The following is a 57,671-nucleotide window of genomic DNA, read 5'->3' as shown; positions in this document are numbered from 1 at the left end:
TCATTTTTACTGCACGCTTAATATTATCTTGTATTAAAAAAGTACAGGATAGCGGATTTAAAGGAATTTTTATCAATGTGGCGAATCCTTGCGATGTCATTACACAATTGGTTGTTGAAAATGGTAAGTTGGGTAAAGGCCGAGTATTTGGTACAGGAACAAGTCTTGATTCTGCCAGACTTTCCTCCTATCTTTCTACCGCTACCGGGTTAGAACACAATTCTTTTGATGCTATCGTTATGGGAGAACATGGGGATAGCCAAATGATTCCTTGGTCACACATTCAATTTATGGGACAACCTTTAGATGCTATAGAAAAACAATGGGGAATTTCTCTTAATCGTGAAGATGTGGTAGAACAAGTTATGAATACCGCAAGAAAAATATATAAAGGGAAAGGCTGTACAGAATATGGAATAGGCGCAGTTACCGCTTCCATTGCAAAATCCATATTTGCGGATGAAAAGAAAATTTTTGTGTTGAGTGTTCCATTGCATGGTGAATATGGAGAAAGTGATGTTTGTGCAGGAGTTCCTGTTGTTATTGGAAAAGATGGAATTGAAAAGGTTATTGAACTTCAACTTACGGAAGAAGAACAAAAACTTTTTGCATCCAGTTGTAAAAAAATTAAAGATGGAATTACAATAGCTCATCAACTTATGAAAGCGTAAGTTTTATATCGATATCTGTAAAAAACAAATCAAATATTATATAATAAGGAAATACAATAATAGTTGATGATTATAGGAGGAACAGGGAATGTTCAGAAGTTTTGAAATGGAGCTTGCCGGCCGTAAGTTAATTGTAGAAACCGGTAAAATGGCAAAGCAAGCAAGTGGTTCTGTATTAATAAAATATGGAGACACTGCTGTATTAGTAGCATCTACCATGAGTAAAGAAGCAAGGGAAGGAACTGATTTTTTCCCTTTAACGGTTGATTATGAAGAAAAAATGTATGCGGTAGGGAAAATGCCGGGCGGATTTTTACGTAGAGAAGGGCGTCCGGGGAATTCTGCTATTTTGAATGCAAGACTTATTGATCGTCCTATTCGTCCTTTATTTGATAAAAGATGTCGTCATGATGTACATGTAGTTTCTACTGTATTATCTGTAGATTATGATAATGCTCCTGAATTGTGCGGTATGTTAGGTGCATCTATTTCTCTTGCAATTTCTGATACTCCATGGGAAGGGCCTATTGCAGGTGTGCGTGTCGGTTGTATAAATGGTCAATATGTCATTAATCCGACACAAGAACAGTTGACACATTCTACCTTAAATGTAACCGTTGCCGGTTCTGAAAATGCGATTCTTATGGTAGAAGGCGGAGCGGAAGAAGTACCGGAAGATAAGATTCTGGATGCTATTATGTTTGGTCATGAAACTATTAAAAAATTAATTGCTTTCCAGAAAACGATTATTGCAGAAGTAGGGAAGCCTAAGTTGATTATGGAATTCCCTGAAATACCGAAAGACATTGAAACTGCTATTCGTAATTATGCGGAAGTACGTTTAAAAGAGGCTATATTCAATCCGGATAAACTTACTCGTGAAGCACATATGGCTGAAGTAAAGAAAGCAGCAGAAGAACATTTCAAGGAAATTTACCCGGAAAATGAAAAAGATGTTATTACTTGTTTAGATCAGTTAACGAAGGAAATTGTTCGCCATATGATTTCCGTGGATAAGATTCGTCCGGATGGACGAGCATTGGATGAAATTCGTCCAATTACTTGTGAAGTAGGTCTTTTATCACGTACACACGGTTCTGCTCTATTCACACGTGGACAGACACAGGCGTTGACGATTACTACTTTAGCTCCTATGTCTGAAACTCAAATTATTGATGATTTAACTTTAGTTGAAGAAAAAAGATACATACATCAATACAATTTCCCCGGATATAGTGTAGGGGAAGCTAGAGGATCCAGAGGACCGGGGCGTAGAGAGATTGGACATGGTGCTTTAGCAGAAAGAGCTCTTATACCGGTAATTCCTTCTGTAGAAGAATTCCCTTATGCTATTCGTGTTGTTTCTGAGATTTTGGAATCTAACGGGTCTTCTTCACAGGCATCTGTATGTGGAAGTACGTTATCTTTGATGAATGCAGGCGTTCCCATTAAAGCACCGGTAGCAGGTATTGCTATGGGCTTGGTTAAAGATGGGGAGCATTTTACCATTTTAACCGATATTCAGGGAATGGAAGATGCTCTTGGAGATATGGATTTCAAAGTGGCAGGTACAGCAACCGGTGTTACTGCTATTCAGATGGATATTAAAATTCATGGACTTTCCAGAGAAATTCTTATATCTGCTTTAGAACAAGCGAAAAAAGGACGTATGTTTATTCTTGGGAAGATGGCAGAATGTATTACTACACCTTCTGCACATTTATCTGATTATGCACCGAAGATTATTACCTTATCTATTCCGGTAGATAAGATTCGTGATGTTATAGGTACCGGAGGCAAGGTTATCAATAAGATTATTGCGGATACCGGTGTTACTATTGATATTGAAGAAGACGGTCGTGTATATATCGCATCAACGGACGAAGCGGCGGCTAATAAGGCGAAGAAAATTGTAGAAGACCTTACTCGTGAGGTTGCCGTTGGAGAAACTTATCTTGGTAAGGTAACACGCTTGATGAAGTTTGGGGCATTTGTTGAAATTCTTCCTGGTAAAGAAGGTCTTGTTCATGTATCGCAACTTGCTATGCAACGTGTAGAAAAGCCGGAAGATGTGGTTCATGAAGGCGATGAAATTATGGTTAAGGTTGTAGAAATTGATGATAAAGGACGTATTAATCTTTCTAGAAAAGTATTGCTTGTGGAGAAGAATAAAAAATGAGTAAGCAACGTGGGTTTGAAATAATATCCTCTTTTGAAGATAAGAATGTTTGTTTACCGGAACGTAAAACTGCTAAAAGTGCAGGTTATGATATTGAAAGTGCTGTCGATATAGAAGTACCGGCTAAGCAGGTAACTATTGTACCTACCGGGCTTAAAGCGTATATGAACAGTGATGAATATCTGGCTATTCATATTCGTTCCAGTATGGGGATTAAACATGGAATAATGCTTGCTAATAGTACCGGTATTATTGATTCTGATTACTATAATAATCCTGATAATGAAGGACATATCATGGTAGCACTATATAACTCCACTGATAAGGCTTTTAAAATACATGTCGGGGATCGTATTGCACAAGGAATTTTTGTAAAATATCTAAAAGCAGATGATGATAGTGCAACCGGAGTACGTGAGGGCGGAATCGGTAGCACAGGAGTTTAATATGAGCATTGAGAAGGAAAAACGAATTCATCGAAAAAGCGTGTTTAACGGGCATCTTGTTCAAGTTTATTTGGATGAGGTTCAGCTTGCAGGAAAGTTGGCACAAAGAGAAGTGGTTCTTCATCAAGATGCATGTGCAATTATCCCTGTTACTGCTGATAGGCAAGTATTGTTTGTAGAACAATATCGGTATGCTATTGAACAAGTATTATTAGAATTGCCTGCCGGAAAAGTTGATTTCGGTGAAGAGGCGGATGCTTGTGCAAAAAGAGAGTTAGAAGAAGAAACCGGTTATATTGGAGATTTAATTCCTATAGGAGCTGTCTATACTTCACCGGGATTCTGTAATGAGTTAATTCATTTGTATATAGCTAAAAATCTTGTGAAAACAAAACAGCATTTGGATGAAGGCGAATTTCTCAATGTAGTTTCCATTCCTTTAGAAGAGATATGGAAATTGATTAAACAAGGACAAATTACAGATGCTAAAACCTTAGCTGCTTTTACCTTAGCCAAGGAGCATTTATGAAATTTATAAAGTACGTAAAGTTACTCTTTACGTACTTTTATTATGGTAAGTTTTAGGAGAAGAAGATTTTATTTAGGGAGGAATACTCGTCTATATGAGGGATACTAAATCATTCTATGTTATAATTTTAATGAAATAATGTATTTTAATAGGAGTGTAAAGGAGTGGTTACAATGAAAGATTGTTTATTTTGCAAAATTATAGCAGGAGAAATTCCAAGTACAAAAGTATATGAAGATGAACATTGGTTTGCTTTCCGTGATATTTCGCCTTGTGCACCGATACATGTTTTATTAATTCCTAAAATACATGTAAAAAATATATTAGATTTTACAGAAGAAACCTCTACATATTTTTCAAACTTTTTCTTGATTGTAAAAAAGATTGCTGAACAAGAAGGATTAGAAGAGTCCGGATTTCGTTTAGTTATGAACACAGGAGAACAATCCGGTCAAACCGTATTCCATTTCCATGCGCATATTATTGGCGGGAAAGAAATGGGATGCCCTCCATTCCCTGTTCAAGAATAATAAATTTCTAAAAATTCTTACCATTCAGCCCTATTTTGTTGTTTTGATTATAAATTCATTAATTGACACAAAAGAGACAATAATTTATAATCAAAGAGTGTGCATTAGCACCCCATCGTCTTATTGGAGGGAGGGATAAAATGTCTGAAGTTAAAGTCAGAAAGGGCGAAACTCTTGACAGCGCTCTTCGCAGATTTAAACGTTCCTGCCAAAAGGCCGGGGTTCTTTCTGAAGTAAGAAAGCGTGAACATTACGAAAAACCTAGCGTAAGACGTAAGCTCAAGTCTGAAGCTGCAAGAAAACGTAAATTCAAGTAATCAGTAATCGGGTGATTAGATTGTCAATTAAGGAACAACTTCTAGCAGATATGAAATCTGCTATGAAAGCAAAGGCAGAAGGAAAGCTGGCTCTGACTGTAATCCGTATGGCACGGGCGCATATCAGACAAGCGGAAATTGATAATGGTCATGTGGAATTAACCGATGACCAAGTGATTGCAGTTCTGCGCAAAGAAGTAAAGCAGCGTAAGGAAACTCTCGCTGAACTTGCTGATTCAAGCAGAGATGATCTGATTGAACAAACCAATGCTGAGATCGCTGTATTACAGAAATACCTCCCGGCTGAACTCTCAGAAGAAGAGATCAGGAAGGTTGTGCAGGAAATTGTGGATGCCATGGATCCGGAACAGAGAAATATGGGTTCAATGATGAAGGCTGCTATGGCTCAGCTTAAGGGAAAAGCAGATGGTAAAGTAATTAGTGCGATAGTACGAGAATTACTTGCTTAGAACTGATTTTTCAAAGAGCTTGACAAAGATACTAATTTAGAGTATTCTTGTCACATAAGTTAATAATTCTGTCAAAGATGGCTCATTCCAACTAGGGATGAGCCATCTTTATTTTTAGGGAATATCCCGTTGATTGTATAGGAGGAAATTATGTCTGACGAGTTACTTTATTACATCCCTGCAGGACAATATGGAAAAGAGGGCGTGTTGTCTCTTTTGGCACAACATCCTGAAATTAAATTTGTATCGTTAGTAGGGATTGACTTAGCAGGTAACGATACAGATGAAAAAATTCCAATTCGCATTTTCAAAGAAGATTATGAAGACTTTTTTGCAGGGAAAGCAGTACAGACAGATGGTTCCTCCGTTGTATTAATGAATATTGCTACTTTAAATGATGCACGTGTTGATATCGTAGCTGATAGCAGTGTTAATTGGTATATTGACTATAATGAAGATAATATTGATGAAAAGACAGGACGTCCGGTTGGCACTGTAAGAATTCCGGCATTCTTACTTCATAATGGTAAGTTTGTTGATTCACGTGCTATTTTGAAAAATTCTTGTGAATATGTATCCCGTGAATTAAAAGAATTATTAACTACTTATCCGGTAAAAGGGATGGAAAACATACCTTTCCATGAAATTCAAGATATTGTATTTACTACCGGAACAGAATTAGAATTCTGGGTAAAAACACCTAGTGAAAAACATTCCGATTTAAGTCTTTCCAGCTCACAGAAATTACAGGAACAGTACTGGCAGCGTATGCGTGGGAATGTTCGTACCGCGATGGAACAAACTATTGAAGCATTAGAAGCACGTGGTATGCAAGTAGAAATGGGACATAAGGAAACCGGAGGTATTAAACCTCATGTTGACGATGACGGTCATATTATTGATGTTGTTGAACAGTTGGAAATCGACTGGAAATTCAGTAATAATCCTTTGCAGGCAGGGGATAATGAATTAGAAGCGCGTATCGTTGTACGTGAAGTATTTAGGAAGAATGGACTGGATGTTTCTTTCCGTGCAAAACCTCTTGCAGATGTAGCAGGCAATGGAGAACATACACATGTAGGTATTGCAGCTCGCCTTAAGAATGGAAAAATGATTAATTTATTAGCACCGGAAGATATGAGAAAAGATTTCTTATCTACTATCGGATATGGCTTTATTATGGGCATTTTAAAAAATTATGAAGCAACCAATCCTTTCATTTCCTCTACTACAGATGCGTTTAATCGATTGGAACCGGGATTTGAAGCACCTGTTTGTATTGTAACTTCTTTAGGACATAGTCCTGAAATTCCTTCCAGAAATCGAACTATTCTTATGGGGTTAATTCGTGATATAGAAAATCCTAAGGCAACTCGTTTTGAATTACGTGCGTCCAATCCGTTTACGAATACTTATATTGCTATAGCGTGTATGTATCTTACGGCATTAGACGGTATTAAATATGCAGTCACATCGGGTAAGACACCGGAAGAACTTTGTGCAGAGCTTTCTAAGAAACCGGAAGATAAAGCCGATTATCTTGAAGAAGGAAGAGCTTATCGTTGTGAAGATAATATTTTTGAAGATTTTACACAGGCAGAACGTGATGCTATGTTCGGTAAGCCACCGGCAACTGTTTGGGAAAATGTAAAAACAATGCGTGAAAATGTTCCTAAGATAGAAACATTAACCAGGAGCGGTGCACTTACAGAGGAAATTGTAAACTCTTTTGTTTCTTCTATTATGTATCGGTGGTCTAAAGAATTAGAAGAAAGAATTGTTCTTGCAGTAGAGAATACATTAAAGTCTTATAAGCATCTGGATGATGAAGATGAATTGGATAAGAAACGCTGGAAAGCTATTAAAGCTCTTCGTATTGAATTAGGTAAAGATAAGATTGATCAGAAGTGTATTTGTACCAGACTTAAAGAAGCATTGATGAGTGAAGATTATGACACGGCTTCTGCACTTCAGGTAGAAATGGCACAGAAATTAAAAGCGTTAGAAAATGATTATCGAATCTATAAATTAAATATATTGGATGATTAGTTTAAACAAAAAAGACCTTGTATAGAGAGGTCTTTTTTGTTTTGTTATATAAATAAAAATAGAAAAGACCATGGATAATATCCATGGTCTTTTCTTCGATTTTGGTGCCGAGGACCGGAATCGAACCGGTACGAATCTCTCGATTCGAGGGATTTTAAGTCCCTTGCGTCTGCCAGTTCCGCCACCCCGGCATGTGAATTTGATAAAGTGGAGGCGGCACCCAGATTTGAACTAGGGGGTCAAGATCTTGCGGATCTTCGCCTTACCACTTGGCTATGCCGCCATACGTGATTAACAAATTCATTAATAGATGGAGGCGGCACCCAGATTCGAACTGGGGGTAAAGGTTTTGCAGACCTCTGCCTTACCACTTGGCTATGCCGCCTCGTATGGAGCGGAAGACGGGGGTTGAACCCGCGACCCCGACCTTGGCAAGGTCGTGCTCTACCACTGAGCTACTTCCGCAAATGGCGACCCGGATCAGATTTGAACTGACGATCTTCGCCGTGACAGGGCGACATGTTAGACCACTACACCACCGGGCCGTAATTACTACATAAGTATATCGATGAAGTAATCATTTGTCAAGCATATAAATAATTATAAGAAACAAAATAATGATAGGATTTACTTATGTTCCTTTTATGGAAGTGGAGTAGATAAGTTGTAATTTGCTTGATTTATAGGCATTTTATAGAATAAAAATTAAATTTATGATAAAATAAATGAGAATGGTTATACTATTTATTGAGATTATATAAACTTTATATTACATTACTTGATGGACGGAGTATAGTAATATAACAAATAACATATAGATAGGTTTACTATAGCGGGGCTGATGGTATGAAAATATTAAAAGCACTTTTGACAACAGGAATTATTGCTGTCGGATTATTTAGTATAGGATATGCAGATTATTTTGTTGGAGATCAAGGTAATGAAGTGAGAATGCTTCAACAACGTCTCATCAAAGCGGGTTATGATGTGACTATAGACGGAGTCTATGGTCAAGGTACGGCTCGAGCGGTTAAACTATTTCAAAAAAATAAGAAATTAACAGTAGACGGTGTTGTTGGAGACGAAACATATAGAGAATTAACCGGACGAACTATGCCTACTATAAAATCAGGAAGTAAGGCAAATGGAAGGCATACACCGGTAAAAGTAGAGTCAAAATCTAAAGGTAATAAAGAAAATAAGAAAAAAGAATCAAATAAAAATCATTTAGAACATATTAATTGGAATAAGACGTATACATTGACGGGAAAAGAACAAGGAATAATGAATGAGGCTAAGAAATATATCGGAATTCCTTATCGATTCGGTGGAACAGATGTGAATGGATTTGATTGTTCCGGATTTATACAATATGTATTTAATCGTCAAGGGATAAAACTTCCTCGCTCGGCAGATGAACAGTATAGTAAAGGTAAATATGTTCCTATAAACTCTTTGGAACCGGGAGATTTAGTGTTTTTCTCTACTTATACGGAAGGGGTATCTCACTCAGGAATCTATGTTGGTAATGGCGATTTTATTAGTGCTACAACCAGTAAAGGAATTATAGTTTCAGATATGAAAAGCGGTTATTGGTTTGAACGATATATAGGCGCTAAAAGAATTTTATGATAGTTGTTGTTACAGGCATTGTTAATGGAGGGGAAATCCCTCCATTCTTGTTTTTATAACTAGGAGCCATAGGTGAAAATAGGAATGATTCAAATGGAGGCGGCAGCGGGAAATGTAGAATACAACATTTCTCATGGTTTTAAACTTATGGAAGAAGCTGCTAGTTCTTCAGATATGGTGGTTCTTCCTGAATTATGGACAATTGGGTACAATTTTCATGATTTGGAAACTAAAACAGTACAGATAGGGGATTCTCTAATAGAAAGACTTTGTAATTTTGCAAAATTTCATCAAATTACCTTAATTCCGGGTACATTGCCAATGAAAAAAGGGAAGCATATTTATAACACAGGTTTTATTATTAATAAAAAAGGAGAGATACAGGCAAGCTATAGTAAGAGACATCTTTTTCATGAGTATCTTGAATATGAATTGATGAAACCGGGAACTCGATTGATGGTGACAGAAATTGATGGAATACAGTGCGGAATGGGAATTTGTTTTGAATTGTATTTTCATAAAATGTTTAGAAAAATGTCAAACAAAGGAGTTACCCTAGTTATTGTACCTGCGGCATGGCCTGCTAATCATATTGCACATTGGAATGTATTAGCTAAAGCTCGAGCTATAGAGAATGGAATATATGTTTGCGCGGTTAATATGGTAGGGAAATATAAGGATGCTGTGGTTGGCGGACATAGTATGTTTATTAATCCGGAGGGATATTCTTCTTTTGAAGGAGATATGAAAGAGCATATATATTATGGAGAATATGAAGCATCACGATATAAAGAGTTGGCTACTACGAGGAATGTAATTTGTCTTGATAAACCGGATTGGGGCATTCGATAAGTAATAGAATACAGGAAACATCTATTTGCATGACCTGTTTAAGTCATATATAATTTAGAAAATATAAAACAATGAGTTCGGAGATTGATTTGAGTTACAAAATAATATGTAAATTCAAGTGTCTGTCCCTGAATATATCAATCCATGATTGTGTTGCAGTTGTTTTTTTATAATCGATATTCAGGAGGCTATGTATGAAAGGCAATGATATTAGAAAAGAATACCTATCTTTTTTTGAATCGAAAGGACATTTAAAATTAGATAGCTTTTCATTAATTCCAAAAGATGACCCCAGTTTGTTGTTAATTGGAGCAGGTATGGCACCTCTTAAGCCATATTTTACAGGAAAGGTAGAGCCTCCTTGTCATCGTATTACAACCAGCCAAAAATGTATTCGTACGGGGGATATTGAAAATGTAGGTCGTACGGCTCGACATCATACATTTTTTGAAATGTTGGGAAATTTTTCTTTTGGAGATTACTTTAAAAAAGAAGCTATTTCTTGGGCATGGGAATTTTTAACGGAAGTAGTTAAGTTAGAAAAAGAAAAATTATATGTGACTGTTTATCCTAAAGATAAGGAAGCGTATGATTACTGGAAGAATATGATAGGAATACCGGAAAATCATATTTTTGCATTAGAAGATAATTTTTGGGAAATTGGAGAAGGTCCTTGTGGTCCGGATACAGAAATATTCTATGATCAAGGGGAAGAATTCGGTACAGACCCTGCCAATCAGATGGGGGGAGATGGAGACCGTTTCCTGGAAATTTGGAATTTGGTATTCAGTCAATTTGATAGACAAAAAGATGGTTCTTATTTAACTTTGGCTAAGAAGAATATTGATACCGGTGCCGGTCTTGAACGATTGGCAGCTGTTTTACAACATAAGAAAAATAATTTTGAAACGGACTTATTTTTCCCGATTATGCAAGAAGCTTCTAAATTGGCTAAAGTAGAATATGGCGTTAATCCGCAAGGCGATATTGCCTTAAAAGTTATTGCGGATCATTCTCGTGCAATTACCAATCTTATTTCTGATGGCGTACTTCCTTCTAACGAAGGACGTGGATATGTTCTTCGTCGAGTATTGCGTAGAGCCATTCGATTCGGAAAATTGATTGGAATTCAAGAACAATTCATGTCTCAAATGATTGACGTTGTTATTGCTATGATGAAGCCTGCTTATCCGGAATTATTGGAGAAACAAAGCTTCATTAAAAAAGTTGCAAGTGTTGAAGAAGCAAGATTCCAATCAACTTTAAATGCAGGCATGGATTTGTTGTCTGAAGTTATGGAAGATGCGAAGAAGAAAAAACAGGATAGCTTATCCGGTGCGGATGTATTTAAACTTTATGATACTTATGGATTTCCTTGGGAATTAACGGAAGAAATTGCACAAGAACAGGGACTTTCTATCGATAAAGACGGATTTGTTACTTCTATGAATGAACAAAAAGAACGTGCACGTAATGCACGTGCTAAAGTATCTATGAAAGTGGTTACTCCGGATACAACAGGAGTGGATTCTTCTCGATTGACATACGAAGATTGTGATGGGGAAACAGAAGTTGTACTTCTTGGGAAGAATGGACAAGAAATTCAATCTGCAACTGATGGAGAAGAAGTAACCGTTATTTTAGCTAATAATCCTTTCCATGCAGAAGGTGGCGGACAGATAGGAGATACCGGTCGTATTATCGGAAAATCAGGTGTTATTACTGTTGAAAATTGTAGAACTCTTCCGGACGGAATTTCTTATGTTATCGGTACAGTGAGCGAAGGTATTATTGAATTAAATTCGTCTGTTAATGTGATTGTTGATAGAGAAAGAAGACATGCACTGGCACGCAATCACACAGGAACCCATTTATTACAAGCTGCATTACGTAAAGTTTTAGGGAATACGGTTAATCAAGCGGGATCTTTAGTTCTACCCGACAGACTTCGTTTTGATTTTACTTGGCCGGAAGCGATTTCCGCTAAACAGTTGTGTGAAGTGGAACGTTTGGTTAATGAAGAAATTGTTAAGGGGACACCTGTAGAGTTTTGTACTATGCCAATTGTCGAGGCGAAGAAACTGGGAGCTATGGCATTATTTGGCGAAAAATATGCAGATGTAGTTCGTGTCGTGTCTGTAAAAGATTTCAGTATTGAACTTTGTGGTGGTAGCCATGTATCCAATACAGGCGAAATCGGTTCATTTCGTATTGTCAGTGAAAGTGGTATCGGCTCAGGCATCCGTCGTATAGAGGCGATTACCGGATTAGCAGCTTATGACGCTATGGATAAAGATCGCCAATTAATAAATAGAGCAGCTTATTTGCTTAAAGGAAAACCGGAAGAAATTACCGAAAGAATAGAAAAGTTATCGTTAGCATTGAAAGAAGCAAAGCAGGCTATGGATAAACTTAAGGCAAAACATGCTAAAGATACTATTGGAGATTTATTAGCAAAGGCGGAAGAAAAGAACGGAGTAGCTTATTTAGGTGCTGTTGTAGAGGCCGAAGATATGAATGAACTTCGTAAAATAGCAGATTTGGTAAAGGATAAGTTAGATAAGGGAGCTTTTATTCTTGGTTGCGTAAGTGGTGATAAGGTAAATTTTGTAGGTATGGCATCTAAAGATGCTGTTGCACAAGGTGTACATATGGGGAAAGTAGTATCTGCTGCCGCTAAAATTTGTAATGGTGGTGGCGGTGGTAAGCCAGATAAAGCACAAGCCGGAGGTAAAGATGTATCTAAGTTGGATGCAGCTATTGCAGAAGGGATACAACTTATTATCGGCATGCTTAACTAAGGAGGGATATTTATGTCAGTAACAGATAAGACCATATTACTTGGTAATCAGCAGGATGATGTTGAGAATAGACAAGCTGCGATGGTTTTAGAAGAAGTGTTTGCCGCCCTTAAAGAAGCGGGACATAATCCGGTAGTACAATTGGTAGGATATCTTGTTTCAGGTGAACCTACTTATATAACAAGTCTTCATGATGCAAGAAAAATTATTTCCGGCATTGAGCGAGATGAATTGGTTGAAGAAATGGTTCGTTTCTATGTTAAACATAGGGAGTTGTAATCAATGAGAATTATGGCATTAGATGTAGGATCTCAAACGATTGGGGTTGCAGTGAGTGATCCATTTGGTTGGACGGCACAAGGACTCGAAACAATCCGTCATACGACGAGAGAAAAAGATTTTTCACGTCTTCGTGAGCTTACTAACCAATATCAAGTAGAAGAATTTGTTTTGGGGATGCCATACAATATGAATGGTACTAAAGGTGTAAGAGCAGAACGTACAGAAGAATTTGCACAAGAATTAGCAGCAGCTTTTCCTGATATTCCATATCATTTTTGGGACGAAAGATTAACTACTGCCATGGCTGAAAAAGAACTTATAGCAGCAGATGTAAGTAGGAAGAAAAGAAAACAAGTTATTGATAAAATGGCAGCGGTGGTTATTTTACAAGGGTATTTGGATCGATTGAGCATACAAAAAAGGAGTCAGCAGAATGACTAATGAAAAAAATAGAGAATCCATTCCGGTCGTAGTTACCGATCCGGATGGATTTGAAAGAGAATTTGTAGAAGAAGCAGTTATTCCTTTTGCCGGAAAACATTTTGCCGTATTAGTATCTATTCCTGATTCTATGAATGATGAGGAAGAACCGGATATTATCCTTGCAAAAATGATTATCAATGAGCAGGGGGAAACTGAATATATTGCTCCCAGTGATGACGAGTTTGAGGCGGTAGCATCTATTTACGAGAAGATGTAAATAAAAACACCTTTACCTAGGTAAAGGTGTTTTTATTTATCAAATAAGAGGATATATGATTGGTTAGAAAATCTTTTATTATAATGAAATTAAAAGAAGATTTTATAAGTTTGGTTAAGAAATGTTAACAAAATCATCTTTCCGAAATAATGTTTGTGGTAAAATAAAGAAAATTTTATTTTTAGGAGGAAATATGGGTAAGCATTTTTCTTTTGTCCATTGTGCAGATCTTCACTTAGGAGAACCTTTTGAGGGGTTACGGAGCGGTGTAGTCGGGCCATGGACGGAGGCTATTGGTAAAGCTACATTTAAAGCCTTTGAACGTGTAGTTGATATAGCACTGGAAAAGAGAGCCAATGCTATTCTCATATCCGGAGATATATATAATAGTAATCATCATAGTTTGGCTGCACAGATGGCTTTTGGACGAGAATTATATCGTGCGGCACAAGCCGGTATTCAAGTTTTTATTGTGCATGGGAATCATGATGCGGAAGATGCTTGGAAGGCGGATATTCCGTTACCGGAATCCGTACATGTTTTTGCAAGCGATAAAGTTTCCTCTGTACCACTTCTTATAAATGGAGAGAAAGTAGCAACTATATATGGAATAAGTTATAAAACTATGCATAATAAGGAGAATGTTGCTAAAGAGTTTCACAAGCAGGCGGATGATGTTTTTGCTATTGGTATGTTACATACTGAAGTTGGAAATGCAGAAAGTCCATATGCTCCTTGTACAATAGATGATCTTGTATCTTCCGGTATAGATTATTGGGCATTAGGACATGTGCACACTAAACAAATTGTGAAAGAAAAACCTTATATAGTATATCCCGGGAATACACAAGGACTTAGTAGTCGTGAGCAAGGAGCAAGAGGATGCTATTTTGTTGATGTAGGTGCTTTCGGCACTGTGAATATGGAGTTTATTGATACAGATGCTATTCGATGGATGGATATGACAATAGATATTTCATCGATTAAGAATCAAGAAGAACTTATTGGATTGGTTTTAAAAGAGCGGGCAAGTTTTAAAGAATTAACGGAAAGGCCTGATATTGTAAGACTTATACTGATAGGAAGAGGCCCTCTTCATAAAATTATTTCCTCGGAAGAAGGACGAGAATATATTTTACAGGCTATCAATGCAAAAGAACAGTTTAGATATATTTTTGCTTATTTCAGTCAAATTATTGATCGGACTAAACCTGTATTAGATTTAGAAGAAAGAAGAAAATTGCCGGATATATTAGCGGATTATTTGCATTCCTATGATGCAGTAGCGAAATTACCGGATATAGAGAAGATAAAAGTATTAAAAGAAGTTCTTGCAGAAACAGCAGAATTTAAGAAAATGCCTGAACTTATGAATTATATTTCTGAAGAAATGATAAAAGAATCTTTTTCCGGTGCAGAGAATGAAGGTGCGGAAAGAATTTCTTTGGAGGACATTGATGAAAATTACTGACCTGCAATTGGAAGATTATGGAATTTATAAAAAAGTGTCTATAAAACCACCGCAAAATCAATTGGTAGTGGTTATGGGACAGAATGAAAGTGGAAAAACAACCTTACTGCATTTTATACGTGATATGTTATTCGGTTTTAGCAGAGGTAATTGGAAAGGCCGTAAGGGGAATATGGCTTTTATTCGTTCAAATGGAGATACATATCGTCTTTTTAGACATGAAAAAGATACTTGTTTTATTGATGCTGCCAATGAAAAATATACAGAGGAATTGCCGGAGTTGTGGTGGCATGGTTTAACACGTTCTATGTATGAACATATATTTGCTGTGGGACTTGAAGACTTACAAGGGACTCGTTTATTGACGGACGAAAGTGTAAAAAGTCGTTTTTTCATGATGCAAGGTGGCGATCATTTAAATGATGCTAAAGAAGTAGTGCAAAAACAAATGGGAGACTTGTTAATTGCTTCTTTACAAGGAAAAAGAAAAATTAATATGCTTCTTTTGAAAAAGAGAGAATTGGATCAGGAAATTTCTCTTTTATCTACACAAGAAACGAAATTTGCAGTCTTGCAAAAAAGACAATCGGAAGTGACGGAACAGTTAAAGACACTTAAGAATGACTTAAAAAATAAGAGGGATACTTATCGTGCACTTGGAAAGCGTTTAGGGGCATGGGAGTACTATAAGAAAGCAAAAGAAATTAAGCGTGGACTTGATTTGAGCAAAGAAGTCAAAGTGTTTCCTTCTAATGGAAAAGAACAATGGAATAAGCTTATGGGACGAATGAAAGTCATTCATGAGCAAAAAGAAGCATTGCAGGGGAAAATTGACTCTTATACACCAAAGCAAAAAGAGCAGATTATTCCATGGGTTGGCTTAGAACAGGAGTTGGAACAGCTTTATGTTGATTTAGGACAATGGAAACAAACTCTTTTGGATGGAGAAGATTTATCACACCAAAGAGATGCTTGGTGTAAAGAGCATAGTCACTTAGGATATACTCTTTCTTTATGGGGAGAGCCTCTTAATCCATCAGAAGAGTGGAAATCCATTAATTGGGAAGATGGTAGATTGTTAGCTAAAGGGGTAAGCATTAGACAAAATGAGCTTCACTTTTGGGAGCAAAGAGAACCTCATATAGAAGAGTTACCGGATATACAAACAGATAAAGGTATTATTACTGATGAAAAAGAGTGGAATGCTTTTGAAAATAATGCAATTCGTTTAGAAGAACTTATTCGTGAAGAGAGCAACTTATCAAAAAATTTAATTATTCTAAGAAAAGAAGCAGAAAAGAAATATACGATTTGGTTTTGGATGGGGTTCGTATTATTGATGGTAGCTACGGCTGGTATAGGAGCGTTTTTTGCGGCATTTTCCGGAACGATAGCACTTTACATTGCAGCAGGATGTTTAGGTGTAGGTATATTTTTCTTATTTATAAATGCTATGATATCCAGACTGAAAAATAATAAGTTACATAAAGCACTTAATGCACAATCTGCTCTTGCGGGAGAAAGGGAAAATATAGTAGACGAATTACCGGTAGAGGCACCGGAATCTGAAGAAGATTTACAGACGTTCCATAATGTATTACAAGAAATGAGAAGTACTTTTTATCAAACACAAGCTTCTTTACAAGCTTTATCATGGAAAAAAGAAACTATTAGGCAACAAGAAGAAACTCATAATCAATGGAAAGCAGAAGGTGAGCTTTTAAAGAAAGCGAAAACAGAAGCAATTAACCGGTGGGAAGAGTGGCTAACACATAATAAACTTCCTGTTGTACCTGCAGAGAAATTAAGCCAGTTGCAAGAAGAATGGCAAAAAATCTATGCATCCAAAGGTAAAGGGAAAATTATTGATGCGCTGATAGAGAAGAACAAGAAACAACTACAAGTATTTGAAGAGCGTGCTATTTGTATTATTAATGTAACAGGAGTTAATCTTTCTGTACATCCGGAGACTATTGCGGGAATTTATGAGGAAAATAGAAATCGTAGTTTGCAATGGCAGAGTATTTCAGAGAAAAACAAACAACATGAAGTATTTTTATCTGAAATGAAAAAAATAGAGAAAGATTGGAACACTTGTCAGAAAGAAATGCAAACACTTATGGATTTTGTACATGCAACCACTGCGGAAGAGTTTGCAGAAAGAGTTACGGCTCATGAACATCATGATCAGTTATTAAAAGATTGGGCAAATATTAAACAGGATCTCCGTTTTTATGCAGGAAGTGATGAAGAATATCATAAGCTTTGGACATCTTTGCAAACCGGACAATATGATACTTGGATGACATCTTACGAGCAGCTGAAAGTGCAAATTGAAGAAGGTGACATACAATTAGCTGCTTTGCAAAAAGAGGCGGGAGCTTTAGAAAATGAGATTTTTAGATTAGCTAAAGATGAGTCGATTACTAAAAAATTACAAGAACGGCAAGAAATTATAAGTGATTTACAAATGTTGTTGTGTGATTGGATGAAATATAAATATACAGATTATTTAATTGCACAAGCACAGAAAAAATATGAAATAGGAAAACGTCCTGCCGTATTAAAACAGGCAAATGAATTTTTGCAAGCTATGACTGCCAATAAATACTCTTTAGTAGTCAATGAAGAAGGGGATGACGTTGTTTTAGTTGATAAAACACATAATAGAAAGAATGATAGAATTTGGTCGTCCGGAACGGGAGATCAAGTTTACCTTTCTATACGTTTGGCAATGGCATTGGCATTTGGGAAACAGGTTGAAACATTACCTATCGTATTGGATGATATTTTTGTTCGATTTGATGAAGATAGACAACGTCAAACTTTACGTTTTTTGATGGAATTAGGGAAAGAACAACAAATTTTCTTATTTACCTGTCATAAACGTACGATGGAGATTGCACAGGAAGTAGGAAAAGAATTACAAACAGGGGCATTCATTAGATTACAGTCAGGACAAGTAGTTACTGATTTTAATACAAGTAGCAATAATCTATAATTTACTTTTTGTATCATAGATATAGAAAAATGTTTATAACAATCGAAAACAGGTATCTTTATATGAGATACCTGTTTTTATATTAAATTAAATGTTTAAAATAAGGAATTTTCTTTAATAGATAGGTAATAGCCAGTCCTAGAGCAAAAGCGAGACAGATCCAAATGATTGCGTCAATAAAAGGAAGCTGAGGTATGTAACGAAGTAATATCGAGGTGAAGAAGGGGCGTGTAATATTGCGAGTGATTTCCTCAAAAAGCATTACTCCGAACGAAAGGTTTCCTATTAGAATCAGTCGATGTTGTGTGTTCTCGGAAACAGTATGTGTAGAAAACCACCAACGTGCCAGACAATAAACAAATGATGTATTTAAAAATAAGAAAGAATCATAAAAACGTTGTGATATGTCTTCTGTTAAACCTCCTGCTACTACTCCATGGTACCAAGTCATAGTAGCTGCCAACAGAGTGCCGGCAGCAGCAGCTATTCCTAATTTGCATAAATTTTTCTTTGTTAATACTTTTTGCGGTAATAAATGTTCTATCCAATACCCTATTAAAAAGTAAAAAGTGGGTTCACTTACTGCTAATAATGGATTGATAAAGTAATTGATTTCAGCGGAACCTTTGAAGAGTAAGAAAGAAAAAATAGGAATACATCCGACAAAGAATAAATTAAGTGCTATTAAGTATACATAGAGAGTATTTGTCATATTTTTTATTAACGCCCTCCATATGGGGAGCATTAATAAAAAACCGAGATAAATATATAAAAAATAATAAGCAGTAGCTAGATGAGATGTATATAGTAATTTTATGAAATGTATAAAATTTAAATTTCGATAGGCACAAAGGTAACTAATAAACGAAAAAATAAAAAGGACTTGTATAAAGCGCCAAACTCTCTTTTTTAAAACTACAGAAATCGGTTCTTCTTTTTGTAATAAGAGTGCCCCTGAAATCATAAAAAATATAGGCACGGATATTTTTACAATAAAAGGAACCAGTAAATATAAAGGAAACCATATAGAGTGCTGCATGGGAATGTAGATAGAAAAGCCTGAGGTGGCAGTATGTGTAAACATAACAAGCCATATACAAATTATTCGTAAAAATTCAATATGTAATAATTTTTTCTTTTTTTGATTTACCGGTGTTGTTTGTGGTGAATAAGCTGACAAAAGAATCCTTCTTTCTTAAATGATAGAGTTTTATATAATATGTTTATCTATCAAGTAGTATACCTGATAAGAATTATAATAAAAAGTAAAAAGCTACATATAAAATATCTTGCGTTTAAATGTTGCTTTTGCTAAAATAAAAAAGCATGAGTATACATGACTGCGGACTTTGTATCTGTGCCATATAGGTGAATATGAAGGAGGATGCAGTCAGAAGTTAAAACAGGAGGAGTTTTTATTATGTCAGTTGTATCCATGAAGCAATTATTAGAAGCAGGCGTTCATTTTGGTCATCAAACCCGTCGTTGGAATCCAAAGATGGCTAGATTTATTTTTGCTGAACGTAACGGTATCTATATTATTGATTTACAGAAAACCGTGCAGAAGGTGGAAGAAGCTTACGAATTTGTTCGTGAAGTAGCAGCTAAGGGTGAACCTATTTTATTTGTAGGAACTAAGAAACAGGCTCAGAATGCTATTCGTGAAGAGGCAGAACGCTGTAATATGTTCTATGTAAATGAACGTTGGTTGGGTGGTATGCTTACAAATTTCCGTACTATTCAGACAAGAATTGCACGTCTTAAAGAGTTAGAAAAGATGTTTGAAGATGGAACTGTTGAACAGTATACAAAGAAAGAAGCAATGCTTATGCAACGTGAATTGCAGAAGCTTGAAAAGAACCTTGGCGGTATCAAGGATATGAAGAAGTTACCGGGTTGTATTTTCATTATTGACTCCAAGAAGGAAGAAATTGCTGTTAAGGAAGCACATAAGTTGAATATTCCGGTAATTTCCACCGTTGATACTAACTGTGATCCGGATGTTGTTGATTTCCCGATTCCGGCAAATGATGATGCTATCCGTGCTGTAAAACTCTTGACCGGTAAGATTGCAGATGCAGTTCTTGAAGGTCGTCAGGGTCAGCAGGAAGAAGTTGCTGAAGTAGCTACTGAAGAAGTAGAAGCAGAACAGGAATAATATATAAATCCCTTTTAGTGATGATGGAGGTTATAGAATGATTACTGCAGCTATGGTAAAGGAACTGCGTGTACGTACAGGCGTTGGTATGATGGATTGCAAAAAAGCATTAGCAGAAGCTAACGGTGATATGGACAAAGCAGTAGATATTCTTCGTGAAAAAGGTTTATCCAAAGCCGCAAAGAAAGCTGGGCGTATTGCAGCAGAAGGTATTGTTAGTTCTTATATTCATGGGAATGGGCGTATCGGCGTTCTCGTAGAAGTTAACTGCGAAACCGATTTCGTGGCACAAACAGAAGGTTTCCATGCTTTAGTAAAGGATATTGCAATGCAAATTGCTGCATCTAATCCGCTTTATGTAAGCCGTGAAGAAGTTCCAGCTGACGTTATTACACATGAAAAAGAAGTATATCGTCAGAAGGCTTTAAATGAAGGTAAACCGGAAAAGATTATCGATCGCATGGTTGAAGGTCGTGTAGAAAAATATTTTGCAGAAGTATGCTTACTCGAACAGCCTTTCATTAAGGATGGCGATAAGGTTATTAGTGAAGTTATTCTTGAAGCAATTGCAAAGATGGGCGAAAAGATTTCTATTCGTCGTTTTGTTCGCTATCAGCTTGGTGAAGGTATTGAAAAGAAACAAGAAAATTTTGCTGATGAAGTTATGAACCAGATTAATAATTAATTTTGATTTCAATAAGAGAACACATGTCACGTGTTCTCTTATTTTATAAGCGGGGGGATTACTTTGGCTGATAAAAAACATTATAAGAGAGTAATGCTTAAGCTTAGCGGCGAAGCATTGGCAAATGACAAAGGATTCGGCATTGATCCTGAAGTTGTTAATCGTCTTTGCCAAGAAATCAAGCGAGTAACATCTACTGGTGTTGAGGTGGCAGTAGTTGTGGGTGGCGGTAACATTTGGAGAGGTTTAAAAGGTAGTGCCGGTGGTATGGATAGGGCATCTGCTGATTATATGGGAATGTTAGCTACCGTTATTAATTCTGTAGCACTTCAAGATGGATTGGAAAAACATGGGGTGGATACTCGTGTACAAACGGCTATTGAAATGAGGCAGGTAGCAGAACCTTATATTCGTAGACGTGCGATTCGTCACTTAGAAAAGGGGCGTGTTGTGATTTTTGCAGCAGGTACGGGAAATCCGTATTTTACTACAGATACAACAGCAGCACTTCGTTCTGCAGAAATAGAAGCAGATGTTATGTTGATGGCAAAAAAACATACTAACGGGGTTTATGATGCAGATCCGAAATTGAATCCGAATGCAACTATGTTTACTCGTCTAACATATAATGACGTATTACAAAAAGAATTGGCTGTTATGGATAATACAGCAATTACTTTATGTATGAATAACAATATTCCTATTGTAGTGTTCAATATTGATGTTCCGGGGAATATTGAAAAAGCTTGTTTTGGAGAAACTTTAGGCACTTTAATTGAGAGGAGATAATTATTATGTATGAAAATGAATTAAAAGCATTAACGGAAAAAATGGATAAGTCTATTCGTTCTTTACATACAGAATTTGCATCTGTTCGTACCGGACAAGCTAACGCAAGTTTGCTTGATCGTGTATTTGTAGATTATTATGGTTCCAGCACTCCGATTACACAGGTGGCATCTGTAACTGTACCTCAAGCACGTTTAATTGTTATTCAGCCATGGGACAAGTCTTTATTGCAGGCGATTGAAAAAGCGATTTTACAGTCTGATTTAGGACTTACTCCAATGAATGACGGTAATTTAATTCGTTTAGCTATTCCACAGTTAACAGAAGAACGTAGAAAAGAATTGGTAAAAGTTGTTAATAAAAAATCTGAAGAAGCTAAGGTTGCCATTCGTAATATTCGTCGTGATGGTAATGATTTTATGAAGAAAGAAGCTAAGAAGAGTGATGTTTCTGAAGATATTATTACACAGGCAGAAGAAAATATTCAGAAATTAACAGATAAGAAAATTAAAGAAGTAGAAGAAGTAACTGATAAAAAGATTAAGGAAATAATGTCTGTATAATGAAAAATAAGATGGAACTTGGGCTTCCATGGAATGAAGAAATGCGGATACAGTTTTCTGAAAAGTTTCCTAAGGGGACTATTTCAGAAAGCTGTGGCCGTCATTTTGCATTGGAAGGAAATTTTAAATATGTAGTACGCATGGGCGAGAATGCAGTAATTATGCCAAGAATGGCATATGGAAAAGAAGCTATAAAGAAAATTATAGAAATGTATGGTGAGGAGAGCAACCTTGTTGGAGAAAAAGAAGTGTCCGAAGCATGTAGCAATCATTCTTGATGGAAATGGTCGTTGGGCTAAAAAACGAGGTCATGTGCGAACGTATGGGCATAAGTTCGGAGCTGCCAATGTAAGGAATATCGTAATGGCAGCAGGAGAAATGGGTATTGAAGTTATTACTTTATATGCTTTTTCTACAGAAAATTGGAAGCGACCAAATACAGAAGTACAATTTTTAATGAAGCTGTTTAATAACTACTTAATGAATGAATTGAGAGCGTTAGTTAATGATAATGTACAGCTTCATATTGTAGGAGATATTTCTGCTTTATCAGAAAGCTTGCAACAAAATATTAAGGATTGTGAAGAAGAAACTAGAGAAAATACAGGTGTAATTCTGAATATAGCTATTAATTATGGCGGTAGACAAGAAATATTACAAGCGGTTCAATCTATAGCTTCAGAAGTGGAAAACGGTGTATTGTCCGCTAAGCAAATTGATTTAGATACAATTCGTAGTCATTTGTATCCTTCTTCATCAGATGATGTAGATTTAATGATTAGAACCGGTGGAGAATCTCGTATTTCTAATTTCTTGTTATGGCAAATTTCTTATGGAGAATTATACTTTACACCTACTTTGTGGCCGGATTTTACTGTTGAAGATTTTAAAGCCGCTATTATATGGTTTAGCAATCGTGAACGTAGATATGGTGGATTAGTGGAGGAAATAAATCAATGAGAATGCGAGTAATAACTGCGGTGATAGGCATTGTTGCTATACTGCTTTTAGTATGGGCAGGTAACTGGCTATTTACAGCTGCTTGTTTAACTATGGGATTACTTGCGTATCGTGAATATTATCAAATGATAAAAAATGCAGGAATAACTTTATACGATACATACTCATATTTAGCTGTTTTTTGTATAATTATTTCTGCTAATTTTCACTCTGTTCCTCTTTTTTATGCGATTACATCCGGATGTTTTATTGCTTTATTTTTAGTTACTTTACGTGCCGGATATGAAGATATGCAATCTTTGTTTTACACTGTGATTGGAAGCTTATATATTGGAATTGGTGTAGGATCTTTAGTTTTGTTACGTGGAGTAAGTGGTTTGATTCCACAAAATTTAGTAAGTATTCACAGTGGTATCTTTTTGATCTTATTTGCATTTATCAGTACTTGGGCAAGTGACTCTTTTGCCTATTTAGTAGGAAGTCGATGGGGAAGAACCTCTTTAGCTCCACAAATTTCTCCAAATAAAACAGTAGAAGGATTAATAGGCGGTGTTATAGGAACTATTTTGTTAGGAGTTGTTTTTTCATGGGGAGTGGGATATTCTTTGATACACAGTGTTATTTTGAGTAGCTTGCTTTCGATTATGGCTCCTATTGGAGATTTATTTGAATCTTATATGAAACGCGTTTGTGGAGTGAAAGATTCCGGTCATTTATTACCGGGGCATGGTGGAGTATTAGATCGTTTTGACAGTTTGTTTTTTGTAGCACCTACTATGGTTACTTTTCTCATTATAGTTAGTCATATATAAAAGGAGCTATTATGAAAGAAATAGCTGTTTTAGGAAGTACGGGTTCCATTGGTATACAAACTTTAGAAGTTATACGACTTCATAAAGATTTATTTCATATACATGTATTAGCTGCACGAAGTAATATTGAACTGTTACTGGAACAAGCTAAAGAGTTTAAACCTCAATATATTGTTATTACAGATAAAGCAAAAGCCGATGCTTTTAGATATATTTATGATGGAGATTCACAAATACTTGACGGGGAAGATTCTCTTTGTGAAGTGGTAAAAGTATCTGAAATTGATTTAGTGGTAGTATCGGTTATCGGGATAGCAGGTTTACTTCCTACTTTAACAGCTATAAAGTCCGGAAAAGAATTGGCTTTAGCTAATAAAGAAACATTAGTGGTAGGTGGAGAACTGGTCACAGCCGCTGCTAAAAAGCATGGAGTCATGATTCGGCCTATAGATAGTGAACATAGTGCTATTTTCCAGTGTTTATTAGGACAAGATAAAAAAGCTGTACATAAATTGATATTAACGGCATCAGGAGGACCTTTTTTCGGGAAGAAAGAAGAAGATTTACAATATGTGACTTTACAAGATGCGATGAAACATCCCACATGGAATATGGGACAAAAAGTAACCATTGATTCTGCAACTATGTTTAATAAAGGGTTAGAAGTGATAGAAGCTCATTGGTTATTTAATATCCACTATGATCAGATTGATGTGTTGGTGCAACCTCAAAGTTTAATACACTCTATGGTTGAATTTAAAGATGGTTCGATAATTGCACAAATTGGAAATCCCGATATGCGATTGCCGATTCAGTTTGCACTTACTTATCCTCATCGATTGGTAAGCCCGTCAAAAGAATTTATTGATTGGTCAATATTTGATGCTATAAAAATTGCAAAACCTGATTTAAAAGTATTTCGTTCTTTACAATTTGCTTACGAATCAGGCAAATCCGGTGGAGATGTTACTGTTGCATTTAATGCAGCTAATGAAGAAGCCGTTAACGCTTTTATTCATGGAAGAATTTCATTTTTATCTATTTTTGATGTCACGGAAGAAGTTTTATCCGGTTGGCAACGAAATCGTGTTACCAATGTTGAGGATATTATGGTTGCAGATACTAAGGCACGTTTTTTGGCAACCGATATAATAAAGAAAGTAGAATTATGATATATACATTTATTGCACCCATTATTGTATTTGCTGTTATAGTGATTGTACATGAATGGGGTCATTTTATAACTGCAAAGTTGACAGGCATGAAGGTAGAAGAATTTGCTGTAGGTTTTGGTCCTGTACTTTGGTCAATCAAAAAAGGAGAAACTTTGTATTCTTTTCGAATCTTTCCTTTGGGCGGGTTTAATAAAATTATGGGAATGGATCGAGAATATACAGAAGACCCAAGAGCTTTTTCGAACCGACAGGTGTGGCAACGCTTATTAGTTATTAGTGCGGGGGCTATTTGTAATATTGCATTAGCTTTTATTATTTTTTCAGGAATTATTTGGTCTACAGGGGTTGAAACATTTCCTGATAAGCCTATTATTGGTGCCATAGCAACGGATTCGCCTGCTTTAAAATCAGGATTACAAGTGGGTGATGTTATTACTTCTATAGATAACCATAAGATTGCTAAATGGTCAGATATATTAGGAATATTGCAGGGAAAAGAAAATACAGTTTTGGAAATATTCATTGTAAGAGATGGCATAGAAAAAGCAATAACAATTATTCCGGAAATACGAGATGAACGAGCAGTTTTAGGGATTTCTCCACAATTGGAGAAACAATCTGTTACATTAAGTCAAGCGATACAATTGGGTTTTGAGAAATGTATTAAGGATTTTATTGCTATAGGGGAAGGCTTATCTTCTATGATCTTAGGAAATAATACCGCTCAAGTGGCAGGGCCTATCGGTGTTGCAAGATTAGCGGGAACTATAGCTAATCATGGTATGATACCTTTATTAATGTTTGTTGCGATATTAAGTTTAAACCTTGGCTTTTTAAATTTATTACCCATTCCGTTATTGGATGGCGGTTTGCTTTTATTGACTATATTAGAAGGTATTTGTAGAAAACCGTTACCTAATAAAGTGTTATTCTATATTCAATGTACCGGGATATTTATTTTAGGTGGTCTTTTTCTTTATGCAACTATAAATGACATAACTGCACTATTTAAATAGTACAGAAAAGGTGACGATATGAAGAAAACAAGGCAAGTGACAGTTGGCAGTGTTAAAATTGGTGGAGGTGCGCCTATTGCGGTGCAATCAATGAGTACCTTCAGTCCGGTTGATACTGCTTATGCAGCGGCACAAATTAATGCATTAGCTAAAGAAGGTGCTGATATTGTCAGAATGGCTGTACCCGATAGAAAAGCGGCAGAAGCTTTAAAAGAATTAAGACAACGAGTTTCTATTCCCTTAGTGGCAGATATCCATTTTGATTATCGATTGGCTTTAACCGCTATAGATGCGGGTATTGATGCACTTCGTATTAACCCGGGTAATATCGGCAAAAGAGAAAATGTAGTTAAAGTCGTTACGCAAGCAAAAGAACGTCATATTCCTATTCGAATTGGTGTTAATGCAGGTTCTTTACCCGAAGAACTCTTGGATAAATATGGGGGACATCCTACCGCAGAAGGAATGGTTGAAGGAGCTTTAAGGCATGTTAAGATTCTTGAAGAGGAGCATTTTCATGATATTGTTATTTCCGTTAAAGCAACAGATGTTCCTATGATGGTTAAAGCGAATCGCTTGTTGTCGGAGCAACTAAATTATCCACTTCATTTGGGTGTTACTGAAGCAGGTACTTTGTATCGAGGTACTATTAAATCTGCTATTGGTATCGGGGCTTTGCTTTTAGATGGTATAGGCGATACGATAAGAATATCATTAACGGACGATCCTTTAAAAGAAGTCATTGCTGCTAAAGAAATTTTAAGTATGGTCGGAATGAGACAGTATGGACCTACACTTATTTCTTGTCCTACTTGTGGTAGAACACAGGTTAATCTTATTGAAATGGCTAAAGCTGTAGAGGAAAAAATAAAAAAATTTAAAAAGCCGGTCAAAGTTGCTGTTATGGGGTGCGCAGTTAATGGACCGGGAGAAGCTAGAGAAGCGGATTTCGGTATTGCCGGCGGTAAAGGCTTTGGACATGTTTTCCGTAAAGGAAAAGTTATTTGCAGTGTGCCTGAAGAGCAATTGATAGATAGACTTATGGAAGAAATCGAAAAGTATGAAATGGAGGAAGAAAATTAAATGTTGTCATCCAGATTATATAGTCCCACATTGAGAGAAATTCCTGCTGATGCAGTGGTAGTGAGTCATCAGTATATGCTTAAAGCAGGTATGATGAGAAAAGTGGCAAGCGGCTTTTATGCTTTTTTACCACTGGCTTTTCGTTCTATTCAGAAGGTTGAAAATATTATTCGTCAAGAAATGGCAAAGGTTGGCAGTCAAGAAATGTTGATGCCTATTGTACAACCGGCAGAACTTTGGAGAGATACCGGGAGATGGGATGTTTTTGGACCGGAAATGTTTAAGCTGCAAGATCGACATGGACATGAATATTGTTTAGGACCTACACATGAAGAATTGATTACGGCTATTACACATATGGATACTTCATCGTATAAGCAATTACCGGTTTCTCTTTTTCAAATACAAAATAAGTATAGAGATGAAAAGAGACCTCGATTCGGTTTAATGAGAAGTCGCGAGTTTATTATGAAAGATGCGTATACCTTTGATGAGGATGAAGCAGGACTTGATAAACAGTATCAATTGATGTATGACGCATATACTAAAATTTTTACTCGCTGTGGGCTGACTTTTAAGGCTGTTATTGCTGATACAGGTGCTATTGGTGGTAGCGGTTCTCATGAATTTGAAGTACTGGCAGATGCAGGGGAAGCTGATATTGTATATGGTACAGAATGTGATTTTGCAGCTAATATAGAAGCGGTTATTCCCAATACCCTTTACTCTGATATAACTAATGATCGAGAAAAGGAATTGGTAGCTACACCGGGGAAGCATACAATTGAAATGGTATGTGATTATTTAAATATTTCTATTAAACAATCTATTAAAGCAGTAGTCTATAAATTGGACGAGGTTGTTGTATTGGCATTGGTTCGTGGTGATCACGAAGTGAATGAAGTGCGTTTACAAAATATTTACAACGCTGTAAATGTTTCTATGGCATCCGATGAAGATTTAATTGCATGCGGACTTACTGCAGGATATATAAGTCCTATCAATCTTACCGGAAGTGAAAAATTTGATATCATTGTAGATAAGACCGTTATGGAAATGAAAGATGCTTGTTGTGGTGGAAATGTAGTTGATAAGCATTATGTGCATGTTAATCCTAAACGTGATTTTGGAGATGTGCGAGTAGATACTATCCGTCTTATTACCAAAGAAGATGTATGTCCCGTTGGTGGTGGTCCTATTGAGATGCGTAAAGGGATTGAAGTGGGACAAGTGTTTAAGCTTGGGACCAAGTACAGCGAACAGCTAGGATGTACTTTCTTAGATAAAAATGGTAAATCGCAACCGATGGTTATGGGGTGCTATGGTATAGGTGTAACACGCACAGTAGCAGCATCCATTGAACAAAATCATGATGAACATGGTATTATTTGGCCAATTAATATTGCACCTTATGAAGTAGTTATTATTCCTGCTAATACTAAAGATGAAGAAATAATGAATGCAGCACAAGAACTCTATGAGGCATTAAATGATGAAAATGATGAAGTTGTTCTTGATGATAGGAAAGATAGAGCAGGAGTTAAGTTTAAAGATGCAGATTTAATCGGATATCCGGTTCGTATAACCATAGGGAAGAAGTGGAAAGAATCCGGAACCGTAGAAATTAAAGTTCGACGTAGTGGTGAAGTGATTGAAATTCCATTTGTTGGATGTGAAGCAAAGGTTGTTACGATTTTAAATGAATTACGCGAGAAGAATTTATAGAAGAGGACCATCATGGAAACAAAACGTGATTTATCCGGGTTGAGAAATGAAGTTAGAGAACTTGATAAAGAATTGGTTAAGCTTTTTGAAAAGAGGATGCATTTATGCCGTTTAATAGGTGAATCTAAACTAAAAGCGGAAGTTCCTATTTATGATGCACGTAGAGAAGAAGAAAATATTGAGCAAGTAGTTTCAGTCATTCAGAAAACCATTGATAAGTCACATTTTATAAAATGGTATCGTCTGCTTATGGATATCAGTAAGCGTGTACAGCAGTCTATACAAAAAAGAAATGGAATATAAAAATGGAAGAACTTTGTGGGGTAATAGATAAAATTGTATATACGAGTCCGGATAGAGTTTTTTCTGTTTTTAAACTTTCAGAAAAAGAAAGCGGACGTCATATAACAGTTACCGGCTCTTTAGGTGTACCTACACAGGGAGAATCTGTTATTTTACGAGGATGCTGGGTTCAGCATCCTCGTTTTGGCATGCAGTTTAAAGCGCTATTTATAGAAGTTGCAAAACCGGAAACTTCTGCAGAAATACAAAGATATCTGTCGTCAGGTATTATTGATGGAATTGGAGAATCTCTTGCTGAAAAAATAGTAAATTGCTTTGGAAAAGAAACCTTGTCTGTTATGGATAATGATATAGAGTCTTTGTTACATGTTTCAGGAATTGGAGAAAAAACATTATGTAAAATAAAGGAATCGTATCGGCAAATAAAAAATATTAATAATATAGCATTATTATTACAAAGGGTAGATATATCCACACACATAGCGGTTGAAATACAAAAAGTATATGGGGATAATGCAGAGCAGATTATCAAAGAAAATCCTTATCGCATGATACAGGATATTCGAGGAGTCGGTTTTAAAGAAGCTGATAAAATTGCTTTATATCAAGGGGTGAAACAAGATTCTGAACAAAGAATAGTACAAGGTATTATGTATACACTTTCACATTTTGTTACTATGGGACATTGTTGCGGACCTCTGTCGATTGTTTGTAACCAAACAGCTACTTTATTAAGGATTGATGAAGAAACGGTGTGTTCTGTTTGTTATGAAAGTATAGAACTAGGAGAAATTCCTTGCTGCAGATTTGAAGATACTTTATTTTTATATTTACCATCTTTATATGAAGCAGAAGTAGAGGCTTCTGATAGAATTAAAGCTTTGTTGCAAAGTAGAGAATTTTGCTCGGTGGAGCTTTCTATTTCAAAATTTGAAGAAAAGAATCATATATTATTGGCAGATGAACAAAAAAATGCTATTGAATCAGCTATGAATGCAGGTGTTGTTGTAATTACAGGAGGTCCGGGTACGGGAAAGACCACTCTTATTAAAGCTTTAATTATGGCAGCTGAACAGCATAATAAGACTGTACACCTTATGGCACCTACCGGAAGAGCTGCCAAGCGGTTAGCTTTAATGAGTGCATGTAATGCAGATACTATTCATAAAGCGTTAGAGTCGGAAGCAAGAGAAAAGAATCCATACTTTGGAAAGAATGAATGGGAACCTTTGACAGAAGATATTATTATCGTAGATGAAGCATCTATGATAGATTTACCTTTGTTTTATCATTTGGTATGTGCACTAAAAGAAAATGCTACATTAGTATTGGTTGGTGATATTCATCAGTTACCACCGGTAGGAGCAGGTGCGCCTCTTAAAGATTTAATTGCATCAGGGATTGTTCCCGTAGTAACACTTCATCATATTTTTAGGCAAGAAGAAGGTAGTAGTATTATCGTTAATGCAGATAGAGTTCGTGAAGGGAAAGAACCTATTTCTGATAATGAAACATTTATCTTAAAAGAAGTTTCATCAGAAGAAGAAGCTTTTAATGCACTTATGAAATTTTGTGATGAGTATCAATATATTGAAAAAAATAAATTGCAGATGCAAATCCTATCGCCTATGTATAAAGGTATTTGTGGGGTTGATCATATTAATCGTCGCATACAGGCTCTTATGCATAGTGAAAAAGAGATAAATGAGTTTGGATTTTGCGTTGGCGATAAAGTAATGCAGCGTCGTAATAATTATGAAAAAGGGGTTTATAATGGGGATATTGGTATAGTATGGGCGGTAAATGATAATAAAATATTTATTTCTTTTGACGATAAAGAAGTCGTTTACGAAGGTGAAGAAAAGAAAGATTTACAATTGGCGTATGCAGTAACTGTACATAAGAGTCAAGGTAGTGAATATGAAATTGTGATTATGATACTACTTCCTTCGCAAGCCAGGATGCTTCAAAGAAATTTATTATATACAGGGATTACCCGTGCTAAAGCTAAAACTATACTTATCAGTACAAAGAATACCCTTTATCAAGCAATAAAAAATTATAAATCCGTAGGACGATGCAGTTTGTTTTTACCTTTATTAAAAGGAGAGGTACAATGCTAAGTTTTTTAAAACTACTTATGGAACTTGTTTATCCGTCAAGGTGTCTTGGCTGTGGTAAATTATCTTCGAGTGAAATGTCAACTTGGTGTGAGCATTGTGTTCGTTCTTTTTGGTATCCTAGAATGCTTATTTCGTCCAAAACAACAGATTTAGATGGATGTTATACACTTACTAACTATACCGGATACATGAGAAAGTATCTTATACAGTTGAAATTCGGACATAGAGAAAGAGATTTCCGTTCTTTTTGGGGGTTACTTAAAAAATTTCCTTGGTGGAATAGTTTAGAATCTTTTTCTATTGCCATACCTATTCCTTTGTCAAAAAAGAGAAAAGAAGAACGAGGTTATAATCAAACGGATATATTATTTCAGAAATGGATGGAGCTACAAGGACGAATTTATTATCCGGACGGATTGGTTAAATTGAGAAATACATACCCACAATCCATGCTTTCCAGAATAGGACGTATAAAAAATCTAAAACATTCTTTTCATGTTAATAAATATATTAATATAAAAGGGAAAGAGATATTGCTTTTAGATGATATTTATACAACGGGAGCTACCTTGAAAATGGCGGCAAAGGAACTAAAACGTGTGGGGGCAAAGCGAGTAATAGGAATGGTTATTGCAAGTAATGCTAAGTAAGGTATTGTCATGAATAATATGGTTTAATCAAAATAAAAAAGCATTATTTTTCATAATGCTTTTTTATTTTGAAATATGAGAATAACGTTTTAACCATGTAGTCATATAGCTACATTCTGATTGTATGATAAAATGATTTTGTTTTGCCCAATGGTAAATTTTAGATGTGAGTTCATATGCAATTTTTTGACCTCTAAGTTCCTCCTGTACAAAAGTATGTTTTACGATACAAACTTGTCCTTTTAGTTCATATGTAAGACAGCAATCCATATGGTTTTGTACATAAAATTTATTAAAACGAACATTATGTAGAATATTCATAAAAGTTTTCCTTTTGTACTAAGAAATAACATATAGTTTTGATATAATAATATATATTGCTATTCATTTTAGCAATTTTCGGATTTTAAGCAAGGAAATATTTTATTTATTAAAACTAAAAATTTTCATTTAGGGAGAAAAAATGAAAAAATTATATACCATAGGTTTTTTAAATCATAGTGGGTTTTATGTGGAATTAGAAGACTGTATTTTGATTTTTGATTACTATCAAGATCCTGAACAACGTGTAGATTCACTGCTTGCAGAAACAACTAAGAAAGTTTATTTTTTTGTTTCGCATATGCATTTTGATCATTTTAATCCGGAAATTTCTAGGTTTTCGGATAAAGTAGAACAATACTTTATACATAAAGATTGTATACTCCCGGAAGAGAATCTAGGAAAAGTTTGTTTTATGAGTGTAGGAGAAAAAGTTGTAACGTCTACATTGGAAGTGAATATGTTCGGTTCGACGGATATAGGTGGCTCTTTTTGGATTGAACATAAAGATATCACCTTATTTCATGCAGGTGATTTAAATTGGTGGCATTGGTCGGGGGCCGGCGATAGAGATAATTTATCTGCTCGCACTTTATATTTTAGAGAACTTAAAAAGTTTATAGGAAAACAAGTTGATTTATTATTTTTTCCTGTAGATGCAAGACAAGAAGTCGCACGAGAATGGGGCGTACGTCAATTTATGGAAGTTGTGAAAGTTAAGAAATTATTGATTCCCATGCATGCATCCGGGGAAAAATGGCATCCTTCCTATTCTTTTATATGGAGATTTCCGGATGTACCGATTTGGGTACCGTCTTGTGATGGAGAAGTGTATAGAGGAGATATGTAATGAGTACAACATGGTTATTGATTTTATTGACAATGATAGGTGGTAATTTTATTTTAAATATAATTCCAGGATATTTTTTTATAGAAGGGGTCATTGGAATTAATTTGTTTATTCTAGCGATTTCATATTTTTTGTTTAGAAGAGATCCTTTTATTGATGTCAGAGCTAATTCTTTATTTATGTTAGGGTTAACAGTTATTAATATTTTGACGGAATTAGGAATTATGTCTTCTACTATATCATGGATTGCTTTTGCAGCATTGTTTATCTGGTCCTTTTTAGGGGGAGGAAGAAGTAATTAAAGGTTTAAATAAAGAGATATATCGGTATTATCTTGACAATAAAATGACAAAATTCTAAAATTAACCTAGTGCCCTATTCAAGGTGGGATGGGCACGCTTATTTATTTATATGAAATTTTTATAGAAAAATCGAGAAAAGAAAGAGAGGTGACGTCTTTGGAATTAGGAAAAATAATGCTTTTTATGTGTATTACTTTTCTCGTAGCCGGTCTTATCGGTTGCGGTATAGGATATATACTAAGAAAACGCTTAGCAGAGGCTAAAATAGAATCGGCAGAAGAAAAAGCAAGACAGATTGCTATCGATGCGCAGCGATTATTGGATAATACATCTCGGGAAGCTCAGAATCTAAAGAAAGAGGCGATGATGCAAACTCGCGAAGAAATTCATAAACTTCGTGAAGATGTGGAAAAACAAAATCGTGAACGACGTGATGAATTACAGAAGTATGAACAGCGGTTGATTCAGAAAGAGGAGCATTTAGAACGTAGAAGTATTCTAGTAGAAGAACGTGAAGATGACGTAAATAAAAAAACACATCTGTTACAAACACAGCAAGAAGAAGTAGAGAAAGTATATGCAGAACAAAGAGCGAAGCTAGAAGAAATTTCACAAATGACACAAAGTGAAGCGAGAACATTAATTCTTGATAAAGTAGATGCAGATTTAACTCACGAAAAAGCAGTAAGAATTAGAGAAGCTGAAAACGATATTAAGATGAACTCCGATCAAGTGGCAAGAAAGATTCTTGCTGCAGCTATTCAACGAAATGCAGCAGATACAGTTTCTGAGACAACGGTTTCTGTAGTTTCCTTACCTAATGAGGAAATGAAAGGGCGTATTATAGGTCGCGAAGGTCGTAATATTAGAGCAATAGAAACTTTAACAGGTGTGGATTTAATTATTGATGATACGCCGGAAGCGGTTATCCTATCTTGTTTTAATCCTGTACGACGTGAAATTGCTCGTGTAGCATTGGAAGCTTTAGTTAAAGATGGTCGAATTCATCCGGCACGTATCGAAGAAGTCGTGGAAAAAGCTAAGAAAGAAGTAGAAAAAGCTATCATGGAAGCAGGGGAAGCCGCTGTATTGGAATGCGGTATTCGCGGTATTCATCCTGAGTTAATAAAGACTTTAGGGAAGTTACGTTATCGTACCAGTTATGGACAAAATGTACTTCAACACTCCATTGATGTAGCTTATTTTGCCGGAGTATTGGCAGCGGAAGTTGGCGCTAATATTGATATAGCAAAACGTGCAGGTCTTCTTCATGATATAGGAAAAGCGGTTGATAGGGAACGTGAAGGTACACATGTAGAATTAGGTGTTGAAATAGCTAAGCGCTATCATGAACCTGCCGGAGTTGTTGATGCTATTGCATCTCATCACGGTGATGTAGAGGCTCAGTATGTAGAATCTGTTTTAGTGGCGGCAGCAGATGCTGTTTCTGCTGCAAGACCTGGGGCTCGCAGAGAAACTCTTGAAAACTATATTAAACGATTAACAAAATTGGAAGATATTGCTAAATCTTATTCAGGTGTTGAAAATTGTTATGCTATTCAAGCGGGTAGAGAACTTCGTGTTCTGGTAAAACCGGAAAAGGTTACAGAGGATGAAGCTGTTATACTTTCACATAATGTGGCGCAACAGATTGAAAATGAATTGCAATATCCGGGGCAAGTTAAGGTAGTGGTTATTCGAGAAACAAGAGCAACTGATTATGCAAAATAGAGGAGCGATATTCGCTTCTCTATTTTTATGTATAGTAAGATATAGAAATAATAGTTATTATTAATTATGGAGTATTATACGAATCAACATGAAATTTTCTATTATTGGAATTGGAAAAATAAAAGAGTCTTGGATGAAATTAGGTATTGCGGAATACACTAAGAGATTAGCAACTACCGGTAAAATTGAATTTATAGAATTGTCGGAAGAACGAATAGGGAGTCGACCGTCATCTGCGGAACTTATGCAAATATTAGATAAAGAAGCAATTAAATTGTTGAAATGTATACCTGATAGTGCTTGTGTTGTTTTATTGGATATGAAAGGTAAATCGTTAAGTTCAGAGGAATTTTCTAAATGGATGGCGCAACGTATGATTACCGGATATAGCCACTTTTGTTTCATTATTGGTGGTCCCTATGGTAATAGTGATTTATTACGAAAAAGGGCAGATTGCTGTTTTTGTTTAGGGAAGATTACATTAACACATCAAATGGCTCGGCTTATTACTGTAGAACAAATTTATAGAGCTATGAAAATTATGAAAAATGAGCCATATCATTTATAGAACTGAGTTCCTTCTTATATATTGTTCTTTATCTTTAAAATACGATATAATATATAGTATACGAAGTTTTGTTACAGAAAGTGCAGGTATGTTATGGAAAATAAAACGTATAGAGCAAAAGATTTTATGACCAAGTATGTGTTTTCTGTTCCGGCTGAGTGTACAATACATGAACTAATTCATTTATTTGTATCCCATCATATGGATGCTATTCCTGTTACAGGGGATGATAATTTATTGTTAGGGATTGTATCTGAAGGAGACTTATTATATAAAAAAGTAAGACCCTATGTACCACAATACTTGGATGTGCTAGGTGCCAGTGTATATTATTGCGGCTATGGTCATTATGAAAAATCATTTAGAAAATTATTGGCAACAACAGCTAGTGAAATTATGACCAAAGATGTTCGATGTGTAACACCTGAAACTGAAATGGAAACTATTACTACGTTAATGATTGATGAGCATTTAAAAACGGTACCGGTTGTTGACGATAAAAATCGTTTAGTTGGTGTAGTGACTCGTCATGATATTCTATCTGTTATTGCAGCCAATGAAGTTAACATTAATGAAGATAAAGAAAATAGTCATGATTAAAGGAGAGAAAAAGCGGGATGCATCTCGCTTTTTCTTGTTATATATATAATGAAACATTCTATTATTCCTCTTTTTATTCCACATTTAGGATGCCCTCATCAATGTATTTTTTGTAATCAGGTTCGGATTACGGGAAGAAGTACTTCGGTAGAAGCTGATGAAATAAAGAAAACCATTGATTCCTATATAGAATCCGGCTCTTCTGATAGATTTTGGGAAGCTGCTTTTTATGGAGGTTCTTTTACTGCACTTCCTGTTCCGGTTATTGAATCGTTATTAATGCCTGCTTTTAAGGCCTTGAAACAAGGGAAAATACATGCTATCAGATTATCAACTAGACCTGATTGTATTAATGAAGACATCTTGCAATTGTTATCTACTTATGGGGTAACTACTGTAGAATTAGGCGTACAAAGTTTAGATAATAATATTTTACTTACTGCAGAACGAGGTCATACGGCAGAAGATGTTGTTCATGCAGTGAGTTTATTGAAAAAACATCATTTTATAGTTGGGTTACAGTTTATGATTGGGCTTCCGGGGGAAGACTATGCCTCTTTAAGAAGTACCGCGAGAAAAGGTGTAGCTTTAAAACCGGATTTTATTAGGATTTATCCGGTATTAGCATTAAAGGGAACTGTTTTAGGACAAATGATTGCACAGAAGGCTTATCGTCCTGTTTCTATTCATGAGGCGGTTGTAAAAGCGGCATTCTTAAAACGATGGTATAATCGTCACCATATCAAAGTTATTCGCATAGGATTGCAAGCTACTGAAGAATTAAATATGGGAGATGCTATTCTTGGAGGACCTTATCATCCGGCTATGGGGGAAATGGTTGATCAATATATTGCTATGCATCAGATTAAACCGTTCATAATCCATGCAGAACATGCTGAAATTATTTGTTCTCCTCGTGATCGTTCTAAAATAATGGGACAACATCGTAAATCTTGGATACAATATGAACAATTAGTTAAGAAGAGTATTATTTGTAGGGAAGAATTATCCTTACCACAAGGTATTGTTCATGTTTGTGTGGGGGAGAACATTTTTGTGGTATGTATTGATGAGAACTATAGATTAAAAACTAAGTCATATTGACAGTATATTAATGATATAATGTGTAATAATGATAATTCTTGAAATGACTGTAGAACTTTGCTATGATACATATGAATTTTTATATATGTTTATAGAGTTAAAGTTACTTTTGATTAATATAATGTCAGTTTATCAGTATATAAAGCAAATAAGTATTTAAATACAGGAGTGGTTCCTTTTGGAAAAATTAGTTATTAAAGGCGGTCGTCCTTTACATGGACGCGTATGTGTATCCAGTGCGAAAAATGCAGTATTACCAATAATTGTTGCAACATTACTTCCCGATAGTCCCGCTACAATTATTGATGCTCCTAATTTGGAAGATGTAAGAACTATTAGTAGCGTTATTGAGTACTTGGGGGGGAGTGTTATACACAAGGGCAATGAAATGATTTTTGATACATCTATGATTACAAAAACCGAAGCATCTTATGACTTGATGAGTCGTATGAGAGCCTCTTTTTTAGTGATGGGACCTTTATTAGCAAAAAAAAGACATGCCAAAATTGCACTTCCCGGAGGATGTATGATTGGAAGTCGCCCTATTGATTTACATCTTAAAGCTTTTGAAGCCATGGGGGCGGAAATTACTATTGGGAACGGTTTTGTTGAAGCTTTGGCTCCTAACGGATTAAAAGGAGCAACTATTTATCTTGATTTTCCTAGCGTAGGTGCAACAGAAAATATTTTGATGGCAGCCGTATTAGCTGAAGGTAAAACTATTATTGAAAATGCAGCTGAAGAGCCTGAAATCGTTGATTTAGTTACATTCCTATCCAGTATGGGAGCTAATATTAAAGGGGCAGGAACTAATGTTATCCGTATAGAGGGAGTTAAACATTTGTATGGAGCATCTCATACGGTTATTCCGGACCGTATTGAAGCCGGTACTTTTATTATTGCAGCTGCTATGGTTGGTGGCGATGTGGTTATTGAAAATGTACTTACAGAACATTTGAAACCACTTCTTGCTAAACTTAGTGAGGCGGGGGTTGTTGTTGAAAAAGAAATAGATAGTGTACATATTATTAGCCAAGGTCGTATTAAATCTGCAGATATAAAAACTTTGCCTTATCCGGGATTTCCTACTGATTTACAAGCACAGTTTATGGCCATGATGACAGTAGGTGACGGGGTAAGTACTATAACAGAAACCGTTTTTGAAAATCGTTTTATGCATGTTGGTGAATTATGTCGTATGGGAGCGGACATACGAGTAGAAGGAAGAAAAGCTATTGTACATGGAGTTCCTTTTTTACAAGGCGCTTTTGTAAGAGCGACAGATTTAAGAGCCGGAGCTGCTTTAGTGTTAGCAGGACTTGCAGCACATGGTGTGACGGAAATAGGGGATTTACATCATATTGATCGTGGATATGATCATTTGGTGGAGAAGTTAAGAGGATTGGGAGCTGACATAGTTCGTGTCGATAAAGACTAATGCAAGAACACAGGGAAAAATAGGATTTATTCCTTCTTCCGGCTCGTTAATGGATTGGATTGGCAGTCTTGGGGCGGAAGATATTGGAGTCGATTTAGGCAGTTCAAATGTAGTTATTTATATTAAAAACAAAGGACTTGTATTACCTGAATCTTCGGTGGTTGCTATGCGTCATAATTCATCGGATTTTGTTGCATATGGGACACAAGCGGAAGAAATGGAAGGAAGAACTCCTCAGGGTATTTATACTATTCGCCCTATTAAAGAAAGCGCGATTATAGATTATAAGTCTACAGCTTATTTATTGAATTCTATTATTAATCAATCTTATTTAAAAAGAGTATTTTTTCACCCGCGTTTGATTATTTGTGTTCCTGTAGGGATTACAGGTGTACAGCGTAGAGCTCTTTTAGAAGCGGCATTTACTATGGGGGCAAGAAAAACGGTTCTTATAGAACAACCTATTGCTTCTTTAATAGGAACCGGAATTAATATTGAAAATATGGAAGGTGCTATGGTAGTTGATGTTGGTGGAGGAACCGCATCTGTGGCCGTGGTGTCTACACATGGTGTTGTAGTCAGTGATTTCTCGCGTCAAGCAGGATTGGCTATGGATCAAGCTATTATTTCTTATGTAAGAGATAAATATAAAGTAGAGATAGGTAGAAAAACTGCTGAAATAATGAAAATTTCATTAGGGACTATGTGGTATATAAAGGAAGAACAACAATTTTTAGAAGTTTGCGGGTCTTCTTTGGTTACAGGGCTTCCTGTAAAAATTACTGTTACCGGACAGGATGTAGCAGAATCCTTATATCCACTTTTAGAAAATATTTTCCACAAAGTAAGGAATGTTTTACAAAAGACGCCTCCTGCACTTTTAGGTGATATTCGAGAACATGGAATTATGATTAGTGGAGGGGCAGGACAGCTTAAGGGGCTGGATAGGATGATTACTAATTTGACCGGTATACCATCATATGTAGTAGAGCATCCTTTGTATGTAAATGCTATTGGTGCAGGAACTGTATTAGAACATATGAATATCCTCCGTGATGCCTTACAGGATCTAAGATAAAAAAGAGTGCTTATAAGCACTCTTTTTTATAGCAGAAATATTAAAGTTATTTGGATAAAAATGGTACAATAATATATAAATGATTTTATAAACTAATTATGGGAAGTGAGGGATTATTATGAAAAATAAATATAAATTTACTATATTACTAGGGCTTGTTATGAGCATGTTTACTTGGGGAGAATCTTTTGCTTTTGTTCCGCAAATGTCTGTGTTAAGTGGTAAGACTGTAAGTGTTATTGCGGAAGGTACTCGTGTAAAAGAAGGAGATGTTCTTGTATTAGTAGACTCTTTAGTTGGGCCTGTACCGGCTGCTCGCGCAACTGTTGATGGTGTGGTTATAGAAGTTACTGTTGGAAATGGGCAAATTATTGATCAAAATGATCAAGTCGCTGTTATTTCTGAATGACCATAAAGGAGAAATATTTGTAATGAAATGGGATAAGAAATGTAAATTAACAGCTATGATTTGTTGTGCACTTAGTTTGGGTGTTTTATCAACGGCTTTTGCTGAATTTATGTCAGTTTCAGAAGTTAAAGAAGGAATGCATGGGATTGGAAAGACGGTTATTCATGGAACCACTATTGATACTTTCGATGTAGATGTACTTGGTGTTATGAAAAATCGGGGAGCTAATGGAGGGGATCTGGTTTTAGTTAAAGTTTCAGGTCCGGTTATAGATAGCTCTAATGGCATTGCACATGGAATGAGTGGAAGTCCTGTTTATATTAATAACAAATTATTGGGGGCAGTGGCTTACGGGTTTTCACAATCAGGTGGGCGCATTGGTATGGTTACCCCTATTGAAGACATGTTGAAAATTTGGGCAATCGATGACAATAAAGTACAAGTGGATACTTTGAAACCGTCTAAAGATTTAATACCGTTAAATACACCTCTTATGGCTACCGGATACTCCTCTTCGGGATTAGAATATTTAACAAAGAAAATGAAAAATTTTCAAATGGTTCCTTATGCAGCAGCATCCTCTTCAGAAGATACTACCGCTATGCCGTTAGTCCCAGGTAGTTCTGTAGCTGCAACCATGGTTACAGGTGATTTAAAATTAGGCGCTATTGGAACCGTGACTTATGTAGATGATGATCATATTCTTGCATTTGGACATCCTTTCATGTCTAAAGGAAATACTGATTATTTTATGCATAATTCTTATATTTTTACAGTGATTCCAAGCACTTATAGTCCCTTTAAATTAGGGTCTATAGGTGCGGAGATAGGAACTATTAATCAAGATCGTGGTGCAGGTATTGGCGGGATTAGTGGTCGTATACCTTCTTTTATTCCACTTCATACTACTGTTTTTGATGAAGACTTGCATTCTCGTAAAGATTTAAACGTTCGAATGATTAATAATGAAAAACTACTTCCTACATTAACCGCAACTTCCGTTTATAATGCAATAAGCAATACTATAGATAGAGAAGGAGAAGGGACTGTTTCGTTAACATATTCCCTATATCCTAAAGATATAAAGAAAAAAACTTTTAAAAAGAGTAATATGTATTGGTCAACTAAAGATATCTCTTCTAGAAGTGTAGATGAAATATATAATGTATTGGATATTTTAAGTGAAAATAGATTTGAAAAATATGATATACGACAAATTCAGGTAGATATGAGTGTAACTAAAGAACGTAAAACGGCACAAATTTTAGATGCGACCGCTACACCTATGATAGTAAGTCCTGGTGATACGATTTATATCAAAGCGAGATTACAAGCGTATCGGGGAGATATTTTTTATAAAGAACTGACTTTTAGGGTTCCTGATGATCAACCTTATGGAAAAATGATTTTAGAAATTCGTGGAGGAGGAGTGACTCCTTTACCTTATTTAATTGAACAACAAAAATATAATTTGTCTGATGAAATTTTAGATAGACTTCGAGTTTACAAAGATTTTGATCATTTACAAAAAGTATTGTTGAATGAAAATCAAAATAATCAAATAGTTGTTGAAATATTGGATCCGAATGTAAGTATGATTGCTAAAGATGAAACATCCGGTTCTTCTACTGAAATTCAGGGAAAAAAGATAATAACTAAACCGGAATATTTGCATGAAAGAGAGAAGAAAACGCAACAAAATGAGGATAAAAATTCATCTAAAAGTTACGTAAATACTGATTACGTAATTTATGGGGATGGACAATTTTCGTTTACTGTACTTCCTCCTGATAAAAGAGAAGAAGCTTTGAAGCAAATGGTCAAAAAACAAAAAGAACTTATTGCTGAAATGTATCGAGAACAGCAAAGTAGTGATTTAATTAATGAAGAAGAGTCATCTGATTAATTAATATTTTACAAACTAATAGATAACTATTTATTTTAAGGAGAATTTGTTATACTTATACGATAAGTATTTTAAGGAGTTGAGCAGTAGGATGATAACAATGTTGAATTGGTTAGGAAAAGAAACTCTTAATATTTTCCAACAATTAGGAGCTATTGTACTTTTATTAGTATCTACTGTGAAACAATTTTCTAAAATTAACTTACATGAAACTGCTAAACAAAGCTTATCATTAGGTGTAAAATCTTTTTATATAGTGGCATTAACATTATTGTTTACCGGAATGGTTATTTCTGTTCAGATGGCAGGTGTTTTAACACAATATGGGGCAGCATTTTCTATCGGAGGTATTGTAACTATTGCTATCGGGAGAGAGTTGGGGCCTGTCTTATGTGGGGTTGTTCTAGCCGGTAGATGTGGTGCAGCGATTACAGCAGAATTAGGGACTATGCGTGTTACGGAACAAATTGATGCACTACGCTGCTTAGCGGTAAATCCTGTAGCATATTTAGTGGTTCCTCGCGTAGCTGCCTGTATGACGATGCTTCCGCTTCTTAATGTTATGGGAGTGGCTATTGGTATTATTGGAGCTATGATTGTTGCAGCACTTCAACATGGGGTGTCGGCATATACTTTTTTTCATTCTATTCAGGTTTTTTGCGGAACAGAAGATATTTATATCGGACTTATTAAATCTATTGTTTTTGGAATGATTGTTGCATTGGTTGGATGTGATAGGGGGATGACTTGTGCAGCAGGAGCGGAAGGTGTAGGTAAAGCTACTACACAATCTGTAGTTTATTCCATAGTTATGCTTTTTGCTGCTAATTATTTATTGTCATCTTTTTTATTTTAAAAGAGTAGGAGTCAAGTATGATTGAAATAGAAAATCTTAATCAATCATTTGGCAATAGACATATTTTGCGAGATGTAAATTTACAAATCAATAATGAAGAAACTTTAGTAATATTGGGTGCATCCGGCAGTGGAAAATCAACATTACTTAAACTCATCATAGGTTTAATAAAACCGACTTCCGGTAAGATTTTTATAAATGGAAAAGATATTACTCTTATGAATGAAGATGCGTTAAATGAACAACGCATTCATATGGGAATGGTATTTCAATATTCTGCACTTTTTGACTCTATGTCAGTAAAAGAAAATATTGCATTTGGTATTCGCCAGCATCGACAGTGCTCAGAAAATGAAATTGACACAATAGTTAAGGAAAAACTTCATTTGATAGGTTTAGATGATATACAAGATTTAATGCCTGCTAATTTATCCGGTGGTATGAGAAAAAGGGTTAGTTTAGCTAGAGCTATTGCATTAGAGCCGGATATTATTTTGTATGATGAACCAACTGCAGGATTAGATCCTATCAGAGCTACAGATATCAGTTGTCTTATTAAACGTACACAGGAAGTTATGCATACAACAAGTATTGTAGTAACACATGATTTAAAATCTGCATTTTATTTGGCAGATAGAATTGCCTTTCTTTATGAAGGACAGTTTTTATTCATTGGTACAACTGATGAATTAACACGATCAAAAGATAATAGGATACAACAATTTATTCAAGGAAAAGGAAGTTTCAATCAATCCTTATCTATGGGAGGTGAATCAGGATGAAGTGGTCAACAGAAACTAAAGTAGGTGCATTTGCTTTTGTTGGAATCATTCTGTTTTCCGGTATGATGTTTGAATTGAGCTCTATGGTTCTTTTTGGAAAAAAAGGATTTGAGGTTACTGGCTGTTTTACTGAAGCAGAAGGTATAGAACCGGGAAATCCTATTCATTATGTAGGAGTTGAAGTAGGGCGTGTAGATAAGGTAGCGGTAAAAAATGGAGAAGCTGTATTAACCTTGCGTTTTTATGATGGAAGTGAAGTTCCTGTAGATGCAGAATTTTCTGTTCAAGAAAGTAGTATTATGGGTGGGAAATATATCAAAGTTAATGGAGGACATTTAAATAACGGTATATTAAAATCCGGTGCAGTTATTCATGGAGATGGGGGGAATACTATTAATACTGCCATGAATAAGCTTGATAAATTAATTGATACGGCGCAAATTATGGTAAATGGGATTAATGCTATTGTGGCAGATCCTAATTCACAAGGATCAGTAAAGAGTACATTAAGAAATGTAGATCTTATGACACAAAATCTCACCTTTCTTACTGAACAAGGTATAGCTATTGCTAATGAAGTGGATACTATGGCAGCACAAATGAATTCACTGCTTTATCAATTCAATGGCGATGGAAAGGCAGTTGAAGATGCTAGAGCTATATTAGATAATTTAGCTGTTACTTCAGCTAACGCTAGGAATTTATCAGGGCAGGCACAACAGGTATCCGGGAAATTAAGTAGTTTTACAAGTAAAGATCATTTGGATGTGCAAGGGACATTATTATATAATACAAAAAATAGTGAATTTTCTCCTGATTTTAATATACGTATTGGTGGAGACACCTTTATGCGTTTAGGTGTAGAGTCTTTAGGTAATGGCTCCTTAGTTGATGCTGTTGTTGGAAACAAAAAATCTAAATTTGATTTCTATGGAGGAATTATTCGAAGCAAATTTGGAGGAGGAGTTTCCTATAAAAATAAAGATTGGAATTTTAATGCGGATATATATGACCCAAATAATCTAACACTCAGATTAAGAGGTGGTCGAGCTATATCATCTAATGTATATGTAATTGGCCAATCGATATTCCCTCATAGCCGCGAAGGTGGCGGAGAATACTTTGGAATAGGATATATGTATTAATAGTTTAGAAAGGTTGGGAATATACTATGAATAAAAAAATGTATGCAATCTTAGCATCTTATATTATATTAACTGTGAGTATGGGAGAACAGGCTTTAGCATTTGAAACAGACAAGATCCCTACTTCTACGAATGTGCAAGTTACTAATGATATATTAAAAAAACAAGAAAAACTTCCTGTTTATAATAGAGTACTTAATGAGAATAATATGCTTCTCCAAAAAAATTTATCTGTAGAGGAGCAATCTTTTATATTTAATAAAGATAAGGAAGTTTTGAATATTAATCTTCATGATGCAGTAGCTACTGCTATTAATAATAATCGAGATATACGTCTATCTGCATATAAGCTGGAAAAAGCGGAAGCCGCTATAGGCGAAGCCTCTGCCAGTAAAAATCCTACTATCTCTTATAGTTTCAATGGTGGGCGTTCTAAAGTGAAGAATCAAGTAAGCCTTCTTTCTACCGCCTACTCTAACGGAGTTAATGTAGTTTGGCCGTTGTGGACCGGTGGGGCAGCAGAAGGTGCTATTGATACTGCAAGATATACTAGAGATATTGCACATGTTGCACTATATGAGAAAGAAGCAGATATTAAATTAAGTGCAACTACAGCTTATTATAAATATTTACAAGCTGTTAATTTATCTGATGTAGCCGAAGAATCAGTCAGAAACCTTTCCGGACATTTTACTAATGTTCAACAACAATATGCGGCAGGGATTGTTGCTAAATTAGATGTTTTGTCCTCTAATGTTTCTTTAGCTAATGCTAAAGAAAAGGAAATTGCAGCTAAAAATGGTAAGGACGTAGCAGAAGCAAATTTAAATAACATTATGCGTTTGCCGATGAATACACAACTTATTACAACAGATAAACATTTTCCTGAACCGGAAATTGATATCACTTTGGAACAAGCGATAGGTATGGCGCAAAAGTATCGCTGGGAACTTATTCAAGCTGAATATAATGTAAAGATTGCAGAAGAAAGAATATCTATTGCTAAAGCCGGATATATGCCGACTGTATCTTTATCAGGTGGTTATACTTGGAATGACAAAGATTTTCCGGGGTTTAAAAATCAAGGCTGGACTATAGGTGGAGGTGTAAGTTGGCACTTATTTGATGGTGGGGCCACTAACTCTAAAATAAAGGAAGCTAAGGCAGATTTAAAAATTGCAGAAGAATTTTTGCTTAAAGCAAGAGAAAGTATTGAGTTAGAAGTACGCCAAAATTATTTAAATGTATTTGCAGCTAAAGAACAAATTCGTGCAACAGAAGCAGCTGTACAACAAGCAGAAGAAGCTTATAAGATTGCAACAGTTCGCTATACATCCGGGGTTGGTATTAATTTAGATGTATTGGATGCACAATTATTACTTAACCAAGCTAGAACTAATTATATTACAGCTTTATATGATTATAATATTGGTATAGCTACATTAGAGAAAGCAATGGGTATTCCAGCGGTTATACATACAAAATAAAATTATAGTAAGTGGGAGCGCTTATAAGTGAGGCACATGTGGACTAAGCGATGGGGTGTATTAGGAGCTATTTTTGTATTGTTGCTCCTGATAGCTACAGTGTTGGCACGTTTTTGGTTTGTACCGGCTGTCAACAATGCAGCAGAAACTGTCGTACAAGAAAAAATTAATGGACAACTTTCTTGGAAAGAAATAGAACTTACTCCAAGCTATAATATTCGATTGAGAGAGATAGAATTAAAGGATATCTATGGCAGAGATGTATTAAAGTTGCCTGAATTAACTGTAGAATGGTCTATATGTGCTTTAATGCGCTCTTTTTTTGATAATGGAAATAAACTGGGAGCTATTACTAAAGTCATTCTTGAACAACCTACTTTCATAATAGTTAAAGAACAAGAATGGAATTTCAAAAATCTTATTAAAACTGATGATAACGAACAAAGAGCTTCTTTTTATGGGCGGGTAATTATAAAAGGTGGACGTGTTTTAGCTACTGTTAATAATGTTGAAATTTATACTGAAAATGTAAATGGTCAGCTTTATTGGGATGATGAACAGGCAATTCATGGAGCAGTAAGTTTTCTTTATAACAAGGAAAACTTAGTAGGAGATTTTTATTATTATGATGATAAAGACTTTAAAGGAAAATTTTCTCAAGGAAAGTTTTCTATAAAGTTGTTAGAAAATATAGGAATTGCACTTCCTGAATCATTGAAAGATATTAAAAATGTAGATGGGGAACTTCATTTGCAAACCAGTTCTTTTTGGTGTAAAAATGGAGTACTTACATATCATTTGGAGGGTGCTTTACAAAATGTTTTAGCAGATTATAAGAGTTATCATATATCTAATGGTAGCTGTGATTTTAATTTGTATAATAATAGCATTTATGTAAAAAAATTAGCCGCTAAAGTTAATGGACAATGGATTACAGGTACATTTTCTGCAGATTGGATTAAAGAAACAAGTTTATATGGTGATTTTCACTTGAATCATACAAATATTTCTGATTTATTTATAAATGAAACTTTAACAGGAAATTTATCTGGAGATATTCATGTGTCCTATTTTGACGGAAAAACTACTGCGACCGGAATGGTTTATGGAAAAAAAGTTGGGGTAGGAGAAAATATTGCAGATGAAGTACGAGGGGGATTTTCTTGGGATGGAGAAAACTTTCAAGTGATTTCCGGGGAACTATATACCGGTAATGGTTACATTGTAGGGAATGCTCTTTATCATAGTACAGATAATACTTTTACTATTGATGCATATGCAAAGCAAGCAGATTTAAAAAATATTGTAAAATCTATAGGTATAGAAGGGATAGTTACAGGACAAATTTCTTTACAAGGGAATTATACGGACACGATACATCTTTTATCTGCCAATGGAGATATACAAGGTGAAAATATTAGAGGGTTCGGAATTAGAGCCCAAGCTGTTTCAAGTAAGTTTTCTTATAATGAACAGGATGGATATATGATAATATCCTCTAGCAATATATCTTATAAAGATCTGCTTTTAAATTCTTTAACTGCTACTATCAGTAAATTAGGAGATAATTATTATATTTCTTCTTTAGATGGAAGAAGTGGCGCAGGGAGCGTTCATGTGGATGGCGTTTATTCAACCTCGCATATGGATTTAAATACACATGTTGTAAATATAGACTTAGAACCGTTTTCCTCTCTGGTTGGTATAAATATGTCCGGAGCAGGGGCTTTTAAAGGCACTCTTAATGGTAATTTAGAACATCCTGTACTTAGCGGTCGTGTATATGCTACTGATGGAGAAATACATGGGGTACCTTATAATGTGATTCAAGGAAATCTTTTAATGACTTCTGATGAAATCATTTTTGATTCTATTCATTGGAAAGATAATAAAGGTATGCACGTTGTTACCGGTGCTATTGGACTAAAAAATGAAAAAAAGTTAAATTTGCAAATTAACAGCAGTAATATACGTATTGAAAATATTTTAAAAGCGGGTAATTTACCTTATGAAGTAACCGGGTGGGTCGATAATGATATGACGATTACCGGAACAATAGATATGCCTATAATTGATGGAGATATTGTTGCACGAAATGGTTCTGTGATGGGAGAATTATTTCAAAGTTTTTCTACTCATTATAGTTATAAAAATGGACAATTATCTTTAAATAACGGTATGGGAAATATATATGATAGCAATATATTGTTACATGGAAATATTTCTTCCGATGCATTGGATCTAGAAGTTAATTTAACCAATGTAGATGTAAGGCGTATTTTACAGAAGGACAGTGTAGATGGAAAAGTTACACTGCATGGGCATGTAAGTGGAAATATAACATCTCCTCGTTTTATTGGAACTGTTGAAAGTGAGCAGCTGAAAATTGGTGATGCTTATATGAAACATTTATCTGCGCAAGTGGAGTATTTCAATCAGGTTTTATTTGTGAATCAGGGGATTTTTCAACAAGGAACAGGAAGCTTTACATGGAAAGGAAGTATAAATATCGAGTCGGGGGTTATTAATGGGGTGCTACAATTTTCAGAATGGGATATATCTGAAATTGCTAAGTTTATGCAAGTATCGTTGTATGAAGTGTCAGGTATCGTAAATGGTAATATGCATTTAAGTGGAGATATTAATAACTTAAATGTGGATTTATTAGCAAATATAGTTAGGGGGCAAGTAGGAGAAACTTTAATCTCTGAAGGGAAGATTGATTTATCTTATAAAAATAAAGCATTAATGATACGATCCTTTAGAATACCGGTTGGAAGTGGTTTGTTGGCAGCCAAAGGATTTTCTACGCCGGATGGGGAACTTGATATTCAAGTGGCAGCTAAAGATATGGATATTTCATGGATTCCTAGAATAGTCGGAAAAACCGATACTTTTGTTAAAGGACATTTAACTGCCGGGGTAAAGGTTAATGGAACAGTAGATAAACCGAATGCAGAAGTATCTATCGGGATAGATAATCCATCCTATGACGGAACTGATTTTGATAAGCTGTTTATTATGGGAACAGTTGCAGATGGAAAGATATTTATTAATCAAGGCTTAGCAACTAAAGGGCCTTATAAAGCATCTGTTTCCGGTTCTATGCCGATAAGTTTTATTACTCGTAAAAATCTATCTAGTAACATTCCATTTAATTTATCTTTTAACTTAGATCATGCCGATCTTAATTTGCTTGCTATGTTAAGTAAGTCTGTGGCACAAGCAGAAGGACCTATTCATGGACAGTTAAAAGTAACTGGAGATTGGGACGATCCTTTATTAACAGGGAATATTATTGTTAAAAATGGCAATATCATTTTACAAACGATGAAGGAACCATTATCCGGTATTAATGGAGCTATTGACTTTAATGGAAAATCAATGAATGTTAATGTTAATGCGGATGTCGGAGAAGGAGTTACTTCTGCGAAAGGTACTATTGGATGGAATAAAGGAAAAATTATTACTTATAATGGGGAAGCACATTTGCATGCTCCTTCTATAAAATCTGTTTATTATACTGGAGCCTGTGATGCTGATTTTACTGTTGAGGACTTGTATGGCACACCTGAGTTAAAAGGAAACATCATAATCCATGATGCAACTATAGATGTTCCTCTTTCTTTAGAGTCCGATGATAATTCAATTCCTCTTGCAGCACAAATTGATATTACTATTGGTGATAAAGTCAAGTTATATAATAGTTTAATTTATGATTTGGTAATTAAAGGGAATATTAAGATTGACGGACTGTTATCAGAACCGATTACAACAGGGCGTGTAGATATTCTACAGGGGAATATTCATTATTTATCGAATGTTTTTAATGTATCAGAGGGATATGCTATTTGGGGTGGTGCATCAGAATCACTACTTCCGGTAGTACATCTTAAAGCAAATAGTAAAGTGAGCAACTATAAAATTGCAATGAAATTAAATGGTGTGCCGGGAGATTTTAAATTTGAACTTTCAAGTGAACCGATACTTAATGATTCACAAATTGTAATGCTACTTACTACGAATACTGATTTATTAGGAAAAAATGAAGAGGGCTTACAAAATGCTCTGTTTAATGCCGGTTTGCAAATGGTATTTAATAGCAGTGGTGTACAAACTTATGTGAAAGAGTTAGTAGGGTTGGATTATATAAATATCACGTCAAGTTTAATGGATGGTTATGAAGGCGTTGCTGCACAACATAATAATTACTACTATATTAAGATTGGAAAATATTTGTTTAATGATTTTATGTTAATGGCAACTACCGGTATTAATAATGAGCAGAAGAGCGTTGGATTTCACTACGACTTAAAATCACGTGTCGGTATATCAGCATGGTATAATAGTAACCACGATACATATATTGGTGCTGATTGGAAATTTAATTTTTAGGAGAGTCATATGCTTGCGGAGTATATACAGTCTCTAAAAGGGCTTAATAAACTTACACAACAAGAAGAATCTTTATTGTGGCATAAATTTAAAATAGAGGGACAAATAGAAGCGAGACAAGAGTTAATTGAGCATTATCAACTCTTAGTGTTTAAAGAGGCACTAAAGTATCAACTACAAGAGACTTTAATTCTTGATTTAATTCAAGAAGGTGTAGTAGGGCTTATGGAAGCAGCTGAACGATATAATCATACTTCAGGTGTGGCATTCTCTTTATATGCACTGCATAGAGTGCGTGGTAGAATGATTGATTTTCTTAGAATTGCACAGAAAGAACTTCTTTTTGATCAACAAGATGAACAAATACAGAATCCGCTTTTTAATAAAATGGTTCCTGATGTAGCTTTTGAATGTGCTGATAGAAGAGAACTTAATAAAGCTATTGAGCAAGCATTTGAAAGATTACCTAAAAGAGAAAAAGATGTAATACAAAATGTGTATTACCAGGAAAAATCTGCGTTGGAAACTGCAAATATAATGGATGTAAGCGCAACTTATGTATATCAGCTTGAAAAGAAAGGGATTCGGCGTTTAAGAGGGATACTTTCCAAGCTTATGCACGAGAGGAAGTGGCTTGAAAATAAGTGAATATAGAAGATAAATGAAGAAAATGATAGATAAATCAAGATTTCATCAATGTTTGATGGTTTACTTTATATAATAGATATCCGATTATTTTAAAAAGGAGGAATTCCTATGCCTGGAGATAAAATAAGTCGGGTGAGAGCTATTCGTAAGTGGCTAGAAAAAGCAGAAAAATCATTTTCCAGCCAAAAAAATTTATCAGGAGAGCTTAATTTAATTATGGCTCGAGCAGAAATACAACGGCTAGATGAGGTTCATAAATGGGCAAATACTAAAAAATGGTGTATTCGAACAGGAACCTTTATAATAGCAATAACTATATTTATAGGTGGCTCTTTTTTTCACAAGGGTATAAATGTAACTTCAGATAATATTCGAAAGGATAATTCTGAAGTAGAGTCTCAATTTTTAGTTGATACTGCTAAAGGAATTAGTATCACTACATCTTCAGATATAGTGAAACAAGAAAATATAGATTACGCAGATACTCAATTACCAAAGTCAGAACTTAATTCGGTAGAAGCATCTGAAATAGCAATAAATAGTCAAGGTTATGAAGAAAGCATAGAAAATCATATGTCAATAGCATCCGAACATATGATAGAATCAAACTCTATAATGAGTGCAAGGGAAATACAAAGCGTTGTTGGTGAAGCTGGACGTGCATTGCGCGGTCAGTAATTATATATTAAGTATAAATAAAGTTTTATTTTTAGGAGGATTTCAATCAATGACTATACAGTATAAGAAAACATTATTAGCGTCTGCTATCGTAATGTCGCTTACTGGATTTAATGTTTATGCAGCTAATGGTTCTCATGTAACAGAAAGCCAAATGTTTAATGTTAACCGTGGAGAAATGGAAAGTATGTTAACAGAAACAGAACCGGTTTCTGTTACAGTTCCTGAAAGTATAGACATGTCGATGGAATCTTTTACTGAAGAAACTAATTCCGGCATAATGGATAGAAGCATTCAAGGTATGACAAATTCATCTTCCGTAGGTGATGCTTCTATGTATCTAGCACCTTCCGATAACGAAGAGATTGCCAAAGCTGTCGGACAAAAATTGACTTCCATTGATTTTTCAGGGGTGCCTGAAGAGGTAAAAGCACAATTATTACCTTTAGTGACAGAAAAGATTGGAGATTCTATATCGATGGAATCTATTCATAAGGATATAGCTGCATTAGGTGGCACAGGAGTTTTCTCACAGATTTCTCCTATGTTTAAAGCAGTTCCTGAAGGAATGGACTTGACTTTTGTTATGGTATCTAATCCAATTATTCATAAGGTGGATTTTGAAGGTAATACAGTTTTTTCTAATGCAGAGTTAGAATCTATTATGCAAATTCCGTCAGATAGTGTTTTAAATTTTGCATTAGTATCTCAACATGTAAAAGAAATTGAAAATCTTTATTTACAGCAAGGATATATTTTAGTTTCTATTAATGATATTACAGTTACAGAAGATGGAACGCTTAGAGTTAAAATTGCGGAAGGTAATGTTGAAGATATCCAACTTATTGGTAATGAAAAGACCAAGGATAAGGTAATCCTTAGGGAACTTAGACTGAAGAAAGGAAAACCGTTTAACAAATATTTAGCAAGTCGAAGTATAGAACGCCTTTATAACTTAGGCTTCTTTGAAGATGTTAATATGCGATTGCTTCCAAGTGATGTTAATGATCACAATGTAATAGTAGAAATTGATGTAATAGAACAGAAAACAGGTGTTGTAACTGTTGGGGCAGGATACTCTCATTCTGATGGAATGGTGGGAATCTTGGAACTTGGTGAAAATAATTTCCGTGGAACAGGTGATAAAGTAAATCTCCATTGGGAATTTGGTGGTTCTTCTAAAGGGAAAAATTATGAACTCTCTTATACGCATCCATATATAAATGATAATGGAGATTCTTTAGGTGTATCTGTCTTTGATCGTCGTTATAGTTATGATGATTATGATTCTGACGGACATACTATTGCTGAATACGATAAGAGAAAGAAAGGTTTCAACATTAGTTGGGGACATGTTAGCGGGGAATATCGTACACATCGTTTTGATTTCCAAACCGTTAGAGAATCTTATGATAACAGAAATGGATTTAAACCCGGATCCGTTATGTTGAAATATTTAAAAGATAATAATATTGCCGATTATACACAATCTGATTGGTATAAAAAGATTATGGAAAACTTTGGGCGTACCAATAGTTTTACCTATACGCATGTTTTTGATAATCGAGATAATTACTACAATGCAACCAAAGGGCGTAGACTATCCTTCTCTGCAGAAGTTGGAGGACATGGTCTCGGTGGTAATTATGATTATTATAAATTTACTGCAGAAGGTCGTTTTTATAGGGCATTAAGTAATGGACATGTATTAGCATTACGTGTAATGGCAGGATATGTGAATGGTAACATTTCCTATAATAATTTATTTGATTTAGGTGGTTCAGATTCACTTCGTGGATATGAAGATGACCAGTTCAAAGGACGTAAAATGTATGAAGCTACATTAGAATATCGTGTGCCTGTAAGTAAAAAAGTGGAAGCTGTATTATTTACAGATGTAGGTAGTGCATGGGATATTCAGGAAGGCAAGATGCCTTGGTATAAGGATGATAACTCCATTCATGCATCTGTTGGTGTAGGTCTCCGTTTGCAAACGCCAATCGGTCCGGTTAGACTTGATTATGGTCATGGAGACCGCAATAAGTTCCATTTTAGCTTTGGTGCACAGTTCTAAATGGGAGAGTGATAACTGTGTTTCCTTCTACACAAAAGAAATTAAAAATAGCTTTATGTGCAGGTATGTTAGGAGGAGTATTATTATTCCCAAATGTAAATGTGGAGGCATCCCCTATACAGGAAGTAACAGTTGATTTGGTTTCAACAGATGAAGAGATGCCGGCTTCTGTAAAACAACGTGTTGAGGCAAGTATAATCGCAATTGGCAATCGTATTTTAGTAGGAAAAGAAAAAGATCTTTTCCTACTAAATCAATCTCAATATAATGTAGTCTTGTCGGATATTGTTAATAGAGTAGTTGCCGGCTATATTGTTTCCGGTTTAGAAATGGAATATGGAACCACAACGGTAATGCATATTAAACTTTCTCCGGTAGGACAAACTATAAAGAAAGTAAATACGATTATTGAATATAGAAATATAATGCCATTGGCACAAGAATTGATTCAGGAAGATTTAGTAAATATATCTCATCAGATGAGTAATTTACTTATAGGTCTTCCTGTAGATTCTCTTGGATGGGCAGAAAGTGTTTCTCAAACTGCAGGACAACAAATAGTTAATCAGGCATTACCGGAATTTGATGCTCATTTTAAAGTAGATTCAGGGGAAGAGACTACAGTTCATATTTCACTTGTACCAAGAGGTGAAATTATTAGAACCGGAAAACTTACTTTTAGAAAGACCACAATACCAAGGCTTTTTATGTATAGAGCAACAAGTAAAACGGAACAAACAATGTGGGATTTGGAGGGACTACCTGTAGACTTTGTTGTTAGACATAGAGAAGAGATTTCAATGTATATGAAAAATATGTTGGAACAAGATTCTTTTGTAAAACAATATGATTTAGATATTGAAACATTACTTCACCCGGGGATTGAAACGGAACTTTTGGTAGATGCACTTACTGATCATTGGATTATTCAAGGTGAAGCTTGGTTGGATATAGGTCATGAGGGAAAGAAAAATACTGCTATTAATGGGTTTTTAGGACATTATGTTGGTACAAATGATGTAGTATTTGGTGAAGTTCGTTTTTATCCAAGTCCAGTAACCTTTAATGTATTTGGTGGATGGCAACATTATTTCGGAAAAGCATTTTATATGGGAATGAAATATAATTTCTCAAATAATGAAATACACTATTTAGTGCATAAAGATTTCGGTACATCATGGGCTTTTCAATATGATAGAAATTTTACAGATTCTATTGATGAAATAGGAGTTTTATATAAGTTGCATAATTATATGACTATTGAATACATTTATAATAACGAAGAAGGAAATTGGCTTCGACTTATTGTTAATTTATAAGAGGAGAGAAAATAATATGATGTCATCATTAGGAAGTAAAAAGAATGTTAAAATTTTTTCACTTGCATTAGCAGGTGTATTTATTGCATCGATTGCCGGTATGGCATTGGTGTCTATGGGGGATGTTGCTAACGCTTCTCCTACTTCAGATATTGGTGTAGTAGATCAACAAGAAGTATTAAAAAACAATCAAATGGTAGCAATGGAATACCAGAAGAAACTGCAAGAAACAGCAAATCAGACAAAGAAAGATTTTGATACTAAAGCAGAAGGTTTAAGTGATGAAGAGAAAGAGAAGCTTTATGCTGATATGAGTCAAGAATTTAATGAAAAACGAGTTGCTATTGAAAAAGATATGAAAGATCGTATTGAAGGTGTAGTAAAGTCTGTTGCTTCTAAAAAAGGACTCTCTCTTGTAGTAGAAAAGAGTGCTGTTATTTATGGAGGTACAGATATTACTAAAGAAGTGTCTGATGCTATGGCACAACAAGCAAATAAATCAGCAGGTACAGATTCAGAAAAGAAGTAAGGTAATTTATGAAATCTCCGATTAAAATAGGTATAGTATTAATTGTTTTATGTATTGCTATAGGGACGATGTTTTCTTTTTATGAACACAAAAAAATAGAAAGTGTAAGCTCTATATATGGTGTTATTGACTTAGAAACGGTAGTAAAAGCACATCCCAAGTATAGCGAATATTTTAAACTAGAGACAGAATATGACAATCTTTTGAATACTTATCAAGCGGAACAGAAACATTTTATCTCTATTGCATCTAATCAAGAGAAAATTACTCATGCGATACAAGGGCAATTGGTTGCTAAAGCGAAACAAGAAGAATATATCGCTAAAGTAAAAATCAAAGAAGAAGAACTGAATCAAGGTCTGAGACAGCTATATGAAGAAATATCTCAAAAGCATTCTTTACAAACAGGAGATGCAATAGTAAGTAAATTGTCTGCTGAAGATAGTAATCAACTTACTAATTTGCAACTACAATTATCTACATTGGAACTTTTTGATGTAGATAAACAAGAAAAGACACAAAAAATAGCTGCTTTATTGGATAAGAGACATATAGAAGTCGGTTCTATGGTTGGTTGGACATCTGCTGAAGTGGAAAGAATGGAAAGTGCTAAATCGGAGGCATCTAAAGAACTGGAATCCTATGCAAAAACAGTAGGAGAAATGATTATGCAAGAACAGCCTCTTGAAAGAATGAATCACGCTGCCTTAATAAATCAACTACCTGAATTTGATTCATGGGACTTACAATGGAAGCAGCGTATCAGTGATAAGCAAAATCAAATGGCTGTATTAAAAAAACAAATTATGGATGATATACAAAGGAATGCGGTCTCTATTGCACAGGCTAAAAATTTAAAAATGATATTTGCTAAACACGAAGTAAATATAAATGCTATAGATGTTACCGGAGACTTGGTAGATGCTGTATTGCGTGATGAATAAATGGAGGGATGTAACATGGGACAGCCAATGTGGAAAAAATTGGCATGTATAGGATTGATTATGGGAACAACCATATTGTCCGGATGTGGCAATCAAGAGAAAGTAGCGGTGGTTGATTATCAAAAAATTGAGATGAAATCTGCTAAAGTACAAACTATTGAGAAGGAAATAGAAGCGAAGAATAAAGAAATTGGAGAACACCTTTCTGCTGTACAACAACAAGATATTTCTGATGAAGAGTTGCAACAAAAATATGTAGAAGCACAGCAAGAACAAGCGATTTTTATTCAAAGTAAACAAAAGCAATTGCAATCTCTTATTGAAGCACAATGTCAAAAGATTGCAAAAGATAAAGGATATACAATTATTATGCGTAGTGGAATGGTACCTGATGGAGCTACCGATATTACGGATGAAGTACTTACCGGTTTAGATTAAATTATAAAAACTTGCCTAATATGTAATGGAGATACGTGATGAATAAAACAACGGCTGAATTAGCAGAAATAGTTGGTGGACAATTATATGGAGACCC

General features: G+C 35.2%; 55 protein-coding genes and 5 tRNA genes (2 of these 60 only partly in view). 53 read left to right on the top strand and 7 right to left on the bottom strand.

The window, feature by feature from the left end; translation table 11 throughout:
* The 8 genes from BCB69_RS03690 to BCB69_RS03655 form a co-directional block, all read left to right on the top strand.
* Nucleotides 1-671 carry the 3' portion of a lactate/malate family dehydrogenase gene (locus tag BCB69_RS03690; protein ID WP_022513014.1) on the top strand. It extends 271 nt beyond the left edge of the window, so the window shows 671 of its 942 coding nt (coding positions 272-942); its start codon lies off the left edge, out of view; it ends in the stop codon at nt 669-671.
* An 88-nt stretch (nt 672-759) separates the two neighbouring features.
* On the top strand, nt 760-2,850 hold the full coding sequence (locus BCB69_RS03685; protein ID WP_069177029.1) for a polyribonucleotide nucleotidyltransferase: 2,091 nt from the start codon (nt 760-762) through the stop codon (nt 2,848-2,850).
* Nucleotides 2,847-3,296 carry a dUTP diphosphatase gene (gene dut / locus BCB69_RS03680; RefSeq protein WP_022513204.1) on the top strand — a complete coding sequence of 150 codons (450 nt, stop codon included), beginning with the start codon at nt 2,847-2,849 and terminating at the stop codon, nt 3,294-3,296. The genes BCB69_RS03685 and dut overlap by 4 nt, the downstream gene beginning before the upstream one ends.
* A gap of 1 nt (nt 3,297) precedes the next feature.
* Nucleotides 3,298-3,825 carry an NUDIX hydrolase gene (locus BCB69_RS03675; RefSeq protein ID WP_022513203.1) on the top strand — a complete coding sequence of 176 codons (528 nt, stop codon included), beginning with the start codon at nt 3,298-3,300 and terminating at the stop codon, nt 3,823-3,825.
* Nucleotides 3,826-3,998: 173 nt separating this feature from the next.
* Nucleotides 3,999-4,355, top strand: coding sequence for a histidine triad nucleotide-binding protein (locus tag BCB69_RS03670; protein WP_069177028.1), 357 nt, complete (start codon nt 3,999-4,001; stop codon nt 4,353-4,355).
* A 140-nt stretch (nt 4,356-4,495) separates the two neighbouring features.
* The gene (rpsU, locus tag BCB69_RS03665; protein WP_022513201.1) at nt 4,496-4,672 is read left to right on the top strand and encodes a 30S ribosomal protein S21; all 177 of its coding nucleotides are present in this window, start codon (nt 4,496-4,498) and stop codon (nt 4,670-4,672) included.
* Nucleotides 4,673-4,692: 20 nt separating this feature from the next.
* Entirely contained in the window at nt 4,693-5,142 is a 450-nt protein-coding gene (locus tag BCB69_RS03660; protein WP_069177027.1) for a GatB/YqeY domain-containing protein, read from the top strand.
* 150 nt (nt 5,143-5,292) lie between these two features.
* On the top strand, nt 5,293-7,191 hold the full coding sequence (locus tag BCB69_RS03655) for a type I glutamate--ammonia ligase (RefSeq protein ID WP_022513199.1): 1,899 nt from the start codon (nt 5,293-5,295) through the stop codon (nt 7,189-7,191).
* 102 nt (nt 7,192-7,293) lie between these two features.
* Here the strand turns inward: BCB69_RS03655 and BCB69_RS03650 are convergent.
* The 5 genes from BCB69_RS03650 to BCB69_RS03630 form a co-directional block, all read right to left on the bottom strand.
* Nucleotides 7,294-7,382, bottom strand: a tRNA-Leu gene (locus BCB69_RS03650).
* A 17-nt stretch (nt 7,383-7,399) separates the two neighbouring features.
* Nucleotides 7,400-7,474 (bottom strand) — tRNA-Cys (locus BCB69_RS03645).
* A gap of 28 nt (nt 7,475-7,502) precedes the next feature.
* Nucleotides 7,503-7,576: transfer RNA gene (locus BCB69_RS03640), tRNA-Cys, on the bottom strand.
* Nucleotides 7,577-7,581: 5 nt separating this feature from the next.
* Nucleotides 7,582-7,656: transfer RNA gene (locus tag BCB69_RS03635), tRNA-Gly, on the bottom strand.
* A gap of 3 nt (nt 7,657-7,659) precedes the next feature.
* Nucleotides 7,660-7,736 (bottom strand) — tRNA-Asp (locus tag BCB69_RS03630).
* A 301-nt stretch (nt 7,737-8,037) separates the two neighbouring features.
* Between BCB69_RS03630 and BCB69_RS03625 the strand changes: the two genes are divergently transcribed.
* The 8 genes from BCB69_RS03625 to BCB69_RS03590 all read left to right on the top strand — a co-directional run bounded on the left by BCB69_RS03625 (nt 8,038) and on the right by BCB69_RS03590 (nt 17,930).
* Nucleotides 8,038-8,823, top strand: coding sequence for a C40 family peptidase (locus BCB69_RS03625; RefSeq protein WP_069177026.1), 786 nt, complete (start codon nt 8,038-8,040; stop codon nt 8,821-8,823).
* 72 nt (nt 8,824-8,895) lie between these two features.
* The gene (locus BCB69_RS03620) at nt 8,896-9,675 is read left to right on the top strand and encodes a nitrilase-related carbon-nitrogen hydrolase (protein WP_022513800.1); all 780 of its coding nucleotides are present in this window, start codon (nt 8,896-8,898) and stop codon (nt 9,673-9,675) included.
* Between the two features lie 194 nt (nt 9,676-9,869).
* A complete protein-coding gene (gene alaS / locus BCB69_RS03615) occupies nt 9,870-12,476 on the top strand; it encodes an alanine--tRNA ligase (protein ID WP_069177025.1) in 2,607 nt (868 codons plus the stop codon).
* Nucleotides 12,477-12,488: 12 nt separating this feature from the next.
* Nucleotides 12,489-12,755 carry an IreB family regulatory phosphoprotein gene (locus BCB69_RS03610; RefSeq protein WP_022513802.1) on the top strand — a complete coding sequence of 89 codons (267 nt, stop codon included), beginning with the start codon at nt 12,489-12,491 and terminating at the stop codon, nt 12,753-12,755.
* A 3-nt stretch (nt 12,756-12,758) separates the two neighbouring features.
* On the top strand, nt 12,759-13,199 hold the full coding sequence (ruvX, locus tag BCB69_RS03605; RefSeq protein WP_022513803.1) for a Holliday junction resolvase RuvX: 441 nt from the start codon (nt 12,759-12,761) through the stop codon (nt 13,197-13,199).
* Nucleotides 13,192-13,458 carry a DUF1292 domain-containing protein gene (locus tag BCB69_RS03600; RefSeq protein ID WP_022513804.1) on the top strand — a complete coding sequence of 89 codons (267 nt, stop codon included), beginning with the start codon at nt 13,192-13,194 and terminating at the stop codon, nt 13,456-13,458. Before ruvX ends, BCB69_RS03600 begins: the two co-directional genes overlap by 8 nt.
* Before the next feature lie 193 nt (nt 13,459-13,651).
* The gene (locus BCB69_RS03595; RefSeq protein WP_022513805.1) at nt 13,652-14,929 is read left to right on the top strand and encodes a metallophosphoesterase family protein; all 1,278 of its coding nucleotides are present in this window, start codon (nt 13,652-13,654) and stop codon (nt 14,927-14,929) included.
* Nucleotides 14,916-17,930, top strand: coding sequence for an AAA family ATPase (locus BCB69_RS03590; RefSeq protein WP_069177024.1), 3,015 nt, complete (start codon nt 14,916-14,918; stop codon nt 17,928-17,930). The genes BCB69_RS03595 and BCB69_RS03590 overlap by 14 nt, the downstream gene beginning before the upstream one ends.
* 82 nt (nt 17,931-18,012) lie before the next feature.
* Here the strand turns inward: BCB69_RS03590 and BCB69_RS03585 are convergent, their stop codons facing one another.
* Nucleotides 18,013-19,110, bottom strand: coding sequence for an acyltransferase (locus tag BCB69_RS03585; RefSeq protein ID WP_069177023.1), 1,098 nt, complete (start codon nt 19,108-19,110; stop codon nt 18,013-18,015).
* Between the two features lie 240 nt (nt 19,111-19,350).
* On the opposite strand from BCB69_RS03585, the gene rpsB reads away from it, so the two are divergent.
* From rpsB to BCB69_RS03515, 14 genes are all read left to right on the top strand, one after another.
* On the top strand, nt 19,351-20,088 hold the full coding sequence (gene rpsB, locus BCB69_RS03580) for a 30S ribosomal protein S2 (protein WP_069177402.1): 738 nt from the start codon (nt 19,351-19,353) through the stop codon (nt 20,086-20,088).
* Nucleotides 20,089-20,125: 37 nt separating this feature from the next.
* Nucleotides 20,126-20,773 (top strand): translation elongation factor Ts, encoded by a 648-nt coding sequence (gene tsf, locus BCB69_RS03575; RefSeq protein ID WP_022513809.1) that lies wholly within the window; start codon nt 20,126-20,128, stop codon nt 20,771-20,773.
* 93 nt (nt 20,774-20,866) lie between these two features.
* Nucleotides 20,867-21,562, top strand: a complete 696-nt coding sequence (gene pyrH / locus BCB69_RS03570; RefSeq protein ID WP_069177401.1) for a UMP kinase — start codon at nt 20,867-20,869, stop codon at nt 21,560-21,562.
* A 5-nt stretch (nt 21,563-21,567) separates the two neighbouring features.
* Complete coding sequence (gene frr, locus BCB69_RS03565; RefSeq protein ID WP_022513811.1) at nt 21,568-22,125, top strand: ribosome recycling factor; 558 nt, start codon at nt 21,568-21,570, stop codon at nt 22,123-22,125.
* On the top strand, nt 22,125-22,403 hold the full coding sequence (locus BCB69_RS03560; RefSeq protein ID WP_022513812.1) for a hypothetical protein: 279 nt from the start codon (nt 22,125-22,127) through the stop codon (nt 22,401-22,403). Before frr ends, BCB69_RS03560 begins: the two co-directional genes overlap by 1 nt.
* Nucleotides 22,360-23,085: an isoprenyl transferase gene (locus BCB69_RS03555; RefSeq protein WP_236887168.1), complete on the top strand. Its 726-nt coding sequence runs from the start codon at nt 22,360-22,362 to the stop codon at nt 23,083-23,085. Before BCB69_RS03560 ends, BCB69_RS03555 begins: the two co-directional genes overlap by 44 nt.
* Entirely contained in the window at nt 23,082-23,897 is an 816-nt protein-coding gene (locus tag BCB69_RS03550) for a phosphatidate cytidylyltransferase (protein ID WP_069177021.1), read from the top strand. Before BCB69_RS03555 ends, BCB69_RS03550 begins: the two co-directional genes overlap by 4 nt.
* 11 nt (nt 23,898-23,908) lie before the next feature.
* Nucleotides 23,909-25,069: a 1-deoxy-D-xylulose-5-phosphate reductoisomerase gene (locus tag BCB69_RS03545; protein WP_069177020.1), complete on the top strand. Its 1,161-nt coding sequence runs from the start codon at nt 23,909-23,911 to the stop codon at nt 25,067-25,069.
* A complete protein-coding gene (gene rseP / locus BCB69_RS03540; protein ID WP_022513816.1) occupies nt 25,066-26,088 on the top strand; it encodes an RIP metalloprotease RseP in 1,023 nt (340 codons plus the stop codon). Before BCB69_RS03545 ends, rseP begins: the two co-directional genes overlap by 4 nt.
* 18 nt (nt 26,089-26,106) lie before the next feature.
* Nucleotides 26,107-27,171: a flavodoxin-dependent (E)-4-hydroxy-3-methylbut-2-enyl-diphosphate synthase gene (ispG, locus tag BCB69_RS03535; RefSeq protein ID WP_069177019.1), complete on the top strand. Its 1,065-nt coding sequence runs from the start codon at nt 26,107-26,109 to the stop codon at nt 27,169-27,171.
* Nucleotides 27,172-28,896, top strand: coding sequence for a proline--tRNA ligase (locus tag BCB69_RS03530; RefSeq protein ID WP_022513818.1), 1,725 nt, complete (start codon nt 27,172-27,174; stop codon nt 28,894-28,896).
* 12 nt (nt 28,897-28,908) lie between these two features.
* On the top strand, nt 28,909-29,199 hold the full coding sequence (locus BCB69_RS03525) for a chorismate mutase (protein WP_022513819.1): 291 nt from the start codon (nt 28,909-28,911) through the stop codon (nt 29,197-29,199).
* 2 nt (nt 29,200-29,201) lie between these two features.
* Nucleotides 29,202-31,322: an SF1B family DNA helicase RecD2 gene (recD2, locus tag BCB69_RS03520; RefSeq protein WP_069177018.1), complete on the top strand. Its 2,121-nt coding sequence runs from the start codon at nt 29,202-29,204 to the stop codon at nt 31,320-31,322.
* Nucleotides 31,316-31,972: a ComF family protein gene (locus tag BCB69_RS03515; RefSeq protein WP_022513156.1), complete on the top strand. Its 657-nt coding sequence runs from the start codon at nt 31,316-31,318 to the stop codon at nt 31,970-31,972. The genes recD2 and BCB69_RS03515 overlap by 7 nt, the downstream gene beginning before the upstream one ends.
* Before the next feature lie 63 nt (nt 31,973-32,035).
* Here the strand turns inward: BCB69_RS03515 and BCB69_RS03510 are convergent, their stop codons facing one another.
* Entirely contained in the window at nt 32,036-32,293 is a 258-nt protein-coding gene (locus BCB69_RS03510) for a GNAT family N-acetyltransferase (protein ID WP_069177017.1), read from the bottom strand.
* 142 nt (nt 32,294-32,435) lie between these two features.
* Between BCB69_RS03510 and BCB69_RS03505 the strand changes: the two genes are divergently transcribed.
* The 23 genes from BCB69_RS03505 to lpxD form a co-directional block, all read left to right on the top strand.
* Complete coding sequence (locus tag BCB69_RS03505) at nt 32,436-33,143, top strand: MBL fold metallo-hydrolase (protein WP_069177016.1); 708 nt, start codon at nt 32,436-32,438, stop codon at nt 33,141-33,143.
* Nucleotides 33,143-33,445, top strand: a complete 303-nt coding sequence (locus BCB69_RS03500) for a hypothetical protein (RefSeq protein WP_069177015.1) — start codon at nt 33,143-33,145, stop codon at nt 33,443-33,445. The genes BCB69_RS03505 and BCB69_RS03500 overlap by 1 nt, the downstream gene beginning before the upstream one ends.
* 174 nt (nt 33,446-33,619) lie before the next feature.
* Entirely contained in the window at nt 33,620-35,176 is a 1,557-nt protein-coding gene (rny, locus tag BCB69_RS03495) for a ribonuclease Y (protein ID WP_069177400.1), read from the top strand.
* 88 nt (nt 35,177-35,264) lie between these two features.
* Nucleotides 35,265-35,744: a 23S rRNA (pseudouridine(1915)-N(3))-methyltransferase RlmH gene (gene rlmH / locus BCB69_RS03490; protein WP_069177014.1), complete on the top strand. Its 480-nt coding sequence runs from the start codon at nt 35,265-35,267 to the stop codon at nt 35,742-35,744.
* A 93-nt stretch (nt 35,745-35,837) separates the two neighbouring features.
* Entirely contained in the window at nt 35,838-36,344 is a 507-nt protein-coding gene (locus tag BCB69_RS03485; RefSeq protein WP_069177013.1) for a CBS domain-containing protein, read from the top strand.
* A gap of 48 nt (nt 36,345-36,392) precedes the next feature.
* The gene (locus tag BCB69_RS03480) at nt 36,393-37,448 is read left to right on the top strand and encodes an elongator complex protein 3 (RefSeq protein ID WP_069177012.1); all 1,056 of its coding nucleotides are present in this window, start codon (nt 36,393-36,395) and stop codon (nt 37,446-37,448) included.
* 178 nt (nt 37,449-37,626) lie between these two features.
* Complete coding sequence (gene murA / locus BCB69_RS03475; protein WP_069177011.1) at nt 37,627-38,886, top strand: UDP-N-acetylglucosamine 1-carboxyvinyltransferase; 1,260 nt, start codon at nt 37,627-37,629, stop codon at nt 38,884-38,886.
* Nucleotides 38,870-39,964 carry a rod shape-determining protein gene (gene mreB / locus BCB69_RS03470; RefSeq protein ID WP_236887167.1) on the top strand — a complete coding sequence of 365 codons (1,095 nt, stop codon included), beginning with the start codon at nt 38,870-38,872 and terminating at the stop codon, nt 39,962-39,964. The genes murA and mreB overlap by 17 nt, the downstream gene beginning before the upstream one ends.
* A 118-nt stretch (nt 39,965-40,082) precedes the next feature.
* Nucleotides 40,083-40,373, top strand: coding sequence for a DUF2118 domain-containing protein (locus BCB69_RS03465; protein ID WP_022513507.1), 291 nt, complete (start codon nt 40,083-40,085; stop codon nt 40,371-40,373).
* A gap of 22 nt (nt 40,374-40,395) precedes the next feature.
* Nucleotides 40,396-42,279 (top strand): SpoIVB peptidase S55 domain-containing protein, encoded by a 1,884-nt coding sequence (locus tag BCB69_RS03460; protein WP_069177010.1) that lies wholly within the window; start codon nt 40,396-40,398, stop codon nt 42,277-42,279.
* A gap of 91 nt (nt 42,280-42,370) precedes the next feature.
* Entirely contained in the window at nt 42,371-43,135 is a 765-nt protein-coding gene (locus BCB69_RS03455) for an MlaE family ABC transporter permease (RefSeq protein ID WP_022513504.1), read from the top strand.
* A 17-nt stretch (nt 43,136-43,152) separates the two neighbouring features.
* On the top strand, nt 43,153-43,917 hold the full coding sequence (locus BCB69_RS03450) for an ABC transporter ATP-binding protein (protein ID WP_069177009.1): 765 nt from the start codon (nt 43,153-43,155) through the stop codon (nt 43,915-43,917).
* Nucleotides 43,914-45,062, top strand: a complete 1,149-nt coding sequence (locus BCB69_RS03445) for an MlaD family protein (protein WP_069177008.1) — start codon at nt 43,914-43,916, stop codon at nt 45,060-45,062. The genes BCB69_RS03450 and BCB69_RS03445 overlap by 4 nt, the downstream gene beginning before the upstream one ends.
* Nucleotides 45,063-45,088: 26 nt before the next feature.
* Entirely contained in the window at nt 45,089-46,549 is a 1,461-nt protein-coding gene (locus BCB69_RS03440; protein ID WP_069177007.1) for a TolC family protein, read from the top strand.
* Between the two features lie 36 nt (nt 46,550-46,585).
* Nucleotides 46,586-50,944, top strand: coding sequence for a translocation/assembly module TamB domain-containing protein (locus tag BCB69_RS03435; RefSeq protein WP_069177006.1), 4,359 nt, complete (start codon nt 46,586-46,588; stop codon nt 50,942-50,944).
* 9 nt (nt 50,945-50,953) lie between these two features.
* The gene (locus BCB69_RS03430) at nt 50,954-51,592 is read left to right on the top strand and encodes a sigma-70 family RNA polymerase sigma factor (RefSeq protein ID WP_022513499.1); all 639 of its coding nucleotides are present in this window, start codon (nt 50,954-50,956) and stop codon (nt 51,590-51,592) included.
* A gap of 108 nt (nt 51,593-51,700) precedes the next feature.
* On the top strand, nt 51,701-52,270 hold the full coding sequence (locus tag BCB69_RS03425; protein WP_069177005.1) for a hypothetical protein: 570 nt from the start codon (nt 51,701-51,703) through the stop codon (nt 52,268-52,270).
* Nucleotides 52,271-52,319: 49 nt separating this feature from the next.
* Nucleotides 52,320-54,344 (top strand): BamA/OMP85 family outer membrane protein, encoded by a 2,025-nt coding sequence (locus BCB69_RS03420; protein WP_107528611.1) that lies wholly within the window; start codon nt 52,320-52,322, stop codon nt 54,342-54,344.
* An 8-nt stretch (nt 54,345-54,352) separates the two neighbouring features.
* Entirely contained in the window at nt 54,353-55,663 is a 1,311-nt protein-coding gene (locus tag BCB69_RS03415; protein ID WP_147360780.1) for a Tat pathway signal sequence, read from the top strand.
* 16 nt (nt 55,664-55,679) lie between these two features.
* Nucleotides 55,680-56,192: an OmpH/Skp family outer membrane protein gene (locus tag BCB69_RS03410; protein WP_022513495.1), complete on the top strand. Its 513-nt coding sequence runs from the start codon at nt 55,680-55,682 to the stop codon at nt 56,190-56,192.
* A gap of 8 nt (nt 56,193-56,200) precedes the next feature.
* Nucleotides 56,201-57,136, top strand: coding sequence for a hypothetical protein (locus tag BCB69_RS03405; RefSeq protein WP_069177004.1), 936 nt, complete (start codon nt 56,201-56,203; stop codon nt 57,134-57,136).
* A gap of 15 nt (nt 57,137-57,151) precedes the next feature.
* Nucleotides 57,152-57,574 (top strand): OmpH/Skp family outer membrane protein, encoded by a 423-nt coding sequence (locus BCB69_RS03400; protein ID WP_022513493.1) that lies wholly within the window; start codon nt 57,152-57,154, stop codon nt 57,572-57,574.
* 38 nt (nt 57,575-57,612) lie between these two features.
* A protein-coding gene (gene lpxD / locus BCB69_RS03395) for a UDP-3-O-(3-hydroxymyristoyl)glucosamine N-acyltransferase (RefSeq protein ID WP_022513492.1) crosses the window boundary here: on the top strand, nt 57,613-57,671 show its 5' portion. 967 nt of this gene lie beyond the right edge of the window; only the first 59 of its 1,026 coding nucleotides appear in the window; the start codon lies at nt 57,613-57,615; its stop codon lies off the right edge, out of view.

Source organism: Dialister pneumosintes (assembly GCF_001717505.1).
Taxonomy (GTDB): Bacteria; Bacillota; Negativicutes; order Veillonellales; family Dialisteraceae; genus Allisonella; species Allisonella pneumosinta.
The sequence above is the reverse complement of the archived record's forward strand: the minus strand, read 5'-3'. Positions and strand labels throughout refer to the sequence as shown.

Coding starts and splice junctions, on each gene's coding strand:
- BCB69_RS03500 (WP_069177015.1), top strand. CDS start 33,143: ATGAGTACAACATGGTTATTGATTTTATTGACAATGATAGGTGGTAAT.
- BCB69_RS03445 (WP_069177008.1), top strand. CDS start 43,914: ATGAAGTGGTCAACAGAAACTAAAGTAGGTGCATTTGCTTTTGTTGGA.
- BCB69_RS03505 (WP_069177016.1), top strand. CDS start 32,436: ATGAAAAAATTATATACCATAGGTTTTTTAAATCATAGTGGGTTTTAT.
- BCB69_RS03480 (WP_069177012.1), top strand. CDS start 36,393: ATGAAACATTCTATTATTCCTCTTTTTATTCCACATTTAGGATGCCCT.
- BCB69_RS03420 (WP_107528611.1), top strand. CDS start 52,320: ATGACTATACAGTATAAGAAAACATTATTAGCGTCTGCTATCGTAATG.
- frr (WP_022513811.1), top strand. CDS start 21,568: ATGTATGAAAATGAATTAAAAGCATTAACGGAAAAAATGGATAAGTCT.
- ispG (WP_069177019.1), top strand. CDS start 26,107: ATGAAGAAAACAAGGCAAGTGACAGTTGGCAGTGTTAAAATTGGTGGA.
- tsf (WP_022513809.1), top strand. CDS start 20,126: ATGATTACTGCAGCTATGGTAAAGGAACTGCGTGTACGTACAGGCGTT.
- BCB69_RS03430 (WP_022513499.1), top strand. CDS start 50,954: ATGCTTGCGGAGTATATACAGTCTCTAAAAGGGCTTAATAAACTTACA.
- BCB69_RS03400 (WP_022513493.1), top strand. CDS start 57,152: ATGGGACAGCCAATGTGGAAAAAATTGGCATGTATAGGATTGATTATG.
- BCB69_RS03685 (WP_069177029.1), top strand. CDS start 760: ATGTTCAGAAGTTTTGAAATGGAGCTTGCCGGCCGTAAGTTAATTGTA.
- BCB69_RS03545 (WP_069177020.1), top strand. CDS start 23,909: ATGAAAGAAATAGCTGTTTTAGGAAGTACGGGTTCCATTGGTATACAA.
- BCB69_RS03435 (WP_069177006.1), top strand. CDS start 46,586: ATGTGGACTAAGCGATGGGGTGTATTAGGAGCTATTTTTGTATTGTTG.
- BCB69_RS03465 (WP_022513507.1), top strand. CDS start 40,083: ATGAAAAATAAATATAAATTTACTATATTACTAGGGCTTGTTATGAGC.
- alaS (WP_069177025.1), top strand. CDS start 9,870: ATGAAAGGCAATGATATTAGAAAAGAATACCTATCTTTTTTTGAATCG.
- BCB69_RS03510 (WP_069177017.1), bottom strand. CDS start 32,293: ATGAATATTCTACATAATGTTCGTTTTAATAAATTTTATGTACAAAAC.
- BCB69_RS03590 (WP_069177024.1), top strand. CDS start 14,916: ATGAAAATTACTGACCTGCAATTGGAAGATTATGGAATTTATAAAAAA.
- ruvX (WP_022513803.1), top strand. CDS start 12,759: ATGAGAATTATGGCATTAGATGTAGGATCTCAAACGATTGGGGTTGCA.
- rpsU (WP_022513201.1), top strand. CDS start 4,496: ATGTCTGAAGTTAAAGTCAGAAAGGGCGAAACTCTTGACAGCGCTCTT.
- pyrH (WP_069177401.1), top strand. CDS start 20,867: ATGCTTAAGCTTAGCGGCGAAGCATTGGCAAATGACAAAGGATTCGGC.
- BCB69_RS03455 (WP_022513504.1), top strand. CDS start 42,371: ATGATAACAATGTTGAATTGGTTAGGAAAAGAAACTCTTAATATTTTC.
- recD2 (WP_069177018.1), top strand. CDS start 29,202: ATGGAAGAACTTTGTGGGGTAATAGATAAAATTGTATATACGAGTCCG.
- rny (WP_069177400.1), top strand. CDS start 33,620: ATGCTTTTTATGTGTATTACTTTTCTCGTAGCCGGTCTTATCGGTTGC.
- rlmH (WP_069177014.1), top strand. CDS start 35,265: ATGAAATTTTCTATTATTGGAATTGGAAAAATAAAAGAGTCTTGGATG.
- BCB69_RS03560 (WP_022513812.1), top strand. CDS start 22,125: ATGAAAAATAAGATGGAACTTGGGCTTCCATGGAATGAAGAAATGCGG.
- BCB69_RS03625 (WP_069177026.1), top strand. CDS start 8,038: ATGAAAATATTAAAAGCACTTTTGACAACAGGAATTATTGCTGTCGGA.
- rpsB (WP_069177402.1), top strand. CDS start 19,351: ATGTCAGTTGTATCCATGAAGCAATTATTAGAAGCAGGCGTTCATTTT.
- BCB69_RS03410 (WP_022513495.1), top strand. CDS start 55,680: ATGATGTCATCATTAGGAAGTAAAAAGAATGTTAAAATTTTTTCACTT.
- BCB69_RS03485 (WP_069177013.1), top strand. CDS start 35,838: ATGGAAAATAAAACGTATAGAGCAAAAGATTTTATGACCAAGTATGTG.
- rseP (WP_022513816.1), top strand. CDS start 25,066: ATGATATATACATTTATTGCACCCATTATTGTATTTGCTGTTATAGTG.
- BCB69_RS03595 (WP_022513805.1), top strand. CDS start 13,652: ATGGGTAAGCATTTTTCTTTTGTCCATTGTGCAGATCTTCACTTAGGA.
- BCB69_RS03600 (WP_022513804.1), top strand. CDS start 13,192: ATGACTAATGAAAAAAATAGAGAATCCATTCCGGTCGTAGTTACCGAT.
- BCB69_RS03405 (WP_069177004.1), top strand. CDS start 56,201: ATGAAATCTCCGATTAAAATAGGTATAGTATTAATTGTTTTATGTATT.
- BCB69_RS03675 (WP_022513203.1), top strand. CDS start 3,298: ATGAGCATTGAGAAGGAAAAACGAATTCATCGAAAAAGCGTGTTTAAC.
- BCB69_RS03450 (WP_069177009.1), top strand. CDS start 43,153: ATGATTGAAATAGAAAATCTTAATCAATCATTTGGCAATAGACATATT.
- BCB69_RS03530 (WP_022513818.1), top strand. CDS start 27,172: ATGTTGTCATCCAGATTATATAGTCCCACATTGAGAGAAATTCCTGCT.
- BCB69_RS03655 (WP_022513199.1), top strand. CDS start 5,293: ATGTCTGACGAGTTACTTTATTACATCCCTGCAGGACAATATGGAAAA.
- dut (WP_022513204.1), top strand. CDS start 2,847: ATGAGTAAGCAACGTGGGTTTGAAATAATATCCTCTTTTGAAGATAAG.
- BCB69_RS03525 (WP_022513819.1), top strand. CDS start 28,909: ATGGAAACAAAACGTGATTTATCCGGGTTGAGAAATGAAGTTAGAGAA.
- BCB69_RS03670 (WP_069177028.1), top strand. CDS start 3,999: ATGAAAGATTGTTTATTTTGCAAAATTATAGCAGGAGAAATTCCAAGT.
- BCB69_RS03515 (WP_022513156.1), top strand. CDS start 31,316: ATGCTAAGTTTTTTAAAACTACTTATGGAACTTGTTTATCCGTCAAGG.
- BCB69_RS03425 (WP_069177005.1), top strand. CDS start 51,701: ATGCCTGGAGATAAAATAAGTCGGGTGAGAGCTATTCGTAAGTGGCTA.
- BCB69_RS03460 (WP_069177010.1), top strand. CDS start 40,396: ATGAAATGGGATAAGAAATGTAAATTAACAGCTATGATTTGTTGTGCA.
- BCB69_RS03550 (WP_069177021.1), top strand. CDS start 23,082: ATGAGAATGCGAGTAATAACTGCGGTGATAGGCATTGTTGCTATACTG.
- BCB69_RS03440 (WP_069177007.1), top strand. CDS start 45,089: ATGAATAAAAAAATGTATGCAATCTTAGCATCTTATATTATATTAACT.
- BCB69_RS03610 (WP_022513802.1), top strand. CDS start 12,489: ATGTCAGTAACAGATAAGACCATATTACTTGGTAATCAGCAGGATGAT.